Source organism: Mycobacterium sp., assembly GCF_035314665.1.
Classification (GTDB): Bacteria; Actinomycetota; Actinomycetes; order Mycobacteriales; family Mycobacteriaceae; genus Mycobacterium.
Genome location: NZ_DATFZD010000457.1, coordinates 1 through 45474, shown reverse-complemented (window position 1 = coordinate 45474; position 45474 = coordinate 1). Strand labels below are relative to the sequence as shown.

Annotated in this window: 44 protein-coding genes; 21 read left to right on the top strand and 23 right to left on the bottom strand. The window is 63.5% G+C overall.

Going from position 1 to position 45474, the window contains the following annotated elements; genetic code table 11:
- The 3 genes from VKI00_RS33555 to VKI00_RS33545 all read right to left on the bottom strand — a co-directional run.
- The coding region (locus tag VKI00_RS33555; RefSeq protein ID WP_324447608.1) for an FAS1-like dehydratase domain-containing protein at positions 1–516 on the bottom strand (516 nt) is incomplete at its 3' end.
- Positions 513–1718: an acyl-CoA dehydrogenase family protein gene (locus tag VKI00_RS33550; RefSeq protein WP_324447607.1), complete on the bottom strand. Its 1206-nt coding sequence runs from the start codon at positions 1716–1718 to the stop codon at positions 513–515. The genes VKI00_RS33550 and VKI00_RS33555, both read right to left, overlap by 4 nt.
- Positions 1718–2875 carry a cytochrome P450 gene (locus tag VKI00_RS33545; protein WP_324447611.1) on the bottom strand — a complete coding sequence of 386 codons (1158 nt, stop codon included), beginning with the start codon at positions 2873–2875 and terminating at the stop codon, positions 1718–1720. The genes VKI00_RS33550 and VKI00_RS33545 overlap by 1 nt, the downstream gene beginning before the upstream one ends.
- Before the next feature lie 242 nt (positions 2876–3117).
- On the opposite strand from VKI00_RS33545, the gene VKI00_RS33540 reads away from it, so the two are divergent.
- The 4 genes from VKI00_RS33540 to VKI00_RS33525 all read left to right on the top strand — a co-directional run bounded on the left by VKI00_RS33540 (position 3118) and on the right by VKI00_RS33525 (position 9056).
- The gene (locus VKI00_RS33540; RefSeq protein ID WP_324447606.1) at positions 3118–4581 is read left to right on the top strand and encodes an aldehyde dehydrogenase family protein; all 1464 of its coding nucleotides are present in this window, start codon (positions 3118–3120) and stop codon (positions 4579–4581) included.
- A 52-nt stretch (positions 4582–4633) separates the two neighbouring features.
- Entirely contained in the window at positions 4634–6949 is a 2316-nt protein-coding gene (locus VKI00_RS33535) for a CoA transferase (RefSeq protein WP_324447605.1), read from the top strand.
- 129 nt (positions 6950–7078) lie between these two features.
- The gene (locus tag VKI00_RS33530; protein WP_324447604.1) at positions 7079–7987 is read left to right on the top strand and encodes a universal stress protein; all 909 of its coding nucleotides are present in this window, start codon (positions 7079–7081) and stop codon (positions 7985–7987) included.
- Positions 7988–8063: 76 nt separating this feature from the next.
- Positions 8064–9056, top strand: coding sequence for an Acg family FMN-binding oxidoreductase (locus VKI00_RS33525; protein WP_324447603.1), 993 nt, complete (start codon positions 8064–8066; stop codon positions 9054–9056).
- A 41-nt stretch (positions 9057–9097) separates the two neighbouring features.
- On the opposite strand, the gene VKI00_RS33520 is transcribed toward VKI00_RS33525, so the two are convergent.
- Positions 9098–10078 (bottom strand): Acg family FMN-binding oxidoreductase, encoded by a 981-nt coding sequence (locus VKI00_RS33520; RefSeq protein WP_324447602.1) that lies wholly within the window; start codon positions 10076–10078, stop codon positions 9098–9100.
- A 249-nt stretch (positions 10079–10327) separates the two neighbouring features.
- Here VKI00_RS33520 and VKI00_RS33515 point away from each other — a divergent pair, with 249 nt between their 5' ends.
- From VKI00_RS33515 to VKI00_RS33495, 5 genes are all read left to right on the top strand, one after another.
- On the top strand, positions 10328–11137 hold the full coding sequence (locus tag VKI00_RS33515) for a universal stress protein (protein WP_324447601.1): 810 nt from the start codon (positions 10328–10330) through the stop codon (positions 11135–11137).
- A 32-nt stretch (positions 11138–11169) separates the two neighbouring features.
- The gene (gene dosR / locus VKI00_RS33510; RefSeq protein WP_324447600.1) at positions 11170–11820 is read left to right on the top strand and encodes a hypoxia response regulator transcription factor DosR/DevR; all 651 of its coding nucleotides are present in this window, start codon (positions 11170–11172) and stop codon (positions 11818–11820) included.
- A 98-nt stretch (positions 11821–11918) separates the two neighbouring features.
- Entirely contained in the window at positions 11919–12254 is a 336-nt protein-coding gene (gene fdxA / locus VKI00_RS33505) for a ferredoxin (protein WP_324447599.1), read from the top strand.
- 102 nt (positions 12255–12356) lie between these two features.
- Complete coding sequence (locus VKI00_RS33500) at positions 12357–13742, top strand: wax ester/triacylglycerol synthase family O-acyltransferase (protein ID WP_324447598.1); 1386 nt, start codon at positions 12357–12359, stop codon at positions 13740–13742.
- A gap of 13 nt (positions 13743–13755) precedes the next feature.
- The gene (locus tag VKI00_RS33495) at positions 13756–14193 is read left to right on the top strand and encodes a pyridoxamine 5'-phosphate oxidase family protein (RefSeq protein ID WP_324447597.1); all 438 of its coding nucleotides are present in this window, start codon (positions 13756–13758) and stop codon (positions 14191–14193) included.
- Here VKI00_RS33495 and VKI00_RS33490 read toward each other — a convergent pair.
- The 5 genes from VKI00_RS33490 to VKI00_RS33470 are packed head-to-tail and all read right to left on the bottom strand — an operon-like array spanning position 14183 to position 18651.
- Positions 14183–14632, bottom strand: coding sequence for a hydrogenase maturation protease (locus VKI00_RS33490; protein WP_324447596.1), 450 nt, complete (start codon positions 14630–14632; stop codon positions 14183–14185). The two genes, VKI00_RS33495 and VKI00_RS33490, sit on opposite strands and share 11 nt — an antisense overlap.
- Entirely contained in the window at positions 14629–15921 is a 1293-nt protein-coding gene (locus VKI00_RS33485; protein ID WP_324447595.1) for a Ni/Fe hydrogenase subunit alpha, read from the bottom strand. The genes VKI00_RS33490 and VKI00_RS33485 overlap by 4 nt, the downstream gene beginning before the upstream one ends.
- Positions 15918–16676 (bottom strand): oxidoreductase, encoded by a 759-nt coding sequence (locus VKI00_RS33480; RefSeq protein ID WP_324447594.1) that lies wholly within the window; start codon positions 16674–16676, stop codon positions 15918–15920. Before VKI00_RS33480 ends, VKI00_RS33485 begins: the two co-directional genes overlap by 4 nt.
- Positions 16677–17531: an FAD/NAD(P)-binding protein gene (locus tag VKI00_RS33475; protein ID WP_324447593.1), complete on the bottom strand. Its 855-nt coding sequence runs from the start codon at positions 17529–17531 to the stop codon at positions 16677–16679.
- Positions 17524–18651 (bottom strand): 4Fe-4S dicluster domain-containing protein, encoded by a 1128-nt coding sequence (locus VKI00_RS33470; protein WP_324447592.1) that lies wholly within the window; start codon positions 18649–18651, stop codon positions 17524–17526. Before VKI00_RS33470 ends, VKI00_RS33475 begins: the two co-directional genes overlap by 8 nt.
- 298 nt (positions 18652–18949) lie before the next feature.
- On the opposite strand from VKI00_RS33470, the gene VKI00_RS33465 reads away from it, so the two are divergent.
- Entirely contained in the window at positions 18950–20623 is a 1674-nt protein-coding gene (locus VKI00_RS33465) for a GAF domain-containing protein (protein WP_414687359.1), read from the top strand.
- Between the two features lie 15 nt (positions 20624–20638).
- Here the strand turns inward: VKI00_RS33465 and VKI00_RS33460 are convergent, their stop codons facing one another.
- Together VKI00_RS33460 and VKI00_RS33455 are read right to left on the bottom strand one after the other, a co-directional pair.
- Positions 20639–20884 carry a hypothetical protein gene (locus tag VKI00_RS33460; RefSeq protein ID WP_324447591.1) on the bottom strand — a complete coding sequence of 82 codons (246 nt, stop codon included), beginning with the start codon at positions 20882–20884 and terminating at the stop codon, positions 20639–20641.
- 241 nt (positions 20885–21125) lie between these two features.
- A complete protein-coding gene (locus tag VKI00_RS33455) occupies positions 21126–22631 on the bottom strand; it encodes an AAA family ATPase (protein WP_324447590.1) in 1506 nt (501 codons plus the stop codon).
- Positions 22632–22804: 173 nt separating this feature from the next.
- On the opposite strand from VKI00_RS33455, the gene VKI00_RS33450 reads away from it, so the two are divergent.
- The 4 genes from VKI00_RS33450 to VKI00_RS33435 all read left to right on the top strand — a co-directional run bounded on the left by VKI00_RS33450 (position 22805) and on the right by VKI00_RS33435 (position 25855).
- Positions 22805–23677, top strand: coding sequence for a universal stress protein (locus VKI00_RS33450; protein WP_324447589.1), 873 nt, complete (start codon positions 22805–22807; stop codon positions 23675–23677).
- A gap of 235 nt (positions 23678–23912) precedes the next feature.
- Positions 23913–24344, top strand: coding sequence for a hypothetical protein (locus VKI00_RS33445; RefSeq protein WP_324447588.1), 432 nt, complete (start codon positions 23913–23915; stop codon positions 24342–24344).
- Positions 24345–24624: 280 nt separating this feature from the next.
- Positions 24625–25053, top strand: a complete 429-nt coding sequence (locus tag VKI00_RS33440; RefSeq protein WP_324447609.1) for a hypothetical protein — start codon at positions 24625–24627, stop codon at positions 25051–25053.
- 487 nt (positions 25054–25540) lie between these two features.
- The gene (locus VKI00_RS33435) at positions 25541–25855 is read left to right on the top strand and encodes a hypothetical protein (protein WP_324447587.1); all 315 of its coding nucleotides are present in this window, start codon (positions 25541–25543) and stop codon (positions 25853–25855) included.
- 55 nt (positions 25856–25910) lie between these two features.
- On the opposite strand, the gene VKI00_RS33430 is transcribed toward VKI00_RS33435, so the two are convergent.
- The 3 genes from VKI00_RS33430 to VKI00_RS33420 are packed head-to-tail and all read right to left on the bottom strand — an operon-like array spanning position 25911 to position 28856.
- Positions 25911–26723, bottom strand: coding sequence for a universal stress protein (locus VKI00_RS33430; protein ID WP_324447586.1), 813 nt, complete (start codon positions 26721–26723; stop codon positions 25911–25913).
- Between the two features lie 39 nt (positions 26724–26762).
- The gene (locus tag VKI00_RS33425; protein WP_324447585.1) at positions 26763–27905 is read right to left on the bottom strand and encodes a site-2 protease family protein; all 1143 of its coding nucleotides are present in this window, start codon (positions 27903–27905) and stop codon (positions 26763–26765) included.
- 48 nt (positions 27906–27953) lie between these two features.
- Positions 27954–28856, bottom strand: a complete 903-nt coding sequence (locus VKI00_RS33420; RefSeq protein WP_324447584.1) for a universal stress protein — start codon at positions 28854–28856, stop codon at positions 27954–27956.
- Positions 28857–29295: 439 nt separating this feature from the next.
- On the opposite strand from VKI00_RS33420, the gene VKI00_RS33415 reads away from it, so the two are divergent.
- The 4 genes from VKI00_RS33415 to VKI00_RS33400 all read left to right on the top strand — a co-directional run bounded on the left by VKI00_RS33415 (position 29296) and on the right by VKI00_RS33400 (position 34125).
- Positions 29296–29727: an HSP20 family small heat-shock protein gene (locus tag VKI00_RS33415; protein WP_324447583.1), complete on the top strand. Its 432-nt coding sequence runs from the start codon at positions 29296–29298 to the stop codon at positions 29725–29727.
- A gap of 109 nt (positions 29728–29836) precedes the next feature.
- Complete coding sequence (locus VKI00_RS33410; protein WP_324447582.1) at positions 29837–31873, top strand: erythromycin esterase family protein; 2037 nt, start codon at positions 29837–29839, stop codon at positions 31871–31873.
- Positions 31874–31914: 41 nt separating this feature from the next.
- Entirely contained in the window at positions 31915–32265 is a 351-nt protein-coding gene (locus tag VKI00_RS33405) for a PfkB family carbohydrate kinase (protein WP_324447581.1), read from the top strand.
- 138 nt (positions 32266–32403) lie between these two features.
- Positions 32404–34125, top strand: coding sequence for a GAF domain-containing sensor histidine kinase (locus VKI00_RS33400; RefSeq protein WP_324447580.1), 1722 nt, complete (start codon positions 32404–32406; stop codon positions 34123–34125).
- A gap of 23 nt (positions 34126–34148) precedes the next feature.
- On the opposite strand, the gene VKI00_RS33395 is transcribed toward VKI00_RS33400, so the two are convergent.
- Both VKI00_RS33395 and VKI00_RS33390 read right to left on the bottom strand, forming a co-directional pair.
- A complete protein-coding gene (locus VKI00_RS33395; RefSeq protein WP_324447579.1) occupies positions 34149–35036 on the bottom strand; it encodes a universal stress protein in 888 nt (295 codons plus the stop codon).
- A gap of 55 nt (positions 35037–35091) precedes the next feature.
- Entirely contained in the window at positions 35092–35676 is a 585-nt protein-coding gene (locus tag VKI00_RS33390; protein WP_324447578.1) for a hypothetical protein, read from the bottom strand.
- 172 nt (positions 35677–35848) lie between these two features.
- Here VKI00_RS33390 and VKI00_RS33385 point away from each other — a divergent pair, with 172 nt between their 5' ends.
- The gene (locus tag VKI00_RS33385) at positions 35849–36679 is read left to right on the top strand and encodes a universal stress protein (RefSeq protein WP_324447577.1); all 831 of its coding nucleotides are present in this window, start codon (positions 35849–35851) and stop codon (positions 36677–36679) included.
- 15 nt (positions 36680–36694) lie between these two features.
- On the opposite strand, the gene VKI00_RS33380 is transcribed toward VKI00_RS33385, so the two are convergent.
- The 7 genes from VKI00_RS33380 to VKI00_RS33350 all read right to left on the bottom strand — a co-directional run bounded on the left by VKI00_RS33380 (position 36695) and on the right by VKI00_RS33350 (position 43649).
- Positions 36695–37897, bottom strand: a complete 1203-nt coding sequence (locus VKI00_RS33380) for an acetylornithine transaminase (RefSeq protein ID WP_324447576.1) — start codon at positions 37895–37897, stop codon at positions 36695–36697.
- Between the two features lie 12 nt (positions 37898–37909).
- A complete protein-coding gene (gene argB / locus VKI00_RS33375; protein WP_324447575.1) occupies positions 37910–38842 on the bottom strand; it encodes an acetylglutamate kinase in 933 nt (310 codons plus the stop codon).
- Entirely contained in the window at positions 38839–39882 is a 1044-nt protein-coding gene (gene argC, locus VKI00_RS33370) for an N-acetyl-gamma-glutamyl-phosphate reductase (RefSeq protein WP_324447574.1), read from the bottom strand. Before argC ends, argB begins: the two co-directional genes overlap by 4 nt.
- A gap of 120 nt (positions 39883–40002) precedes the next feature.
- On the bottom strand, positions 40003–40899 hold the full coding sequence (locus VKI00_RS33365) for a GNAT family N-acetyltransferase (protein ID WP_324447573.1): 897 nt from the start codon (positions 40897–40899) through the stop codon (positions 40003–40005).
- Entirely contained in the window at positions 40896–42158 is a 1263-nt protein-coding gene (locus VKI00_RS33360) for a phosphatidylserine decarboxylase family protein (protein WP_324447572.1), read from the bottom strand. The genes VKI00_RS33365 and VKI00_RS33360 overlap by 4 nt, the downstream gene beginning before the upstream one ends.
- A 48-nt stretch (positions 42159–42206) precedes the next feature.
- The gene (locus tag VKI00_RS33355; RefSeq protein WP_324447571.1) at positions 42207–42575 is read right to left on the bottom strand and encodes an STAS/SEC14 domain-containing protein; all 369 of its coding nucleotides are present in this window, start codon (positions 42573–42575) and stop codon (positions 42207–42209) included.
- A gap of 87 nt (positions 42576–42662) precedes the next feature.
- A complete protein-coding gene (locus VKI00_RS33350) occupies positions 42663–43649 on the bottom strand; it encodes an Acg family FMN-binding oxidoreductase (RefSeq protein WP_324447570.1) in 987 nt (328 codons plus the stop codon).
- Positions 43650–43954: 305 nt separating this feature from the next.
- Between VKI00_RS33350 and VKI00_RS33345 the strand changes: the two genes are divergently transcribed.
- Positions 43955–44785 carry a universal stress protein gene (locus VKI00_RS33345; protein ID WP_324447569.1) on the top strand — a complete coding sequence of 277 codons (831 nt, stop codon included), beginning with the start codon at positions 43955–43957 and terminating at the stop codon, positions 44783–44785.
- 9 nt (positions 44786–44794) lie between these two features.
- Positions 44795–45474, top strand: a 680-nt coding sequence (locus VKI00_RS33340) for an AMP-binding protein (protein WP_324447568.1), incomplete at its 3' end; no start/stop codon positions are given.

Here is a 45474-nt window from a genome sequence, read left to right as displayed (position 1 = left end):
TCGCTGGCGCCCCAGCACCTCACCGTTCTGATCGGTATAGGTGATCAACCAGGTCAGGAAGAAGCCGGTCCCCTTCGCCGTCTTCTTCTCGTCGGAGACCTCCTCGAATACCGACGTCGCGCTGATGACGTCGCCCAGCCGAGGGTAGCGCTCGATCTCGAACTCCGAGTTGGTTGCCACGGTGCTGCTGTATCCGGCCTCATCGAGGAACGCAGTGGGATTGTTCGTGATCTCCATCGGCGCACCGCCCCGCTCCCCGATGCCCTCCAGTTTCGGCGACGGCATCGTCCACGTTTGCAGCATGACCGGCGGTGACACAATGCCGCCGAACCGCGACGCGGCCGCGAACTCCGGGTCGAGATAGACAGGGTTCATGTCGGCGAGTGCGTATGCCCAATGCCGGATCATCGGTTGATTGACCGGATCCGGCGCCACCGACGGCTTTCCGGCACCGCCGGTGGGTTGGCCGACAAGCGCTTTCAGCTTGTTACGGAACTCGGTATCTGAGTCGGTCACTGAGTTGATCCTCCTGACTTGTCCGTCGCGCGAAGGTCACGTGGTGCTCGCGGCATGCCCAATCCGGCCATCGCGATGATGTCTCGTTGAATCTCGTTGGCACCACCGCCGAACGTGCTGATGACCGCGACCCGATAGGCCGATTCCAGCGCGCCACGCATCGGTGCATCGGCGCCGCGCCGTAACCCGTTGTGGTCAAGCACTTCCAGCAGCTGGCCGGCGACCTGCTGGGTCAGCTCGGTACCGAAGACTTTCACTGCTGAGGCTTCGCCCATGTTGAGCATCCCCTGGGTCATCGCGGCGTTAACCCGAAGGTTCATCAGTTTGTATGCGGCGACCTGCGCCTCGACCCGGGCCAGCGTCATCTGCACCCAGGGCTGGTCGATGACGCGACCGCCGTCGAGTTCGGTGCTGGTTGCCCACTGCAGCGTCTGCTCGAACAACGGCTCGAGCGCGCTGAGGTTGCCCAGGGCGGCCCGTTCGAAGTTCAACTGGGTGGTGATCAGCTGCCAGCCTAGGTTTTCACCGGCGACGATCGCGCTCGCCGGGACCCGCACATTGTCGTAGAAGGTGTAGAAGGTGGAGATGCCCGGCATGGTGTGCAGCGGCTGGTAGGAGAATCCGGGCGACGAGGTGGGCACGATGAAGATGGAAATGCCCTTGTGCTTCTTGGCGTTTGGATCGGTGCGCGCGGCCAGCCAGATGTAGTCGGCGTAGGCGGCGCCGCTGGTGAACATCTTTTGGCCGTTGATCACATACTCGGCTCCGTCGCGGACCGCGGTGGTGCGTAGCGAGGCCAGGTCGCTGCCGGCCTCCGGTTCGGAGTAGCCGATCGCGAACTCGATGCTGCCGTCGAGGATTGCCGGCAAAAACGTCTGCTTTTGTTCCTCGGTGCCAAACTGCATCAGCGTCGGGCCGACCGTGTTAAGGGTCACCAGGGGAATCGGCGCGTTCACCCGTCTCGCCTCTTCGGCGAAGATGAACTGTTCGATTGCTGAGAAACCGCGTCCACCAAATTCTTTGGGCCAACCCACACCCAGCAGATCGGCAGCCGCCAGAGCGCGTACGCATTCGCGTACCGCGGGACCGCCCTCCATGCGTTCGCTGACGGCGGCCTGCCGTTCCGGCGTCATGACCTTTTCCATCGTCGCGCGGATCTCGTCGCGCAGCTGTTCTTGCTCGGGGGTGTAGTCGAGTCGCATTAGGCCCCCAGCCGGACCGGCATTCGCTTGACCCCGGGCACCATGGTCGCCCGCATCCGGTCGACCTGACCGGCCAGCTCGAGCCTGGGGAAGCGGCCCAGCAGCTCCTCGAACATCACCGTCGCCTCCAGACGCGCCAGTTGCGCGCCGACGCACGAATGTTCGCCGCACCCGAACGCGATGTGTGGGTTCGGATGGCGAGTTACCTTGAACTCCTCTGAGTCGCTACCGAATACGTCTTCGTCGCGGTTGGCCGACCCGTACAACATCACTACCACGTCGCCCTCGGCGATCCGCTGGCCGCGGATCTCCACATCGGCCACTGCGGTGCGTGCCATGTGGACCACCGGGCTGTTCCACCGCAGCATCTCCTCGATGGCGCCCGGGATCAATGCGGGATCCTCGACCAGCAGGCGGCGTTGGTCGGGGTGCGAGATCAGCGCGAGGGTGCCCAGCGCGATCAGATTGCGGGTGGTCTCATTGCCGGCCACCAGCAGCAGAAACGCGAAGTTGAGCAGGTCTTCGTCGGTCAACCGGTGTTCGTCAATCTCGGCTTCGGCAAGGACCGACAGGAGGTCGTTTCGCGGTTCGGCCCGGCGGGCTGCGATCAGCTTCTGGAAGTACTCGAAGAGCTGTCCCATCGCCACGAACGAGTCGAGTTCGATCTCGGGGTCGGCGGTTCCGGTGGCCGCATCCGACCATGCGCGGAACTGCTCCCAGTCGTCGGGCGGGGCGCCGATCAGCTCGGCGATCATGCGAGTGGGCAGCGGAGCGGCGATCTCCTCTGCGAACTCGTGCACCGAGCCGGGTTCGATGCCGTCGAGAATCCCACGGACGATCTCGCGAATCTTCGGTTCGAGCACGGCCACCCGCCGCCGGGTGAACCCCGAGTTGATCAGCTTGCGCAGCTGCCGGTGCCGCGGTGGGTCGCTGAAGATCAGGTTGCCCTCCTGCACCGGGCTCGGCATTGCCGGATCCGGAATGGTGATGCCCTTGGTCGAGGTGAACAGAGCCGGGCTGCTCGACACGAAGCGGATGTCCTCGTACTTGAGCAAGGCCCAGAACTTGGTGACATCGTTCCAGCACACGGGCGCCGTTGCGCGCAGCTCGCGGTAGGCCGGATAAGGATCGCCGGCGTAGAAGTCGGGGGAATGCAGCGGGATGGCCGACGAAGACTTCGCGTGCACGGGCCTCCCTCGGTACACCACGGCGGTCGTACATTTTCATACGATCTGTCCGGTGCACTCTGTTTACTCTGGCGGTACCGGCAATGTCAATATGCTTGCCGTCAAGCAGAAATAGGCACGCGGTAGTCGGAGCCCGATCTTGACCATTGACGACAGCAGGCCGACAGGTGTACACCAAACGTTGAGCCGCCAGACCGTCCGAAGGAATCAACATGGCTGAACAACGCTCACTCATCGACAGCTACGCGGTCTACATCGACGGGCAGTGGGTCGAACCGGAGAACGGGCGCTACGACGACATCAATCCGGCCACCGAGGCGGTTATCGCCTCCGCTCCTGACCCGAGTCCGGCCCAGGTAGAGAGCGCGATCGCGGCCGCCCGGGCCGCGTTCGACGCCGGGCCGTGGGCCGACGCGGGACCCGAGCAGCGGGCGAGCTGGCTCAACCAGCTCGGTGCGGCGTTGCTGGAGCACGCGGACGAGTTCTACGCGCTGGGTCAATTGGAGTGGGGTTGCACCGCCAACGAGCGAGTCATCCACATCGACGGGGCAGCGTTTACCACGTTGAACATCGCGGAACTGGCCAGCCATCCGGTCGAGGAGCAGATCGACGCGTACGGCGCGGCCGGAACCACGTTGCTGCGCTATGAGCCACTCGGGGTGGTGTCGATTCTGACGCCGTGGAACTTCCCGCACTATCTGAATGTCATGAAGGTGAGCGCAGCACTGGCCGCGGGCAACACCGTCGTGCTCAAACCCTCACCACTGGCCCCACTTGCTGGTCTTGCGCTGGCGCGAATCATCGACGAGCACACCGACATTCCGCCTGGCGTGGTCAATGTCGTGACGCCGTCCGATATCGAGTCCAGCAAGCTGTTGACCGTCGACGCGCGCATCGACATGGTCAGCTTCACCGGAAGCTCGGTAGTCGGCCGGCACGTGATGGCAGCGGCCGGCGGCAGTATGAAGCGGCTGCTGCTGGAGTGCGGTGGCAAGTCGGCCAGCATCGTGCTCGACGATGTCGTGCTAAGCGACGAGACGTTGGAGCGAATGCTCTTCGAGTCCTGCTCGTTCCACGCCGGACAGGCCTGCATCTTGCACAGCCGGATGCTGCTTCCTGACTCTATCCACGACGAGGTGGTCGATCGGCTGGTCGCACTGGCCCGCGCCGTGAAGGTCGGTGATCCCACCGATCCCGAGGTGCAGATGGGTCCACTGATCAGCGCCGCGCAGTTGCAACGCGTTCAGGAACACGTGGACCGAGCCCTCGACGATGGCGCCAAGCTGGTTACCGGCGGCGGCCGGCCGGCCGGCTTGGATACCGGCTTCTATTTCGAACCGACGATCCTGACCGAGGTCACTCCGGATGCGACCATCGCGCAGGAAGAGGTGTTCGGACCGGTGCTGTCGGTGTTGCGCTACAGCGACGACGACGACGCGGTGCGGATCGCGAACAACTCGCAGTACGGGCTTTCCGGCGCGGTGTGGGGGACCGACGTGGACCGTGCGGTCGCCGTTGCTCGTCGGGTGCGCACCGGGCAGATCGCCGTTAACGGTTTCGGTCCCGGCGGTGCGCCGTTCGGTGGCTTCAACCAGAGTGGGATCGGCCGGGAAAGCGGCGGGATCATCGGAATTCGTCAGTACATGGAGCCGAAGGCCATGGGACTGCCCGTATGACGCGCGCCGACGACGAAGATGCCGGCGCAGCCGGCATTGAGGAGTGGCGCAGGTGACAGGGCCCCTCAACGGGCTTCGCGTGGTCGAGATCGCCAACGAGATCTCAGGCCCCTACTGCGGCAAACTGTTCGTCGACCTCGGCGCTGACGTCACTAAAATCGAAGGGCCAGAAGGGGATTCACTGCGCCGGTGGGGCCCGTTTCCCGGTGACCAACCCGACCCCGATCGCTGCGGGCTGTTCGAATACCTCAACGCCGGCAAGCGCCGGGCAGCGGTCGCACGTGAGCTCATCGGCGACGCCGATGTCCTGATCGACGCGTCGACTCCCGGGACCCTGGATAAATCCGGACTCGGAGTCGATGTACTGCAAGACATCAATCCAAGCCTCGTCGTGGTGCGCATCTCAAACTTCGGGCAGCACGGGCCATTTGGTGATCGAGTGGCGACGTCGCTGACCTTGCAGGCGGCATCAGGCTGGGTTTCAGCACGCGATCCCGACCGCCCTCCCGTCCAGGCAGGTGCCCGGATCGCCGAATACGTCGCGGGTGCCTACGCCGCACTGGGCGCGCTGACGGCGCTGCGGATCCCACCTACCGGTCGGGTGACCGAGGTCGACGTCTCGGTGTTCGAGGCACTGCTGTCCACGCTGCCGTACCCGATGTTGATGGCCGAGCGGATGCGCACGCTGGGCCTGCCCACCAACGTGCGTCAGGCTCCCATGCTGGGTGTCGTCCGCGCGGGCGACGGCTGGGTCGGGATCAACTGCCTGACCGGGCAGCACTGGCTCGACGTCTGCGCGATGCTCGAACTGGCGGAATTCGGTGAGCAACAGTACGCCATTCAGATGGGCGGTCCGGAGCGTGCCGAATTCTTCGCAGCGGCTCAGCCCTGGTTGAGCGAGCGAACCGTCGCCGAAATCGTCGAACTGAGTCAGGCACTGCGTATTCCGGCGGCGCCGGTCGCAGACGGCGTCACCGCGCTGGAGTGTCCGCAATATGTCAAGCGGGAATTCTTCGTCGATGCCGGGGGAGAGGGCTGGTCTTTTCGACGACCGGGCCCGGCATTTCGATTCTCGAAGACACCGGCGATGCCGGAGAGTGCACAACCCCGTGGAGTCTGGCCGGCCGCCGAGATCGCGGACCCGTCTCTGCCGTTTGCCGGGGTGAAAGTCCTTGACCTCACGACTTTCTGGGCCGGTGGATACCTCACCTGTTACCTCGGCGCGTTCGGTGCCGACGTGGTCAAGGTCGAGTCGATCCAGCGACCCGACGGATTCCGCTACTCCGGGGCATTTCCACACGAGGGTGACGACTGGTATGAGCGCAGCGCACTGTGGCAGGCCACCAACCTCAACAAACGAGATATCACGCTGGATTTGACCTCGCAGGCAGGTCGCGAACTCGCACGACGGCTTGCCGCGCAGGCCGACGTTGTCGTGGAGAACTTTTCGCCACGGGTGGTGGAGCAGTTCGGTCTGGACTACCCGTCGCTGGTAGCGCTGCGACCCGATGTAATCGCCGTCCGCATGCCAGGATTCGGCCTCGACGGCCCATGGCGGGATTGGGTCGGCTGGGCGCTGAACATCGAACAGGTTTCCGGCATGTCGGCGGCGACGGGCTACGCCGACGGTCCGCCGTGCAACGTGCAGGGCCCCGCCGATCCGATCGTCGGGGTGCACGCAGGTGTCGCGCTGCTCGCCGCGCTCGAGCACCGCCGCCGCACCGGCGAAGGTCAGCTGATCGAGATTGCGCAGATCGAAGTCGCCGCCGCCGTCACCGCCGAACCGGTGATCGAGTATTCGATGAACGGGATCGTCCGCCCGCGCCAGGGGAACCGGCAGCGCGGCTACTGCCAGGGTGTCTACCCGACCAGCACCGACGATGCGTGGGTTGCGCTGTCGGTGCGCGACGACAACGACTGGTCCGCGCTGGTCGAGGCGATGGGTCAACCGCAGCTGCTCGAGGATGACCGGTTGGCAACAGCCGATGGCCGCGCGGCCGCCCATGACCTATTCGACCAGGTCATCGCCGCCTGGACGCAAACACAGTCGCCGTCGAATATCGTTGCGGCGCTTCGGAAACGCGAGATTCCCGCCGAGGAGGTCATCACACCCGAGCGGATGTATGACGTGCCGCAGCTGGATGCGCGCGGCTATTACGAGGAGTACGAGCGTGCGATCACCGGCCGGCACCGCTACCCCGGGTGGCCGTTCCGTATCACTCCCGGGCCTGTTCGGCACCACCGCTTCGCCCCGCCGACTCTCGGCCAACACAACGACGAGATCCTGACCGGCCTGGGACTGTCCCGCGACGAGCTGGCGACTCTGCGCCGTGCCCGGGTGATCGGCGAGCAAGCTGCGAACGCCTGACCTGGCCGGGAGAGACGAACGGCCTGTCGGGTAGGGACTAAATCCCCCTGACCGACGACTGCGCACCCATTAGCATTATCGACATCAGGCCACTTGCCTGAGCTGAGACTACACGGAGGAATTAGCGAAATGCCGAATTCTGCAACAGGTCTGGGCATTGTGGTCGGTGTCGACGGGTCGTCGTCGTCCGAGACTGCTATTCGGTGGGCCACGCGTGAGGCAAGCATGCGCAGTGTGCAGCTCACCCTCGTCCACATTGTCGTCACACCCGCTTGGGGACCCACACCGTGGCTGCTGTCCGATACACCACTTCCCGTTCCCGCCGAGGAGGACCCAGCACTGGGAGAGGCCGGACAAAAGATCCTTGCCGAGGCGATCAAGATCGCCCAAGACAGCGCCCAGGACGAGACCCCTCCGGAAATCAAGAGCGAGCTGTTCTTTTCGGTGCCGGTGTCAACGCTTGTCAACCTATCCAAGCAAGCACAAATGGTGGTGGTGGGATCTCGCGGGCAGAACGCCATGAGCCGCGTTCTGCTGGGATCGGTCAGCAACGGCTTGCTCCATCACGCGCACTGCCCGGTAGCGGTGATCCACGAGTCGGTGGTGTCCGGGTCGAAGCCCTCGAATCTTCCCGTCGTCGTCGGAGTCGACGGATCGCCGGCGTCGGAATTGGCCACCGAGATCGCGTTCGACGAGGCGTCACGGCGAGGCGTGGATTTGGTCGCCCTGCATGCCTATCGAGATGCGGACCTACTACCGGTTCTGAATGTGCAATGGTCAGGCGACCTGGCGGTTCCACCGCAAGCCTTGACTGATCGTCTGGCCGGTTGGATGAAACGCCATCCGGATGTCACCGTTCATCCCAAGATCGTGAGCGACAACCCTGCCCGTCACCTGCTCGACGAGGCTGAGTCGGCCCAGCTCGTCGTGGTCGGCAGTCGTGGTCGAGGCGGATTCACCGGAATGCTATTGGGCTCGGTCAGCACGGCGGTGGCCCACGCGGCGCACGTTCCGGTGATAGTGGTCCGTCAGCCTTAGGGCCTTCTGGCGCTGGCCGGATCGCGTTCCCCCGGGCAGCGCCACGGATGGCAGATAGTGAACAGAGGTAGCAGAAATGAGTACACGTTTCCCCGACCGGGCGACCATCCGGACGGCGTTGACGATGGCCGTCCGTGCACCGTCAGTGCACAACACTCAGCCGTGGTTGTGGCGTGTCGGCGATAACAGTGTCCATCTGTACTCGAACCCGAGTTTGCAGCTGCCCAGCACCGACCCGGACAGTCGGGATCTGATGATCAGTTGCGGCATCGCGCTCAATCACTGCGTTGTTGCATTCGCGGCCGTGGGTTGGTTGACCAAGGCGCACCGTTTCCCCAATCCCGCGGATAGCAGCCACCTCGCGGCGATAGAACTCGAGCCTTATCCGGCCACCGAGATCGATGTCGCACTGGCGGCTGCGATTCCGCAGCGGCGTACAGATCGGCGGGATTACAGCTCGAGGCCTGTTTCACCCGCCGACATCTCGTTGATGGGCGCCCGCGCCGCCCGCACGGGTGTGATGCTGCGCAAGGTCGAATCGCTCACTAGTTTGAGCGAACTGGTAGCCGAGGCCGCTTACCGGCACGCCGACAGCTATGAATACCTCGCCGAATTGTCTATGTGGAGCGGGCGATACGCCTCTCAGGCTGGTGTGCCGGCGCGCAGCGCACCTCGTCTCGACCCAACGACGGTAATTCCTCGTCGGGTGTTTGCCGTTCCAGCGCTGACCGAGCCAAACGGAACTGCGCCTATTCACGACGACGCCGTGGTGTTGGCGCTGGGCACCCGAGACGACGACGACGTGGCGCGGCTACGCGCGGGGGAAGCCACCAGCCTGGTGTTGCTGACGGCGACGGCGTTGGGGCTTGCGAGCTGCCCGATCACCGAGCCGTTGGAAATCAGCGAGATCCGCGACGAGGTGCGTGCCGATGTCTTCGGCACCAGCGGATACCCGCAGATGTTATTGAGAATCGGTTGGGCACCGGCCGAGGCTGAGGCGTTGCCCGCAACCCCGCGTCGCCCGCTTTCGGATGTTGTTACCTACTTGGACGGTACTGCCTTCAATTAGCAGCGCCCGGAGCTCAGGACGCATTGCGCGGTGGGGCGCCGTCAGCTCTGCACGCGGAAGACGTCGGCAAGTGGCCGCCGCGGTGTCGGCGGAGGCAACGCCTCGACGACGGGCGCCACTCCCACCCGTATCAAAACCTGCGGCTGACTGTCGTAACCCATCAACGCGGCGACGAGTTCACGAGTAGCGCGGACCTCGGTGATATGTGTCAAGGCGCAGGTGGCCAACCCGGCCATCGTGCATTCCAGTAATACTGCGGAGAGTGCCTCACCAGATGCCAACGCGTCGGCGCGACTGTCGGAATCGCTGGACAGCAGCACGATCTTCGCATGATCTTCAGGAATTTCGATGCGACGTTCGCCGCCTTGGATCAGCGGGAAGTACCGACCGACGTCGACCCGATCGTCCTCCGCTGCCGATACCAGCGAGCTGTAGGGAATCCCGTCAGACATCCGGAACTGCCCTGTCCACCAACCAATTTCGGCGTGATATGCGGAGTCGTAGAGGCGCAACGAGGTGGCAATTTGCGACGCCTCCGCCAGCTGGGGGCGCAGATCGTCCGAAACCACGTCCAGACGTACTGCATCGGCGTTGACAACGCTGCGCAGCAAGGGCTCGAACGCATCCCAGTCAGTCGGCCCGTTGAAGGGAAGCCGGTCGCTCCGGCGCATCAGGATTGCGTCGGCTCGGCGGCGATCATCGTCGGTGACACGATCCATGGAGGTGAATTCGAGCGACGCCAGATGATTCGGGTTTTCCGGGTCGGGGAAACGGCTGATATGTGTTTTCCATCCAGCCGCCGACATCGCGACCCGCAAGTGGTCCAAGACGGCGCCGCAACCAATGAGCGCTTCTCGGTGCGACTGGTCATCGTCCAAGACTCGGGTGGGATTGAGGAATAGCTGCAGCGCACTCGGTCCGGCAACCCACTGCCAAGGTTGGCTGTTGTGCTGCGACGGGGCGCGGCAGGCCAAAATTACTGCCTGCTTGATTATTTCAGCCTCCGCTGTCGCGACAGCCATGGCAACCTCCGATGTTCACCTGGCGCCGATCGTTCTCCGCAACCGTTCGGTGATGACACGGCCATTGGTCCCCGAGCTCGTGCCATCCGACCCTTCCGGCGGAGTGAGATGAGAGGCCTCGACGTCCGATTCGACCGAGAGAGCCGAGTGCCCACGATCCGAGGACCTATGGCCCTAAACGCACAAGTGGCCTGCGCCTAACGTCAGAAGTCGGCAAATGAGTATGCCCGGCAGAAAAGGAGGCCTCGGATGCGCAACCTTAGTCCAGCCTCCTCGGTAATCGTCGGCGTCGACGGATCGCAGCCCGCGACCCAGGCAGCATTGTGGGCGGTTCCTGAGGCGGTCAGCCGGGATATCCCGCTGCGCCTGGTACACGTCGTCGATGCCGTCGACCTTGCCACTCCCGGCGCGGAAGGCGCCCACCTCGCTACTGCCCGATCGGCACTGGACGGCGCGCAGCGAACTGTCGAGGCGATCGGGAAACCGGTCAAGATCGAAACCGAAATTCTCTGGGGAAATCCACTTACCAAACTGAGCGAGCAATCGCGATCGGCGGCAATGATCTGCATCGGATCAATGGGGATCAAGCACGCCCGCTATGGCGAAGGTTCGGTCGCGAGGGCTCTGCTGGGTGTGGCTCGCTGCCCGGTGGCGGTGGTCCACCGAGACATGCCATGGTCGCCAAGCCCTGACACCGAGACCATTGTCGTCGAAGCTGAAAACGATCGAGTGCTCCAACAAGCCTTCGAGGAGGCGAGGCTACGGAGAGCGCCCTTGCGTGCCGTCGCGCTATGGCACGCGGAGGTACCCGAAGATCTCGTTGGCGGGAACCGTTTAGCCCAGGCACAATTGGATCGCTGGATCACCCACTTGCGACGGATGTATCCCGACGTGGTTGTCGACTCCGCCGCCTTCCATGGCGATCTCTGCACGTATCTTGCCGAGCTTGGCGAATCCGTCCAGCTTGTCGTTACCGGCGTTAACGGTCAACGCGACCTTTTGGGTGCGCCGCAGCGCGTAGAATGCACCGTGCTCACCGTGCACGGCAGTCACTTGTGAGCAGTCGATGCATCCGTAGGAGGGGGTTGACTGTGGTTACAGTTTTCCTAGTCGACGATCACGAAGTAGTACGTCGGGGATTGATCGAATTGCTCAAAACCGATCCTGAACTCGACGTGGTAGGCGAGGCAGGTTCGGTCGCCGAAGCGATGGCCAGGATCCCTGCGGCGCGCCCGGACGTTGCGGTGCTCGATGTGCGCTTGCCGGACGGCAATGGCATCGAGTTGTGCCGCGACTTGTTATCCAGCATGCCCGACTTGCGGTGTCTGATGCTGACATCGTTCACTTCTGATGAGGCGATGCTCGACGCAATCCTCGCCGGCGCGAGCGGCTATGTCGTCAAGGACATCAAGGGTATGGAATTGGCGCAGGCTGTGAAGGATGTGGGTGCCGGGCGGTCACTCTTGGATAACCGTGCCGCCGCTGCGTTGATGTCCAAGCTACGGGGGGAGGCCGAAAAACCTGATCCATTATCGGGTCTCAGCAATCAAGAGCGCACTTTGCTGAGTTTGCTCAGCGAGGGCCTGACCAATAAGCAGATTGCCGACAGGATGTTTTTGGCCGAAAAGACGGTAAAGAACTACGTCTCCCGGCTACTGGCCAAGCTGGGGATGGAACGCCGCACGCAGGCTGCGGTATTCGCCACCAAGGTAGAACGGTCGCAGCAGCAGCCGAACACGTGAGACACGGATATCGGGAGCTATAGCAAGGACTTTGGTCCTCTTAGCACAGGTCTTTCGGCTACGATCAGCTAGACCCGCACTCCGCTAATCTTAACGGCATGACCTACGTGATCGGCAAAGCGTGTGTGGATGTGATGGACAAGTCCTGTGTTCAGGAGTGCCCGGTTGACTGCATCTATGAAGGTGCACGGTCTTTGTACATCAATCCGGATGAGTGCGTGGATTGCGGCGCTTGCAAATCGACTTGCCGGGTCGGTGCGATCTATTACGAAATCGATCTGCCGGAAGACGAACGGCAACACCTTGCCGACAACGCCGCTTTCTTCCATGACGCGCTTCCGGGCCGCGCGGGTCCGCTCGGCTCGCCCGGGGGAGCTGCCAGCCTTGGACCGGTAGGTGTCGACACACCTCTGGTCGCGGCTATGCCGCGATAGGTCTCCGCACAACTCGGCGCCACAGCTGGAGTCCAGTGGGCCTCCGGAGTTGTGACTTCCGCCTCTCGCGCGAGAATGTGCCTGCGGCGCAGAGTGTTTTACATGGAGTATTTGTCGACTCTTGACGCAAGCTTCCTCGAAGCCGAGGACTCAGATCCGCACATCAGCCTCGCTGTCGGCGCGTTAGCGGTGCTCGGGGGGCCGATGCCCGAATTCGCTCTGTCCGTGGCGGGTCTGGGTGAGCGGCTGGCAGAAGTTCCGCGGTTCAAGCAGGTATTACGCACGCATCCACTCGATCTCGGCGCGCCGGCGTGGGTGGACGACGCTGCATTCGACCTCTCCCACCATCTGCGTCGCGCGGCGGTTCCGCACCCTGGTGACGACGCGGCGCTGTTCCGACTGGCCGCAGATCTGATGGAGCGACGGCTCGATCGAGATCATCCGCTTTGGGAATGCTGGGTGATCGAGGGCCTCGGCGATGGTCAGTGGGCGATTTTGATGAAGATCCACCACTGCATCGCAGATGGCATCGCAACCACGCAGTTGCTCTCGCGTCTGTCGGACCAGGGTCGGGACGAGACGTTCGCCAGCGAGATCCACCCGGCTACGGAATCGCCCGACGGTGTCCGTCCACCGCATTTCACACTTAATCCCCTTGATTGGGCCAGCGGGTTGTGGCGCACGTCGCTGACTGTGTCCGCGGGCGCAGCGCGGGCATTTGAAGGAATGCTCGAGATCGGCGCCTCACTTGTTCGCCCTGCGGAACGCTCGGGGCTGAGAGGGCATGTCACGGGGATGCGGCGTTATGCCGCCGCGCGTGTGTCTCTGGACGACGTGATAAAGGTCTGCGAGGCGTACGGTGCAACGATCAATGATGTTGCTTTGGCCGCGATTACCGACAGCTACCGCGCAGCCTTGATTCGTCGTGGCGAACGGCCGCGAGCTCGGTCACTGCGCACTTTGGTGCCGGTATCAGTGCGCTCCCACGACGCGCTGGACGAGGTCAACAATCGCGTTTCGCTATTGCTGCCTTACCTTCCGGTAGAGGAGCCCGATCCGGTGCAGCAATTGCGGGTGGTGCATAGTCGTTTGACGAAAGCAAAGCGCAGCGGTCAGGGGCAAGCCGGCAGTTTGGTGGTCGCGGCTACGAATCTGATCCCATTCACAGTTACGGCATGGGCCATGCGAGCGTTGACGCGCCTACCGCAACGCGCCGTTGTCACGGTGGCGACGAATGTCCCTGGTCCCCGCCGGCGACTGCGCGTCATGGGGCAACCCGTTATCCGGCTACTGCCGATTCTGCCGATCGCACTCCAAGTCCGAACTGGTATCGCGATTTTGAGCTATGCCGACGACCTAGTCTTCGGAATCACCGCCGATTACGATGCAGCATCCGACGTTGACGAACTCGCAACCGGTATCGAGCGCGCCGCATCGCGTTTGACAAAGCAGGCATCGAACGATGCCCGACTCGCTTCGGATGGATAGCAGGGGACTAGTTATGACGTCGCTACGGGAACTCGAGGAGCTCGACCGCGAGCAATGTCTGGCACTGCTGAGGCAGGTCCCACTGGGTCGTCTGATTTTCACCGAGCGCGCCCTGCCCGCCGTCCAACCGGTGGACTTCCGTTGGTGGCGCGGCGACGTGGTAATCCGGATCGCCGATCCGGCGGTGCTCGCCGCCGCATCAGGCAACCGCGTGGTGGCGTTCGAGGCCGATGAGATGGACGCCGCCCTGCACTGCGGATGGACGGTCACCGTCGTTGGGCACGCACAGGTGATCACCAATGTGCCCGATTTGACTGAGCTGTCGGGGATCTTCTCGCGCCCGTGGACAGGAGGTCGGCGCGATTACTTTGTGCGGATTAGAACCGAGAAGGTGACGGGGCGCCACCTGCGGCCGGAAGCCGAAGACCGGCAACAGGTATTCAGCGACTGAGCTCGGCTACTATGACGTCGACCAGATTCGGCACGGCGGCCGCGACCGCCGGAGTCAGCCCGATCCCGTGATTCGTGTCGACAACGTCGACAGTGAAAACCACCAATTCGTTGGGCATCCGGGCCAGGGCTTGGCCCAAAGCACACGTTTGCGCCAGGCCAAGTGCGTGCGAGCTGACTACGGCAGAGGTCTCGAGGTCGGGTCCTGTCCACCGCCGAATGCGGCCGGGATCCGAGTTCGCTCCGGTCACCGCGTCGACGACGACGGCACGCGAAGCACCGCTCCAGGCGTCGAGCATCGCGGTGGATTCGCTGATCCCGCTGAGCACGCGCACGCCGGGAAGGTTACGTTCTGCAATCCGCTGGGCGACCGCGAGGCCGACGCCGTCGTCGCGGCGAAAGTCGTTGCCAATGCCGATGATGATGGCGTTGGGTGTCAATGACGCTCAACTTTCAGCGTGAGGAAATGCGCCGAGCATGAGATGCAGGGGTCATAGTTTCGGATTGACCGCTCGCACAACGATGTGAGCGTCGCATCGTCCAGCGACAGATTGGCGGCCACCAGCTGAGCCATATCGTGTTCGATCGCAGCTTGGTTCTGCGAAGTGGGCGGCACGATGGTGGCCGACTTGATCAGGTCGTCTTCGCCGATCTCATAGCGGTGATACAGCAACCCGCGTGGAGCCTCGCTGACGCCGTGACCGATACCTGCGCGGGCCGGCACCTCGACGAATGGTCGCGATGGCCGCTGGTATTCGGCGATGAGGCGCAGCGCCTCTTCGATCGCGTAGACCACTTCGACCGCTCGAACGATGATACTGCGGAAAGGATTTCGACATTGGCTGCCGAGCCCCGCCTCCGCCGCCGCCTGCCGAGCGATGGGTGACAGCGCAGCCGAGTTTAGCGAGTACCGTGCCATTGGGCCGGTCAGGTAACGAGCACCGTCTAGGGTGGCGTGCAAGGCGGTGGAGTGCGCGACCTGCGATTCGACCACGTGGTCGAGGAAGTCGGCAACCGCAAACGCGGACCCGGCGCTTCGCGAAATGGCCCCGTTCTCGATCGCGTACCGGTCCGGGTGCGTCAGCGCAAGCAGCTCGTGGTCGAATTCGATGTCGGGAAAATCGAATTCGGCGACTGTTCGAACAGTGTAGAGGGCATCGTCCATAGCCCTTCGCAACGTCTCGGCGAGGGGTTTGAGCTCATCGCGTGAGGGTACCGAGTAGAAACCGCCCAGCCGGACGTTGATCGGGTGAATGGCCCGGCCACCGAGTTGCTCCATCAACCGATTCCCGGCCTTCTTCAACGCCAGGCCCCGTTCGACCAACTCGCGGCGGTCTTTGGCGAGTTCGATCGCGTCCGGGTAGCCGAGAAAGTCCGGAGCATGCAACAGGTAGATGTGCAGGACGTGGCTATGAATCCATTCCCCGCAATACAGCAACCGTCGAAGCGCCATCAGCTCTGGATCGATGCTTACGCCGCACGCCTCTTCGATCGCGTTGCACGCGCTCACCTGGTAGGCGACCGGGCAAATCCCACACACCCGCGCCGTGAGATCTGGTGGCTCGGTATGCGCCCGCCCGCGCAAGAACGCCTCGAAGAACCGAGGTGGCTCATAGATGTTCAGCTCCGCGCTGTGCACCGTGTCACCGGTCAATGTGACTCGAAGCGCACCTTCGCCCTCGACGCGGGTCAGTGCCTTGACGGCGAGGGTGCGCCTCTCGGGGGTCACCGGTCGTTCCTTTCAGCGGTGAAATTGACGACGTTGAATGTTGAGAACACGTGCTCGACATCGCCGCCGGACATTCCGTCGCGACGCAGCAGCGGAATCAGTGCGGCGCTGTTCGGGGTGGCCATCGGGCCGAAACACCCATAGCAACCGCGATGATACGACGGGCACAACGCGCCGCATCCGGCGTGGGTGACCGGGCCCAGGCACGGGATACCCTCTGCGACAACGACACACGTCACGCCGCGCATCTTGCATTCGGTGCACACCGTCTTGGCCGGGAGTCGCGGTTTGCGTCCGACCAGCAGGGCGGCGAGGGTATCGAGCAGCTGGCCGCGGTCGATGGGACAGCCTTGCAGTTGATAGTCAACGGTGACGTGCGCCGAGGCTGGCGTTGACGTGGCCAGTGTCGCAATGTATTCCGGGCGTGCGTAGACCACGGAGGCGAATTCTTCGACGTCGGCGAAGTTTCGTAGGGCCTGCACGCCTCCGGAGGTGGCGCAGGCGCCGATCGTGACCAGCATTTTGGACTGTTCGCGGATCTCCTTGATGCGCCGCTCGTCGGCAGGGGTGGTGATCGAGCCCTCCACCAGCGACACGTCATAGGGTCCGCCGACCACCGCGCTGGACGCCTCCAGGAAGTGGCTGATCTGCACCCGCTCCGTGATGGCGAGTAGTTCGTCCTCGCAATCCAACAACGTCAGCTGGCAGCCGTCACAGGAAGCGAACTTCCACACTGCCAAAGTGGGTGGGCTCATCTACAGCTCCTTTACCTGCAGCAACGGAGCAGCGACGTCGTAACCGACGACCGGCCCGTCACGGCACAGCAGCAGCGGGCCCAGCTGGCAATGACCGCACCAGCCGACCCCGCATTGCATGTTCCGTTCCAGCGAGACCCGAATGTCGCTGGCGGCCACGCCTTTATCGAGCAGCGCCTTCGCGCTGAACCGCATCATCGGTTCGGGTCCGCAGATAAACGCGGTGGTGCGCTGGGGGTCTAGCGTCAATCGGCGCAGCGGCTCAGTGACCAGTCCGACCTGCCACGGCCACTCGGGCCCCGCTGCATCGACGATCAGTTCAGCGTCGAGAGCCTGGCTTTGCGCCCACTCGTGGGCCTCGTCGCGGAACAGGAAGTGCTGTGGTGTTCGTGCGCCGGCAACCAGCACCACGCGGCCGAAGGTTGACCGCTCGGCCAGCGCCTGCAGTACCACCGGTCGCACCGGGGCAAGCCCACAGCCGCCTGCGACAATAACCAAATCTCTTCCGGCGCAAGCGTTTAGACCAAACTCGGTGCCGAACGGCCCGCGAACCCCGACGACGGTACCCGCCTCGGCATTGTGCAGGGCACGGCTGACCGCGCCGACCGATCGGATGGTGTGACCGAGCACGTCGCCGACGCTGGACGGGACAGCACTGACCGACATCGCGATCTCGCCGACACCGAAAGCGTACAACATCATGAATTGGCCGGGTGCCGGCGGCGCCAACCGCTGTCCCACCGGTTCTAAGCAAATGGTTGCTGATTCGAAGTTCTCGACGAACCTGGTGCGCACCCGATAGGGAACCGGTGTCATCGGCGAGACCGCCGACGGCCATGCGGCGACGTCAGTCATCGCTTTCTCCGGGGCATGGCCGTGGGTGCCAGCGGTCGTCAGCTTGACCGGCGAGCATGTTCATCTCTTCGGTGATGTCGATTCCGGTGGGGCACCACGCGATACAGCGCCCACATCCGACGCAGCCGGTGCTGCCGAACTGGTCCTGCCAGGTGCCGAGCTTATGTGTTATCCAGTGCCGGTACCGCGACTCACCCGATTGCCGCACACTACCGCCGTGGATGTAGGTGAAGTCGAATTCGAAGCAGGAGGCCCAGTTCATCCAGCGCTCGGCGTGCTCGCCGGTGAGGTCGGTGGTGTCCTCGGTGCTGGTGCAAAAGCAGGTGGGGCACACCATGGTGCAGTTCCCGCAAGTCAGGCATCGGTTGGCGACGTCTTCCCACTGCGGCGACTCACGCGAAACCACCAGCAGTTCACGCAGGTCGCCCTGCGGCATTTGGCGGCCCATGTGGTCGGCTGCCGCACTGATATCGCTTCGTGCAGAGTCGATTTCATTCTGGTCGGCTTGCCAGTGGGGGAGCGCAGCCAGCACCTCGGCTCCCTCGTCGCTCCCGACGTCGACCAGGTAGCGGCGGCCATCGGCGTCGATGCGTTCGGTGAGCGCCAGGTCGTAGCCGGGACCGACCTCGGGCCCGGTTCCCATCGATGCGCAGAAGCACAGCCCGCCCGGCTCGGTGCAGTTGACGGCCACCACGAAGATGCGTCGTAGCCGGCCGACGAAACCTTGGTCCGGATGTGTGCCGACTCCCAGGACGCCGTCGAGGATCTTGATCGCCGACAAGTCACAGGCCCGAACCCCGATGAATGCGTACCGTGGTGGCTCGTCGGGTTGGCCTCCGTCCGACGACCACACCCGCTGCCTGGGCGGGTGCAGAAACTGCTTCCACGACTGCGGGCCGGCCGAATGGCCGAACAGCGCATCGTCGTCGCGGCGACGCAGTCGATACCGCCCAGGCGCGACATCCACCCCCCAGCCTTGTGGCAGATCATCCGCGGAGGTCAACTCGGCCAGCACAATCGCGTTGTCGGACAACGTAGGCCCGACCACCCGGTATCCGCGTGCGATCAACGCCGACACCAGTTGCTGCAGTCCCGTGGCGTCGATTACTGCAGTTGTCATCTGCGCCGCTCCTCTTTCATCGCCGCGTTCTGCATCGTCGCCGGCGCATGTCATTGGCGCCGCTCCTCTTCATCGCTGCGCTCTGCGTCGTCGCCGGCGCGGACCATGCGCTAATCGTGCCCCCTGCGCAGCGGACATGCATGGTCTTTGGGTCACTGCCGGCAGAGCCGAAAGTCCCGGATTACCACCTGCTGGCAATGCTCGCCGGTGGCCCGTGAGCATGATCGGGTGTGGTCCGCAAGGTAAAGATTCTGGTAACGCCATGGCCGCCATTCCGCTGACCTGCTATTTTGCCCTCATGAAGCGTGACGCGGAAGAATCCGCGTTCACCCAATTGGGCCAGCGCGGCCTGGTAGGCCGAATGCATGAGCAGCTCGACGAGCTGTTGGCGGCTCGCGACCAGATGGAGCAGCTGCTACGGGTCATTGTCGACATCGGCTCCAATTTAGAGAACCTCGACGTGACGTTGCACGGCATCGTCAAAGCGGCGATGGAGCTGGCGGATGCCCGTTACGGTGCGCTCGGCATATATGGATCGGACGGCAATCTGCTGTCAGTCGTCCAAGAAGGAATCGACGCCGACGCGGCCAAGCGGCTTGGCGAACTGCCGATGACTGAACCCCTCCGTGTCAACGATCTGACCGCTTATCTGCGGGAGAGCGGGCTTGCCGGACAGGATCCGCCGATCCTGGCGTTTCTCGGTATCCCAATTAGTGTGCGCGGGGCCGTCTTCGGCAATCTCTATCTAGGCGACGACCGGCCAGATCGCGTGTTCTCCGACTCCGAGGAGGTCACCGCGCGGGCATTGGCGTCGGCGGCAGCGGTCGCTATCGACAATGCGCGCCTGTTCGAGCGACAACGCACAACGGCGAAGTGGATGAAGGCAAGCCGCGAGATCACCGCCGAGCTGTTGACCGCCGGGCCGGCGACACGTCCGCTGCAGCTCATCGTGGACCGCGCGTTGGAATTGGCCGACGCCGAGCAGGCGATTCTGCTGGTTGCCACCGAGGCGGATCTGCCCGTCGATGACGTTGACACTCTTGTCGTCGCTGCCACGGCGGGCCGGTACACCCCCCAGGTCATCGGTCAGCGGGTACCGGTGCAGGGCTCGACCACCGGCGGTGTCGTGCGCAGCGGCAAGCCGCTGATCACGAATTCGTTCCGGTACGCGATCGAAGGGTTCACCGATTTCGGCCAACGCTCAGCGATCGTGATGCCGCTGCGTGCCGACGACACGGTTGTCGGGGCGATCACCATCGCCCGCTCCGAGCAACAGCCGCCGTTCAGTGAGGACTACCTCGAACTCGTCAGCGACTTCGCGCAGCACGCGGCAATCGCCTTGGCATTGTCGACCGGCCGCGAACATGCGCGTGAAGTGGCGATTCTCGCCGACCGTGAGCGAATCGCGCATGACCTACACGACTACGTCATTCAGAAGCTGTTTGCCGCCGGTCTGGATATCCAGAGCACCATCGCCCGTGCACGTTCGCCGGAGATCGCAGACCGGCTGACGAAAACGGTAGACGATCTCCAAGGCACGATCGACGACATTCGGGCGACGATCTTCAAACTGCAAAACCCCGCAGCCGAAAGCGGGGATCTCCGGCAGCGAATCCAAAACAGGGTCGCCGAGCTCACCGAAGACCGCGACATCGCCACCACGCTGGACATATCGGGAGACCTGGGAGCCGTCCCCGGCGTACTGGCCGACCACGCCGAGGCCGTTATCACCGAAGCCGTCAGCAATGCCGTTCGTCATGCCGGGGCCAGCCACCTGACGGTGTGTATCCGCGCAGATGACCAATTGACAGTTGAGGTCATCGACGACGGCTGCGGTATCCCGAAAGGCAATCAGCGGCGCAGTGGCCTGGCGAATATGGAGCGACGGGCGGCAGAAGTCGGGGGCGACTGCTCGATTACCGCCGCACCCGAGGGTGGCACTCGGGTTTACTGGGCGGCGCCATTGTCATGATCGATCCGGACGTACCTACCCATCCGGTCTGAGTGTTCCGCTGTCCAACGCGGAGGCGATGTTCGCCATAACTCGATCGAGCAGCGCGGCACACCGGGTTCCATCGTCAGCGACATCGCTTAGCCCCTGGTGCCGAAGGTAGGCATGCAGGCGTCGGTCGATCGGCCATTCGACGAAGCGGTTGCTGGCGTAGGGAGAACCGAGGAACCCCCATGCCATTGCCTCCAATTCGGCGTCTTTCGGTTCGACGGCGTTGTGCATCGTGGTCGTCCTTCTTCGGTCAATGGAAAGCGATCAATCGGTGCCGTGTCGTCGCGCAGACTCCAGCAGCAGACGTTGCTCGGCACCAGCTACCGTGCGTCGCGCGGCGGCGGCAGCGTTCACGTAAGTTTGAGTTTCCACGGCTTCTCCCTGCGCGGCATTTCGGGCATCGCTGACGCTACTAGGGGGTTGAGGAATCTCGAACCGGCCAGTGGGCACCACTAGATGTGACGAAAGTCCTTCATTCCGGTGCGTTTGCGGCATGTTGCCCGGCCCGTCGCCAGAGCTCCTCGGCAGCGCAAACGGATTCCGATAGCGGTTGGCTGGTATCGACGTGGTGTGCCTCGGGCCAATGCTGACTGTCGGCCAAGGCGGTCGCTATCTCCGGTGTCGCGTCCGACAAGCCTTCCGCCGGCCGGGCGGCCACCCGGCTTGCTGCCGTACTGACTGACGTCTCACACTTCAATTCAAGTTCGGCGGAATGCGTCTGGATAGCCAGCTGCCGCACTTGATCACGGCGGTACGGATCGCGCCAGGTGCCGTCGAGAATCACCGATTGGCCGTCGCCCAAATGGGCGTGGGCCTGGCGTAGCACCTCGCCATAGACGGCGGCGACGTTTGTATCGGAGTACAGGCCGGCGTCCAGGACACCTGCCTCACCACCGATAGCGCCCGAATTCTGCATGACGCGCCGCACTTCGTCGGTGGAGATCACCGTTGCGCCAACCCGGTCGGCCAAGGCGTGCGCCAGTGTGGTTTTCCCCGTGCCCGGCCCACCGCCGACCACAGCCAGCCGCACTGAGCAAGCATGCAGATGTCCGAGCGCAATATCGAAATGCCGCGATGCGTCGGCGGCGGCGTTGCTATGTCCTTGGGTGAACCGCACGCAGTCGACCTTGGCCCGGACCAGCGCGCGGTAGGCGATGTAGAAATCCTTCAGTGACTGCGGAGCCGGGTCGGCGGCCAACCGGCTGTATTGGTTTAGGAAGAACTCTCCGAGGTCTTTGCGACCCAGAAACTCCAGATCCATGGTGAGAAACGCAGCGTCGTCGATGGTGTCGAGGTACCGAAGATTATCGTCAAATTCCAAGCAGTCCAATAGCTCCGGGCCGTCAGGTAGGCAGAAGATATCGTCGGCGAGCAGATCGCCGTGGCCATCGATGATCCGTTTCGCGCGGACGCGTGAGGTGAACAGCGGCGCACGGCCGGCGACGAATTGCACCGCCAACCGTTCGACGGCCTCGAGGCGCTGTTGGTCCACGATCGTCCCGACAAACTGCTGCAGCTCGGCGATGTTGGCCTCCCAGCGGGCTTTGACAGCAGCGACGGTGCCTTGCGCTTCGACGGACCGGCCTCGTTCGGCACTTTCGTGGAACCTTGCCAGCGCCTCGGCAATCGCGATGAGCGGCTCGGCGACTTGTTCGTTGCGCCGCACCATCGTGGCGAGCCGAGAAGAGTCTGGGTGGCGCTTCATGACGAGCACCGGCTCTTTGGTGCCGGCCCATTCAGCCCGCAGGTGAGCGACGCCGAAGTAGCTGCCAGGTGCCAGCCGCCGGTTAAGCTCCAGTTCCCGCTGACACGCCTGCTCACGCCGTTCCGGTGTTGTGAAGTCCAAGAAGTCGGTGCGAATCGGTTTCTTGACCTTGTACGCCAAATCCCCGACGAGGACGACGAGCCCGGTGTGCGTCTCGTGTACCTCGCTGTATGGCTCGACCGCCGGTTGGTTGGCGGCCAGGGTATGCCGCATGAGCACATTTTGTCAGGCGGCCCGTCTTGGCGAAGCGGTCCGAGGACTCTGATAGCCGGTGCCGTGTGCCGCGTCGCCAAGGGACCAATGCCCCTGGCTTTCTCCGCCCGAACCCGTAATGGTCAATGAAAGGAAACGGCTTGTCCCATCGCTCGGCATCGGAGGAGCACGAGATGTCGGAAACCTCCACCAAATACGGCATCATCATCGCGGTCGACGGCTCGGCGGAATCAGATGCCGCCATAGCCTGGGCGCGCCGTGAGGCATCCCTGCGTAGCGAACACATCACGCTGATGCATGTCGTGCAACCGGTGGCTCTCAGCTGGCCGGTCAGCCCAGAGCGGACGACGGTCGCGGAATGGCAAGAGGAGAACGCGCGACACGTCATTGAGCACGCACGCGACGGCCTCAGTGCCGCGTTGGACGAGCAGCTCCCACCCGACTGTCGAACGGAAGTGCGTCATGCGCATCCGGTGGACGGGCTCGTCGATGCCTCCAAGGACGCGCGGATGATCGTCGTGGGGAGTCATGGCAGGGGTGCACCCGGCCGACTTCTGCTGGGTTCGGTCAGCAGGGGTGTGGTTGAGCATGCTCACTGCCCAGTAGCGGTCATTCACGCCGAGCCGGTTGACGTGAAAGCGCCCGTGCTGCTGGGCGTGGACGGTTCGCCAGCCTCCGAAGCGGCGACGGCGTGGGCATTCGACGAAGCGTCCCGGCGAGGAGTGGAACTGATCGCGCTGCACGCGTGGAGTGATGTCGGGGTTTTCCCGATCCTCGGCATGGATTGGCGGACATATCAGGGCCAAGGTGAGGAACTCTTGGCCGAGCGCCTGGCCGGCTGGCAGGAACGCTACCCCGATGTACACGTCAGTCGTCGGCTGGTCTGTGACACTCCCGCGCACTGGCTGCTTGCGGAATCCCACAACGCGCAACTGGTGGTTCTCGGCAGTCACGGCCGCGGCGGATTCGCCGGCATGCGTCTCGGCGCGGTCAGCACCGCGGTCGCACAATCGGCGACGGTGCCGGTAATCGTCGTACGTACGTAGTGGCGCAATAACTTCCGATGCCGGAAAACAGACACGTCCACTTACATGGTGACGAACGGCCCTGAGGCGCCGGGACTTCGGACCCTGTCGCATCTTGGTAGGCAAGTGATCCGATATTCGGACGGAGATCAACGCATCTCGACTACAACAACACCGGCCGTCATCTTGCCGGAGAACGGCCTTGAGCGGAGGTAGTCCGATGGAATCGTCGCATTCGGCCCAAGACAGGACACGCATGTTCGCGCGTGTGATGGGCCCGTACTTGGCCATCATTGCCGGCACGGCCGCTTTGCGGCCGACCGACATGCGGACAATGCTTTCGCAATTCGAAGCAGACCCGTTGTGGTCGTGGGTAACTGGGGCGTTCATCCTGCTGTTTGGTCTCGTGGTCATCGCCCTTCACCCATACTGGCGGGGCGCCGCAGCGATCATCGTGTCGGCGCTGGGTTGGCTCGTCGCATTCAAAGGGCTGTTCTTGGTCGCCGGCCCGCACACCTACTTTTCGATGGCCAACTCAGCAGTCGAGGCGACGAGTTGGTGGCGCGCCGGCGCCGTCGTGGAGGTTGTGATCGGGCTGTATCTGGCCTACGTCGGCTGGGTTCCGGCGAGGACTCGCTCGGTGCCACAACCGGCGAGCTCAACTCCGGACCTGCCACGTGCCGCCTGACGGCCGTGGCGAATCCGCCGTTATGCGTTTGGGCCCGGTCAGCGCTGCCATCGCATCGCCGGCAGCAGACATGGCCAGTGACTTGACGAAAGTCCCGACGTTTGTGACTTCCGCCGCTATCGCATCCCGGCACCCAGATGATCGGATGTTCCTACGAGATCAACCATCTCGAAGTAAGACATACCGGTTGTCATCGGCGGATGACAGCCCTCGAACGGAGGTAAATGCAATGGAATCATCAACCCAACTCCAGAACAGGACGCGCATGTTCGCTCGCGTGATGGGTCCGTACATGGTCATTATCGCGGCAGTAGTTGCTTTGCGGCCGGACGATATGCGGGCGATGCTGTCGAAATTCGAAGCGGACCCGGTGTTGTCGTTTGTAACTGGGGTGTTCACACTGCTGTTTGGTCTCGTGATCATCGCTCTCCATCCGTATTGGCGCGGTGGGGCAGCAATCATTGTCTCGTTGGTGGGTTGGCTGTTCGCAGCCCAGGGGCTGGTGTTGGTGGCCGGCTCCCACGCATACTTTGCGGTCGCCAGCTCCGCAGTCGACACAATGGGTTGGGCGCACGCCGGCGCCGCTGCGGAGGTGCTGATCGTGCTGTTTCTGGGGCTGTACCTGGCCTTGATCGGCTGGGTGCCCGCGCGGACCGGCCCGGTGGCGCAACCGGTGACTTCAACTCCGGACGTCCCGCATGCTGCCTGACTAGCTGACGTGCCGAGGGCGAAGGCGGCGGCCCTTCCTGGGGTCGCCGCCTTCCGCATTCGCACTCATGGCCAGAAGGCCTTACCTGAGGGCTAACGACTCTAGCCCTCTGCGCGCGCCGCACTTACCGTCGAAAGACAAAGACTAGTAAAAACTTTGAGCGCTAACCCCGAAGGAATTTGAGCGCTAACCCCGAAGGAAGAAGCACCATCGTGACCCACGTCGATGAGTACTCAAACCCATCCGATCGGAAATCGACTGGGCAGGTCGGCGTCCCGGTCGCACAGGACCCGAACCGTCCATAACCAGGTCGCGACGCCGGGCGAACTGGTTCATCGGGGCGCTAGCGATTGCTTTATTCGCCGGCGGGGCGGCGGGTATCGCTGTTGCAAACCACCCGCGGCCGATCGATTCGGCACGTCCGGCGACGTCGAGTGCCACGGCGCTCCAACAATGGTGGGCAGGCGCGGACAAAGCCTTCAGCGACATGCGGGACGCATCGGACGACGTGGACCAAGCGCTCAGTCATTTCAGGCCAGGCGCTTTGGCCGCAGCGTGCCAGCATATGAATGATGCTGCAGAGGTTAAGATGCAGAGCCATTTGCCCAGCCCCGATCAGAAGCTGACTGCCGAGCTGAACGCGGCGATTAAGGATTTCCATTTCGCTGGGCATTTGTGCCTGGCAGCGGTGGCCGGCCCACCCGCAAACTATGACGGCGAATTCCTATCGTTGATGGCTCAGGCGAACAAGCACATGCAGGCGGCTCAGGGCATCATCGATCAGAGGTTGACCAACGTGTAGAGCCCCATCGGCGGTCGAATCGCCGCTGGAGCCCCTTCACCGCTGGAGAGCCCGTTCACTCCCGGACGATGAGCACCGAGGATTGGGCATGCGGGAAGACAGAACGGTCGTGCGGCCCAACGATCTGCGCAAGATCTCCGGCGTCGGCGGCGCCGACAACAGCCATCGGGACCAGGTCATCGACGGTCTTCAGGAAACGCGTGACATTGACGCCCGTTGTCACGGGGTAGATGCGGACGTCCGGATACCAGCGTCTCCACGGCCACAAGCGATTCTCGAGTTCGTGAGACGGCGCGTCCGCCGCGTCTGCTTGCACAGTGGCGATAGCCAGCACCGGCAGCTTGCGCAGCTGTGCTTCTCTCATCGCCTGATCGACGACGGTGTCGCGTTCGGGTGAGTCGCCGACCGCCACCACGATCCAGTTGATGTTCGGTCCAGACTGATCTGGTCGGGAGCGGATCACCGCGACCGGGCAATGAGCCTTCTCCGCGACTTCGGTGGCGGTCGAACCCAACAACGCCCGGGAATAGCGGCCAATACCGACGGATCCCACACAGATCATCTCGGCGTCGTCTGATTCGGAAACCAGAATCGCGCCCGGTCGTCCGCGCAGAATCTCTGTTTCGACTTTCACCGGTGTTCTCATCGCCTCTATCGCGTTTTGTGCTGCCCGTAGCGATTTCTCGGCGTGCGCGACGTCGCGGTGGTAGTCCTCCGCAGAGGAATGGGTGGCTTTGATAATCGCAAGCATAAGCAACGAGACGTCACGGCTGAAGGCCTCGTCGGCGGCCCACTCGGCGGCATGGATTGCCGCCTCTGAACCATCTACGCCGACGATGACGGCCGGTCGAATTCTCCTGTCGCTCATAGTAATCCTCCTTACTCCGGCACCGTCATACCGGCGGCGCTAACCGTCAGCGACGGTGACGCTCGGCTTTGCGAGTCGGTACACGTCGATCAAACGCGTGAGATCGCTTGGGGTGACGATGCCTACGACACGCCCCGCGTCGACGACGAGTGCGCGGCTGCCTTCACCGGAGGCCAGCCGTTGCAGCAGCGCGGTGACCGGCTCGTCCGGAGCTGCGATGGGGACCCGGCTCAACGGCACGGCGATATCACCGACAAGGGTGGTCGAGCGATTGCTCGGCTCCACTCGACGCAACTGGGTCAGCGTTATCAGCCCCGAGATCGACTCATTGCGATCCTTCACCGGGTAGGCCGAGTGCCGGTCACCAAGTAGGTAACGTTCGATGAAATCCTGCACGGTGATCCAGGCGGGTGCCGTGTGAGGGTGAGGAGTCATTGCGTCGCTGACGCGCAGACCTGCCAGCGCATTCAGGGTCAGCACCTGCCCCTCATCCGTGTGTGCGGCGGCGAAGATGAACCAGCCGATCAACGCCAACCAGACTCCGGCGACCACGGCCCCGGCCCGAATCTCGAGCAGCCCGCATCCGATCAAGCCGAACGCGAGGATTCGTCCCGCTCGGGCTGCGTCTACGGCGGCGCGCGTTGGGTCACCGTGGCGACGCCAGAGCCACGCGCGCAGAACTTGACCGCCGTCCAACGGCGCGCCGGGCAGCAGATTGAACGCGCCCAGCAGCGCGTTGATCCCAGCCAGCCACCACGCGACACCGACGACGATGTGCCCTACTCCCACGGTCCGCAATCCCGCACCGGCACCAGCGAATACCGCCGCCAGTAGCAGGCTGGTGGCGGGGCCGGCCACGGCAATCCGGAACGCGGTCTGCGGCGTCTTGGCTTGACCGCCCAGACGTGTGACGCCGCCGAAGATCCACAGCGTTACACCGAGAACCTTCACGCCGGCGCGTCGCGCCACGATTGCATGGGCGAGCTCATGTGCGAGCAACGATGCCAGCAATACCGTGGCGCCGCACGCACCGGCCACCCAATACGCGCCTGGTGAGTAACCCCTGGCGGCGCTGGGCAGAGTTGAGGCCAGGCTCCAGGTAAACAGCCAGAGGATGACCAGCACGCTCCAGTTGACGTGTACCGGAAACCCTGCGATCCGGCCTAGCGGGATGCCGCCCACGCTTGGACCTCCAAAAGACGGGTAGTGGAACAGATTTCTGTCATTCGATTACTGCTGTCGGGCGACGATCACGGGCACGCGGGCCGCCTGCGCCACCGCCGTGCTCACCGATCCCAGCAGCATGCCGGGAAATCCGCCGCGGCCATGGCTGCCGACGACGAGGAGTTGCGAGGACTCGGCCGCTTCCAGCAGATGACGAGCCGGAGCATCCAAGACAATTCGGCGCCGGACGGTGACGTCAGGGTAGCGCTCACGCCAGCCCGCCAAACGCTCCGCCAAGGCTTCCTCTCCGACTGCTTGCTGAGCCGACCACTCGACGCTGGGAATGTCAGACACGTGCGCGTCGGACCATGCGTGCACGGCAATTAGCTCGACACCTCGCCAGGACGCCTCGTCGAAAGCGGTCGCCGTCGCCGACTCCGACGCCGGCGACCCGTCGATGCCGACCACCACCGGTAGCTGCGAAGGTCGGGACGCAATGGGTATTTCGTCATGGATCACGGCCACCGGACAACGCGCATGGTGGATCAGCCCGGTGCTGACCGATCCGAGCAGAACGCGGCCCACCCTGCTGTGCCCGCGACAGCCCACCACGATCAGTCGCGCTTGAGTGGATAGATCAAAGAGCGCCGGACCGGCCGCCGAGAAGTACACCTGGACATGTACTTGCGGAAGGGCACCGTTTTGGACGCTGTCCTTGGCGAGCTTGACTGCGGCCGAGATTATCTCCTGGCCTTCGTTTTTCTGCCATTCATTGGTTTCGTAGGGAGGTGGAAGAGCGCCTCCGCCTAAGGCAAACAAATCCCATGGGGGTCTTTCGACGACGTGAACGAGGCTCAGCGGAACGTTGCGCATCCCCGCTTCCTGCGCGGCCCAGCGCACCGCCATGTCCGATGACGGCGATCCATCGACACCGACAACGATTCCCCGATGTACAGCGCGGTTGGACATTGCTGGTCCTTCTGTTGGCGCACTCGTTGCTGCTGACATTAGGAACCTGGCTGCCGCCGAACAGGAGTCATTAGTCCCGAATATCCCGGGCGTAGGACCCTCAGCGACAGGATTAATTAGTCAGCGGGATAACCGCTTTCGTTGTTTGGGGTGTCGCTATGGGTGAAGATCTGCCCGGACGCGGTATCCCCGTCTTGGGACGCTGGGTCAACCAGGCCTCCAACGACCTGACTTACCGCACTTCGGGCAGATCTCGTTATTGAATGTCGCACGGACCGCGCTCAGCGCCTAGGGTCAAAGGTCACCTCTCGTTTCCGATTTCCGCAACGAATGTCGACGAACGACCCCGGTAGCGTGGGACTTCCGTCCCTACTGCGGCGTCGCGGTGAGTGGTCGAATTGTCCACGTACCCAATCCAAACCCACCAGCGGGAGACAATATGAGCACCCTTCCCATCAAACGTCAGCAGCACTCGCTGTTTCCCGAATTCTCTGAGCTGTTCGCCGCGTTCCCGTCATTTTCTGGACTGCGCCCGGCTTTCGACACGCGGTTGATGCGGCTTGAGGACGAGATGAAGGACGGCCGCTACCAAGTACGTGCTGAGATCCCCGGCGTCGACCCGGCGAAGGACGTCGACATCACCCTGCGCGACGGCCAGTTGACGATCAAGGCCGAGCGCAGCGAGAAAAAGGAATTCGACGGACGTTCGGAGTTTTCCTACGGCTCGTTCGTCCGCACGGTGTCGCTGCCGGCCGGTGCCGACGAAGACGACGTCAAGGCCACCTACGACAAGGGCATCCTGACGGTCTCCGTCGCCGTGAAGGAATCCACGCCGGCCGAAAAGCACGTGCCGATCGCGTCGGCCAACTGACCAGATTGCGAGGCGGGCTCGCAGCAGCACACACCTATGGCTGCGGGCCCGCCCAACACCCAATCGTCTGCACCGCCGCGCCACCCGCCAATTAGTGAGGACTTGTCAAATGAGCAGAGCGATGATCCTCGGCAAGGACACGCCAGACCGGCTGTTCCGCAATCGTCGTGAGGCCGGCCAAGTGCTGGCGGGCCTATTGCAGGCCTACCGTGACAGGCCCGACGTCGTGGTCTTGGGTCTGGCCAGGGGCGGAGTGCCGGTCGCATGGGAGGTCGCGGCCGCACTGCATGCGCCCCTTGATGCATTTGTCGTGCGCAAGCTCGGCGTCCCGGGCCATGAAGAATTCGCAGCGGGTGCGCTCGCCAGTGGCGGCCGCGTCGTGCTGAACGACGACGTGGTGCGAGGTCTGCGGATCACCCCGCAGCAGTTGCGGAACGTCGCCGAACGTGAAGGACGCGAACTGATCCGACGTGAAGCGGCCTATCGCGATGGGCGCCCACCGACCGACGTGACCGGAAGGACCGTCATCCTCGTCGATGATGGGCTGGCCACCGGTGCCAGCATGTTCGCCGCGGTGCAAGCCCTACGCGAGGCGGAACCGGCGCAGATTGTGATTGCGGTGCCGGCGGCACCGGAGTCGACGTGCCGCGAATTCGCCGGTCTCGTCGACGACATGGTCTGCGCATCGATGCCCACCCCGTTTCTGGCTGTAGGCGCGTCGTTCTGGGACTTTAGCCAGGTCAGCGACGACGAAGTCCGCACGCTGCTCGCCGCCCCGACAACCGGACCGAGGCTGGCCCCCGCCGCGGAGACGGCGGCCGACGTCATCCGGCGCGTCGCCGTCGACGCCCCGGCCGGTGTGCCACCACGAGAAATGTTGTCCGAGTTGATCGGTGACGCACGGATTGTGCTCATCGGCGAGAGTTCACACGGAACCCAGGAGTTCTATCGGGCCCGAGCCGAGATCACCAAATGGCTGATCGAGGAGAAGGGGTTCTGCGCGGTGGCCGCCGAGGCGGACTGGCCGGACGCCTACCGGGTGAACCGGTACGTGCGCGGGCAGGGCGCCGACACAACAGCTAAAGAGGCGTTGCGCGGATTCGAGCGTTTCCCGTCGTGGATGTGGCGCAACACCGCCGTCCGTGACTTCGTCGAGTGGCTGCGGGCCAACAATCGACGCTGTCGATCGGAGCATCGTCGCCAAGCCGGTTTCTACGGGCTGGATCTCTACAGCTTGCATCGATCGATGCAGGAGGTAGTCGGCTATCTCGAGAAGATTGATCCGGTGGCCGCGACTCGTGCACGGGCCCGCTACGCCTGTTTCGACCATGCGTCATCCGCCGATGACGGCCAGGGCTACGGGTTCCGGGCGGCATTCGGCGCCGGCCTGTCGTGTGAAAAAGAGGCCATCGATCAACTGGTCGACGTGCAGCGCAACGCGTTACGCTACGCCCGCCGCGATGGGCTGCTCGCCGAAGACGAGCTGTTCTATGCGGAACAGAACGCACAGGTCGTGCGCGACGCCGAACAGTATTACCGGGCCATGTTCAGCGGACGCGTCACATCCTGGAACCTACGGGACCAGCATATGGCCCAAACGCTGCAGGCGCTGCTCGCCCACCTGGACCGCCGCCATGAGGCAACACCAGTACGAATCGTGGTGTGGGCGCACAACTCCCATGTCGGTGACGCCCGGGCGACAGAGGTGTCCGCGGACGGCCAACTCACTTTGGGCCAACTCGTCCGTGAACGCTACCGCGACGACTGTCGGCTGATCGGGTTCAGCACCTACACAGGCACTGTGACTGCTGCTAGCGAATGGGGAGGTGTGGCCGAGCGGAAGGTGGTTCGGCCGGCATTACCAGGCAGCGTCGAGGAACTGTTTCACGAGACCGGTAACCCAGCGTTCGTCGTGTCATCCAACGGCGCCGCGGGCGCGGCGTTGGACATGGTCAGACTGAGCCGCGCGATCGGCGTGATTTATTTGCCGGCAACGGAAAGACAAAGCCACTACTTCCATGTCCGCCCCGCGGATCAGTTCGACGCGATGATTCACATCGAGAACACGCAGGCGCTCGAGCCGCTCGAAGTAACCAGCCAATGGATTGCGGGCGAGACGCCCGAAACGTATCCGACTGGCCTGTAGGGCCGGGCAAGACGAGAGCAGCACGAGACGAGAGCAGCACGATGAGCAAAGCGACATCGCCCAACGGAAGCCGGGCAAAGATCTTGACATTGACGATGAATCCGGCGCTCGACATCACGACCAGCGTGCACCGGGTACGTCCCACCGACGAGCTGCGCTGCCAGGGCGCTCGGCATGATCCCGGCGGTGGCGGCATCAACGTGGCACGTATTGCGCGTGTGCTTGGCGCCTCGGCCGCCGCAGTGTTTCCCGCCGGCGGGCCGACCGGTGCCGTCGTCGCTGATCTGCTTGTGGGAGAGGGGGTTCCGTTTCACCGAGTCAGCATCAGCGGGGGTTCATCCATCAACAGCCAGTGTTTGACCATTGCCCGTCACCTCCTGTTCACATGGTGATCTGTTGCCGCACAGGCGCCTAGGGCATTCCGGCCCTGCTGGGCAGTGCGGAATGACCGGCTGGCGGGAGACCACCGTCTTGAAGGCGTAAGCAGGCAAATATGTACATCTCAGCTATGCGAATGCGACCATAGAGGGGTGCCGGTCAACAAGAGGCCGAATTCCGATCGTAAGCCGGCTCCGGTTCGCGAGACCTTGTCGCAACTGCGGCTGCGCGAATTGCTCGCCGAGGTGCAAGACCGGATCGCAAAGATCGTCGAAGGCCGCGACCGGCTTGACGGCCTCGTCGAGGCAATGCTGGTGGTCACATCGGGCCTCGAACTGGATGCGACGTTACGCAGCATCGTGGACACCGCGATACAGCTGGTCGACGCCCGTTACGGCGCACTCGGGGTGCGCGGCCATGGCCATGACCTGGTCGAGTTTGTCCACCAGGGAATCGACGACGACACCCGCGCGCTCATTGGGCATCTCCCGCAGGGCCGCGGTGTCCTCGGGGTTCTGATCGACGACCCCCAGCTGATCCGGCTGGACAAAATCCAGCAGCACCCTGCGTCGGTCGGATTTCCGCCGAACCACCCGCCGATGCGGACCTTCTTGGGTGTCCCCGTGAAAATACGCGACGAGGTCTTCGGCAACCTCTATCTGACCGAAAAAGCTAACGGCCAACCGTTTAGCGAGGACGACGAGGTCCTGGTGCAGGCGCTTGCCGCAGCGGCCGGCATCGCGATCGCCAACGCGCGGCTCTACGCCCAATCTCGGGCGCGGCAGGCGTGGATCGAAGCCGCACGCGATATTGCAACCGAGATGTTGTCTGGCGCCGAACCGGCTACGGTCTTCGCGCTTGTCGCGGAAAAAGCGCTGAAGCTGGCCGACGCGACCGCCACGATGGTCGCCGTTCCCGTCGAGGCCGACCCGCCGGCCTCCGACACCACCGAGCTGGTGGTAACGGAAACATCTGGCGCACTGTCTATTTCGGCAGAAGATGTACTGACGGTTCCCGGCACACTCATTAACGAGGTCTTTTTAGACTGCACGCCGCGTCGGCTCGACAACCTCGACCTGGCCATCGGCGGCCTCACCGATCCCGGCCCTGCACTGCTGCTGCCGTTGCGCGTGGCCGACACCGCCGCAGGCGTATTGGTCGTGCTTCGACGCGCGGGCCTGCCTCCGTTCACCGATGAGCAGCTCGACATGATGGCCGCGTTCGCGGACCAGGCGGCACTGGCCTGGCAACTCGCGAGGTCGGAGCGGCGGATGCGTGAGCTGGACGTGCTGACCGATCGTGACCGGATCGCGCGCGAACTGCACGATCACGTCATCCAGCGGCTTTTCGCTCTCGGTCTGGCGATCCAGGCGACCGTGCCGCTGGCGAAATCACCGGAGGTAAAGCGTCGCCTGTCGGAGCAGGTCGATGATTTGCAAGAGGTGATTCAGGACATCCGCACCGCGATCTTTGGCCTGCACACCACGTCGTCGGGTGCGACCAGGCTGCGGCAACGACTGGAGGAGGCGATCGCTGAGTGCTCCGGCACCGATCTACGCACAATGGTGCAGTTCATCGGCCCCGTGTCAGTTGTCGATGCAACCCTGGCGGATCATGCGGAGGCCTTCGTCCGTTCGGCTGTTGGCGATGCGGCCCGCCAACCCGATGTCAGTAGGCTCAGCGTCGTCGTTGAGGCCGGTGACGAGCTGTCCATCAAGGTGGCCGCCGATGGACAGGGCGTTCCCGATGAAGCCACCGTCAACAACCTCGCCGAAATGCGTCGTATCACCAAAGAGATCGGTGGCAGCCTCACCGTCGAGACGAGCCCCGACAGCGAGACGACACTGCGCTGGTCGGTGCCGTTACCCGAGTAGCCGGCCGAATTTTCCTGCTGCAACTACGATTGACGCGCGACGATTACCGGCATTCGAGCTGAGTGAGCCAAAGCAACGCTGACCGATCCCAGCAACATGCCGGCAAATCCGCCCCGTCCATGGCTGCCCACCACCACCAGTTGCGCCGATTCGGACTGCTTGATGAGGTGATACGTCGGATGGTCGCATTCGACCATGCGCCGGACCGTCACGTCCGGGTAACGCTCCTGCCAGCCGGCCAGACGCTCGGCGAGGATCTCCTCTGCGGCCGGTTTCATTGCAGGCCAATCGATGGCGGGGAAATCATTCACCTCGACGTCGCTCCACACGTGCAGCGCGACGAGTTCGACGCCTCGCCATGACGCCTCCTGGAAAGCGATCGCCGTCGCCAGCTCCGATACGGGCGATCCGTCAATGCCGACCAGTACCGGCGCTTCCGCGGGATGAGGCATCAGCGGGTCCTCGTCATGAATGACCGCAACCGGGCAGTGCGCGTGGCGGATCAGGCTGGAGCTCACCGATCCCAACAAGCTGCGAGTGAAGGGCCCGCGCCCCCGTGAACCGACGACAACCATCTGGGCCTCCTTGGACAAATCGACCAAGGTGGGAACGACGGGCGAGAATAGCAGTTCGCTTTCAATCTTTGCGGGTCCACCGTCCGGCGTGCTCCTCCGCGCGATCTCGACGGCGTCGTCCAGGATCTTTTGCCCGTGCTCTACTTGCCAGCGCGCAAAGGCTGCCGGCGCCGGGATTGGCGGCAGGGTTGGGCCGATGGGCTCGACGGTATGCACGAGTGTGAGCCGAACATTGCGCATCGCGGCGTCACGCGCCGCCCAGTCGACGGCATACTTGGCGGCCGGTGATCCATCGACACCAACCAGGATGTCCGAATGACTTATCGGAGCGGACATTTTGCATCTCCTTCTACGGTCGACGGCCCACGGCCGCCGCTCTCAACGAAGCTGATCATTGCGAACGGTTGGTACGGCCGCCGTCATCGTCGATGAGGCAGCGGATGTCTCGCTCCCATTGCGCGTTCCGTATGCGGGTGGCGTGGGCACGCACAAGCACCACCACTTGTGCGGCGGCCGCGACTACGATCAGCCATCCGATGACTGCTGCGGATAGCGCATCGACCGCTGCGCGTTCCACCCGACTGGGCTGTTCAACTCGTTGGCCGCTGTCGTCGACCCAAATCTGGAGCGGCTCACCGGCTTTAGCACTACTATTCCAGCCAAGTAGGTCTGCGTGATCAATGCCGTTGAGCCGCCATTGGGCTTGTACGGTGAAGGCCGTCGTTTCGGGTGGCACCGCCGGTTGGCTATCGTCAATGGCCATGGCCACGACGGCATGTCGCGTTCGCGCCTGTTCAAGGTACTTCTGGGTTTGGTTGTCGTGGATTATCGTGCCCAGGACCCCCGCACAGGCGGTGGCGATGACAACCAATATGACGGCCAGCGTGACGACTGCCGTTTCGATACGGTCGCTGGTTCGGATGAGCGGATTGCGGCTGAAAAGCCGCAGGGCCGGCCACGTCATCGGCCGGATCACGAAACTCTGCATGGCAGCCTCACTCGGGTGTTGCGGCGTCGCATCCAGCGTCGCAACGTGGAAGTCCTACTCGTAGAGTCCAACGTCTACTGGTGAGAGGTCCTACTGCTCCTGTTTGTGAACCGGTTTCTGGATAGCGTCAGCGATGTCGATATCGCATGAGGAGCGCGCGATGAGCAGTGCAGAGGCACCGCGACCGGCTGTCGTTGGCATCGACGGCTCGGACGCAGCGATCGAAGCTGCCCGATGGGCAGCCAAAGAGGCCGTCCACCAGGATGTTCCGCTTCGGCTTGTTCACGTCGTCCCGATCACTGACGGGCCGATCGCTTCGACGGCTGCTTATCCAGCCGAGGAAGACTATGCCGAGAGCTCTTTGCGCGCTGCCTGTTTGGCGGTGGAGTCGACCGGCTTGCCCGTGAAGATCGACACGGCGGTGCTGTATGACGACGTCGATTCGGCTCTGATCGCTGAGTCGAACAACGCAAGCATCATCTGCCTGGGATCTGTAGGGATCGGTCGAGTGGCCAACATGGTGCTCGGATCGACCGCAGCAACACTTGCCGAGTATGCGCACTGCCCGGTGGCAATTATTCGCCGGACCGGCGGCGGGCCGCTCCCAGAGGCCGGTTTCATCGCGGTCGTCGTCGACGACCAACCCGGCAAAGACGACGTCATGCAATGGGCCATAGAGGAGGCTCGGGCGCGGCGAGCGCCCGTGCTGGCGTTGCGCGTCGGGCACTGGGGGCACCGCAAGTCTGGCGATGAGCGGTTCTATCGACGCCTGGATGGCTGGTTGCGGCGCTATCCAGACGTCGAGGTCGAGGTCGCAATCACCCGCCTCGGGCTGGCCAGATATCTCCAGGGCTACATTGGTGCGGTTCAACTAGTCGTCATCGATAGTGAGCACGCCAACCGAGCGGCGCAGCTGGTGGGGCCGCACAGCTTGCCGATTTTCGCCCACGCCGACTGCTCTGTGCTCATCGTGCGGGATAAACACCAATGACGGCCGCCTGCACCGTCACATCGCCACTGCGTCCAGCACGTCCGGGAGACTTTTCACGAACTGGTCCAGCTGAGACCTGGTGATCACCAGTGGGGGCGCCAGCCGAATCACGTTCGTAGCAGGGGCGTTGACCAGAAAGCCGGCCTCGCGGGCCGCGGCCTCCACCGCCTTGGCAACCGGCCTCGTCAGCACTATCCCACAGAGCAGGCCTCGGCCTCGAACGTGTTCCACCAAGGGGTGATTCAGCGACTCGATGCCATCGCTGAGCAGCTTGCCAAGCTCGTCAGCGCGTTCGATCAAGCCTTCCTCCGATAGGATGCGCAAGACCGCTAGCGCTGCGGCCGCGCAGACCGGATTACCGCCGAACGTGCTGCCGTGCAAGCCGGGCGTCAGCAATTCCGCGACGGGCCCGACTGCCAGGCACGCCCCGATCGGCAGTCCGCCACCGAGGCCCTTGGCCATCGTCACGATATCCGGGGTGATCCCGTCGTGCTGGTGGGCGAAAAATGCTCCGGTGCGGCCCATCCCGGTCTGCACCTCATCGATCACCAATAGCGCACCATGCTCAGCAGTGATCTTCCGAGCGGTAACCAGATAGCCGGACGGCGGGACGATGACTCCGGCCTCGCCCATGATCGGCTCAAGGAACACCGCTGCAGTTTCGTCGGTCACGGCAGCTGCAAGGGCGTCGACGTCCCCATAAGGCACGTGGGTGAGCTCGCCGGGTAGCGGAGCGAACGGTCTGGAGAACTCGGGATGGCCGGTCAGTGCCAGCGATCCCATCGTGCGGCCGTGGAAACCCCTCTGCGCCGCAACGAGTTTCGTTCGGCCGGTGAGCCGGGAAAGCTTGAACGCGCATTCGTTGGCTTCGGCGCCTGAATTACAGAAGAACACCCGCGCACCGTCAACTCCCCATCGGTCCACGAGTGCTTCGGCCAGTGCGACGCCGGGCTCGTGGGCGTAGAGGTTGGATGTGTGGCCCAATGTGTTCAGCTGGCTGATCGCCGCATCGACCACCGCGGGGTGACAGTGGCCCAAAATATTCACCGCGATGCCGCCGAGCAGGTCGATGTAGGTGTTGCCGTCGACATCGGTGACCAGCGCGCCGGCAGCCGAAGCCAACGCAAGAGGCGGCGTGCCGTAATTCTTCATCATCACGGCATCCCATCGCTTCATTAGCGTATTCGCACTAGTCATATGAGCGCCGCTCCTCAGCATCGTCGGCGCGTGTCACGCGCGAACCACCGTCGTTCCCGCGCCGACATTGGTGAAAAGCTCGACCAGCACGCAGTGCGCGACCCGCCCGTCGATGATGTGCGCGCCCGGGACTCCGCCCTCCACCGCGCGCAGGCAGGCCTCGACTTTGGGCACCATGCCAGCCTGCAACGACGGCAGCAGCTCGCCCAGCGCCACGGTGTCGATCTCATTGACCAGCGATTCCGGGTCGGGCCACCGCGTGTAGATTCCGTCGACGTCGGTCAGCATGAGCAGCTTTTCTGCGTGCAGCGCTCGTGCCACTGCTGCTGCAGCGCTGTCGGCGTTGATGTCATACACCACACCGGCGGCGTCGGGGGCAATCGATGACACCACCGGAATGCGCCCTGCCGCCATGAGGTCCGTTATCGCGTCTGTATTGACACTTTGGACGTCGCCGACCAGACCGATGTCGGTAGGCACCCCGTCCACGATGACGCTGCGCCGTGCCGCAGTAAACAGCTGCGCATCCTCACCGGTGATCCCGACCGCGTACGGACCGTGCGTGTTGATCAGGTTCACCAATTCCCGGCCGACGTGGCCGAACAGCACCATCCGCGCGACGTCGAGGACCTCGGGTGTGGTGACCCGGAAGCCGCCCTTGAATTCGCTTGTGACACCAAGCCGTTTGAGCATTGCGCTGATCTGTGGCCCGCCCCCGTGGACGACAACCGGCTGAATGCCGCAGTTGCACAGGAAGACCATGTCGGCGGCGAACGCGCGCCGCAAGGTCTCGTCGGCCATCGCGTGGCCGCCGTACTTGATCACGACGATCTTGTTGTGCAGGTGCTTGAGCCACGGCAGCGCCTCGGCCAGCACCTGCGCCCTAGCATCACGGTCGAACGTGCGGGCTCGTCCATCAACACTGGGAGGGGGAGCCGGCCGTTCGGCGACATTGGCGTCGGTCATGGCGTCACCCCCACCGTCGAGAGGCCGTCGGTCTCCGCCCAGCCCAGCGACAGGTTCATCGACTGTACGGCCGCGCCGGCGGCGCCCTTGACCAGGTTGTCGATCGCGCAGACCGCCACCAATGTTTCGGCGTCTTCGTCGACAGCGACCGCGATCTGGGCGACGTTGCTACCGGCGACGGCGTTCGTGTGGGGCAGTCGGCCTTCCGGCAGGAGGTGCACGAAAGGCTCTCCACTGTAATGTTTTGCATAGGCAGCGCGCACGCGTGTCAGCGGGGTGGTACAGCGGGCCGTGCAGGTTGCCAGGATTCCGCGGGTCATCGGGATCAGCACCGGGGTGAAACTCACCGACACCGCACGCTCGGAAACGGCCCGCAGGCCTTGGGCTATCTCGGGTGTATGGCGGTGAACTCCACCGATGTTATAAGCGCGCGCCGATCCGATGGTCTCGGAGCCGAGCAGGTCGGTCTTGGCCGTTCGTCCGGCGCCCGAGGTGCCGCTGACCGCGACGACAGTCACTGCGGGTTCGGCCAGCCCCTCGGCGACTGCGGGCACCAGCGCGAGCAACGCGGCGGTGGGATAACAGCCGGGGACGGCGATCCGGGTGGCTCCCCGCAACTGATCGCGGGTGCCGGGCAGCTCGGGCAGCCCATAGGGCCAGCTGCCGGCGTACGGCGTGCCGTAAAACCGCTCCCAGGCAGCGGAGTCACGGAGCCTAAAGTCGCCGCCGCAATCGATGATCACCGTGCTTGGGCTGAGCCGTTGCGCCAAGCCGGCCGAATTGCCAGGCGGCAGCGTCATAAACACCACATCGTGGCTGGCTAACACATCTGAATCGGTCGATTGCAGCACTCGATCGGCGAGTGGCAGCAGGTTCGGGTGATGCTCGGCCAGCGTGGTGCCCGCGCTGCCCGCCGCGGTCAGCGCGCCAATCGTGATCCGCCCCTCGGTGAATGCCGGGTGGCCTAAAAGCAGGCGCAGGATTTCTCCACCCGCGTAACCACTGGCCCCAGCCACCGCGATTGTCGTAATGGCGCCCATTTGGTTCCCTAATGTCTTGTGTCGCTTATGTCTTGCTAACGTTAACCACTGCCCAGGTGCGCGATATAGGGCCGTTTGACCCTGATGGAGCCGGACGTTAGACCCGGCTGGGTCGAGGGATCAGTACCACACCGACGCGAGGAACGCGCCGCGCGGCTCCGAATAGAGACCGATCGTCATCAGATTCAACACAAGGACCGCTCGCAGCCCGTGCGCCAGGCACCAGCGGAGCAGATCAGTGTTGCGCATCGGGACAAGGAATCCGAGGCCCGGAAACGCCTTGGCCGCGCCGATGAGCGCCTGCAGGTCGTCGTTGGTCTCAGCTACCGAGTGCCCGTAAAAGCCGATTCCAGTCGTGTATCCCGCGGGCCGCCCGCCGCGTTCGACCACCCTGGCCGTGCCCTGTGCGATCGCGTCGCGCAACTCGCTGCTGCGGTCGTGGCCATGCACGCGCAAACACAGCGCGTTGCACGCCTCAAAGTCGGCTGCCGTGGCCGCTCGCACGTCGTATCCAGGGATCCGCAGGGACAGCGGGTCGCCCTGCATGGCCGCGATCGGCTCCCGGACGTCGAAGCCGAGCTTGGCGTACAGGCACATCGAACGGTTCTTGTAGGCAGCCTCCAGCAGTCGCACGCCTGGTACCCGCCGCTCTGCGCTCCTTTGCAGCATCGCGTTCATCAGTGCGCGACCAACCCCGTGGCCCTGCATGTTTGGCGCGACCGTGACATGGCCGATACCGACAATTGCCGATCGCTCGTCAAGGAAACTGCTTCCGACGATTTGCCCGTCGCATTCAGCGACGAGGGCAAAAAAGCCTGGGTGTTCGATCAACTCGGCAACCAGCGCGGTAGCGATCTCGATCGATGGGTATTCCGGCTGAAATCCGTGGCTCGTCGCGATCGAGTCGAAGGCGTCGTAGCAGACACGGCCGCAGTCCGGCACATCCGCTCTCGTCGCCGGGCGTAGCGTCAAAAGCGCAGCGACCTCCCGTTGTTGCTGCAAACTGTAAGCGCTCATGTCGTCGTGTTGGCGGTCGCGAGCTTGGATCGGACAAGCACAAGCGGTGCATTGGGGTCGTGCCACCTCGGAATGGCCGCCAGGGTGAAGTCGGCGATAGCGCCGGGCCGAAAGACGAGGCAGTGAGTCGAGCCGCCGAATTGGAAATAGCCCAGTTCCTCGCCTTTCGCAACGTGGTAACCGGGTTTCACGTCTTCGCCGATCATGCAGGATGAGACCTCGTCCATGCCGACCGCGACAAAACCCATCAGTCCTATGACAGGATTGTCGGCCTCGATGAGGATGATCGCCCGCACCGCAACGTGTGCCAAATAAGACTGCGAAACCGGCGGGGGAATCGCGTCCCAATCTTCCGAAACCGCTTCCGAAAAGTAAGTGCCACATCGGCGGAAGGCCCTGACAATTGTCCCGGCCACCGGGCTGTGCCACCGGTGATAGTTCATCGCACTCAGATACGCCTGGTAAACGGTGCCGCCGACGAACTGATCGACCAAATCGTCGTTGCCCAGCATGTCCTGCAGCGAATATGGCTGGCTCTTGATCCAGAAGCGATCCTGGCGCATTACACCGGTGGCCAACCGGTAGGGCGTCGACTCGCAGGCGTTGACGACTACGTTGTCGTCGTCCGGTGAAGCCAGTGGACGAGTGCCCTCCTTGAAGCGCCGGGTGAAGAAGTGGTTCCAGGACTTGAAGCCCCAGTGCACATCTCGCGGATCGTGCTCGAACTGCTCGATGCCGATCGCGCGCTGCGCCGCGGCGCATTTCCAACCCGAAGGCGAATCGTTGAGAACATAAAGCGATGCGGTGCTGTCGAGGAATTCGCACCAGGCGGTCAAGATCTTCTCGAGCATCGCGTTGATCCGCGGGTCGCGATAGGCCGCAAACCCGCCCGGTGTGCCCATCGTCCAGTCCAGAATCGCGCAGAGCGGAGTGATCACGGCGTTCTTGCCGAACTCCGGCGCCGTGGTGAGTACCTCGTTGATCAGCCGCAGCATCTCCTCGACGCTTTCGAGGTGGTATTTGCGGTAGTGCTTCCGGCGCGGCACCTCGGCTACCATCCGGTGAACGTACATGCGCACCACGGGATCAGAGTCGATCAGCTCCCGAAACTCGGCGATCACAGGATGCAGCGTGACGCGCTCGCCTTTGGCCTGAACCCGCCTGCGGTGACCGGAAAGCCATGACTCCAGCTCCTCCTGGCCTTCCGGCAACCAGCCCGCCCGGCGCCGCACATCAACATCATTAGAAGGAGTGGTCACGGCAGTGTCGTTTCTGGCTGGCTATTGAATCGGTTAGGGCTCAACAAGTTAGCTGCCGCTGATGATCCATTGCCTTGCTTGGTCAAGCTGCTCGCCGGGAAAATGTCGGATCTTCGCTGATACAAAGTGCGATGCCAGATGCTCGGCGACATCCCCGAGGTGCGAGTCGGTTACCACCGCGACTTTCTTGATGTGCTGCTGATGATCCTTGACGAAGCGAAAGTGAGTGACCAACGATCCGAAACTGTCCCAGCCGGGGAACTTCGGGGCGTTGATAATGAGTCCGGCAAGCTCGCCAGTCGTCTCGATAAGGGGGTCGACCGCCTTCGCCAGCTCGACAAAATCAGCTGTGTCGAGCGCAGATAGAGGTCGCACCAGCAGGATGGAATGTGCGGTATCGAGATCAAATTCGATCATGGTTTGCTCCTGAACGGTGTTTGCCGAATGGACAAGCGTGGGGTGGGTTTTCAAGTCCTCTCGAGCTCCGAACGGAGCCCGCTCGCTTCAGCTGTAGCTTCTCAATCGCAGGACTTCGGACAGCGGCCGCCGCGGTGTGGGCTTCGGGGCTTTTTCGGCGACCGGCACCACGCCCACACGGACCAGGATTTGTGGTACGGCGTCGTGATTCATGAGCGACCGGAGGAGGTCGCGGGTCTCTTCGAGCTCGGTAAGGTGTGTTACCGGGCAAGTGGCGAAGCCAGCCATAGTGCATTCCAGCAAAACCGCGGAAAGCGCCTCACCGGAAGCCAAAGCGTCGGCCCGCTCATGGTGGTCGGTGGACAGCACCAAGATCATCGCGTCGTCTTCGGAGATTTCAGTGCGCCTGTCGGGCCGATGGACCGCGGGGAACGCCCGTCCGACACCAACCCGATCGCTCTCCGCCGCCGAAACCAAGGCGCTGTGCGGGATACCCTCTTCTTCCTCGAATGGGGCAGTCCACCAATGTAAATCGTCGTGATAAGCGGAATCGTAGAGCCGCAACGACTCCGCCATCTGGCCCGCCTCCACGAGTCGCGGACGCAGATCCTTGGGAATGATGTGCACGTGAACGGCGCTGCCGTCGACGCCACTGGACATCACCGGTTCGAATGACGTCCAATCCGTTGGAGCGCTAAACGGCAGCCGGTCGGTGCGACGTTCCAAGATGGCATTGGCGCGGCGTCGATCTCGTTCAGTCAGGTATTCGATCGGGGTGAAGTCGATCGATGCCAGGTGGTTGGGGTTGTCGCTATTGGGAAACCGGTCGACGTGCGCCCGCCACCCGGCGGCGGCCATCGCCACCCGGAGATGATCGAGGGCAGCGCCACAACCGATCAGCGCCTCTCGCGCCGACTGGTCGCTGTCCATCACTCGACTTGGATCGAGGAATAACCGGAGTTCGCCATCGCTGAATACCCACTGCCAGGGTTGGCTGTTGTGTAGCGAGGGCGCCCGGCACGCTGAACCTACCGCATCCTCGATGACTCCGGCATCTACCAAAGTGGTAGTCATATCTTGACCTCCCGATCTCTACTTGCCATAAGACTTGTTCGACGACACCGGCAGCGCCAGGGTCATAGGTCCTCGATTGATCCGCGATCCGGGCGCGCTGGTGCCGCTTTCGAAGGGCTGATCATTGCGAGCTGTTAGTCCCTGGCGTCGACCCAAATCTGCAGCCGATGTCGTAGCCAGCATGGCGATTTACAGATCCCGTTCTTAGGGTCGAACGTCGACCGCTGAAGGGCACTACGGCACCTGCGCAGCGTGCGGCCAAATGGATAGCGTCATCCATGTCCACACCAGATCAGGATTGCACAATGAGCAATCAAGATTCACCCCGGCCCGTTGTCGTTGGCATCGACGGCTCGGACGCAGCGATCGCAACTGCCCAGTGGGCAGCTAAAGAGGCTGTCCACCAAGATGTCCCGCTTCGGCTTGTTTACGTCATGCAGATCACCGAGGAACCGATCGCCTCGGCGGATGCCTACCCCGCCGACGAGGAGTACGCCGAGAGTGCCCTGCGCGCTGCTCGTTTAGCGGTGGAGGCGACTGGCCTGCCGGTGAAGATCGACACAGCGGTGCTGTGTGAAGACGTCGATTCTGCCCTGATAGCCGAGTCCAAAACCGCGACCCTCGTCTGCCTCGGATCCGCGGGTATCGGTCGAGTGGCCGATAGGGTGCTCGGATCGACCGCGACCATACTCGCCGAGTATGCGCAATGCCCGGTGGCGATCATCCGGCGATTTGGCGATGGTCCTGTGCCGGAGGGCGGTTTCATCGCGGTGGTCGTCAACGACCAACCCGGCAATCACGAGGTCATGCAATGGGCCATGGAGGAGGCTCGGGTCCGGCGAGCTCCCGTGCTCGCGCTGCGCGTGGGGCGCTGCTGGGGGCACTTCGAGATCGGCGATAAACAGTTCTGTCAGTGCCTGGATACCTGGTTACGGCGCTACCCCGACGTCGAGGTTGAAGTCGCCGCCACGCGCCTGAATCTGGCTCGATATCTCGAGGGTTACCTCGGTGCGGTTCAACTGGTCGTCATCAGCACCGAGGATGTCCACTGGGTGCCGCAGTTGGTCGGCCCTGAAGGTCTGCCGATCTTCGCTCATGCCGACTGCTCCGTGCTCATTGTGCGGGATGCCGGGTAGCCTGCACACGTGCTGCTGACCTCGCTGGATCCGGCCGCGGTCACCGGGGGCCGCGATATCGCGGATGCCGTGCGCATCGGCGACGTCATCTTGAGCCGCAGCGACGTCGTCGGCGCCGCGACGTCGGTGGCCGAGCGCGTCGGCGGCGCGGACCGGATCGCGGTCCTGGCCACGCCGACCGCCTCAACCGCGCTGGCCATCGCCGGATGTTTGATCGCTGGTGTGCCGGTCGTGCCGGTACCCGCCGACGTCGGGCAGGCCGAGCGGCGCCATATGCTCAACGATTCCGGTGTGCAGGCCTGGCTTGGCCCGGTACCTGACGAGCCGGAGGGCCTGCCGCATATCCCGGTGCGGACGCACGCGCGGTCCTGGCACCGCCTTCCCGAGCCGTCCCCGCAGGACACCGCGCTGATCATCTACACCTCGGGCACCACCGGCCCACCCAAAGGCGTGCAGCTGAGCGGTCGCGCACTCGCCGCCGACCTGGACGCGCTGGCCCAGGCCTGGCAGTGGACATCCGAGGACACCTTGGTGCACGGATTGCCGCTCTTTCACGTGCACGGGCTGGTGTTGGGTCTGCTCGGGTCGCTGCGCGTCGGAAACCGCTTCGTGCACACCGGAAAACCAACGCCAGAGGCCTACGCGGCAGCGCGCGGCACCCTGTACTTCGGTGTGCCGACCGTGTGGTC

Coding starts and splice junctions, on each gene's coding strand:
- VKI00_RS33520 (WP_324447602.1), bottom strand. CDS start 10,078: ATGGCTGTCGCGACAGCGGAGGCTGAAATAATCAAGCAGGCAGTAATT.
- VKI00_RS33470 (WP_324447592.1), bottom strand. CDS start 18,651: ATGACAACTGCAGTAATCGACGCCACGGGACTGCAGCAACTGGTGTCG.
- VKI00_RS33350 (WP_324447570.1), bottom strand. CDS start 43,649: ATGACTACCACTTTGGTAGATGCCGGAGTCATCGAGGATGCGGTAGGT.
- VKI00_RS33430 (WP_324447586.1), bottom strand. CDS start 26,723: ATGAGCGACAGGAGAATTCGACCGGCCGTCATCGTCGGCGTAGATGGT.
- VKI00_RS33550 (WP_324447607.1), bottom strand. CDS start 1,718: ATGCGACTCGACTACACCCCCGAGCAAGAACAGCTGCGCGACGAGATC.
- VKI00_RS33515 (WP_324447601.1), top strand. CDS start 10,328: ATGCGCAACCTTAGTCCAGCCTCCTCGGTAATCGTCGGCGTCGACGGA.
- VKI00_RS33355 (WP_324447571.1), bottom strand. CDS start 42,575: ATGATCGAATTTGATCTCGATACCGCACATTCCATCCTGCTGGTGCGA.
- VKI00_RS33495 (WP_324447597.1), top strand. CDS start 13,756: ATGACGTCGCTACGGGAACTCGAGGAGCTCGACCGCGAGCAATGTCTG.
- VKI00_RS33480 (WP_324447594.1), bottom strand. CDS start 16,676: ATGAGCCCACCCACTTTGGCAGTGTGGAAGTTCGCTTCCTGTGACGGC.
- VKI00_RS33380 (WP_324447576.1), bottom strand. CDS start 37,897: ATGCTGAGGAGCGGCGCTCATATGACTAGTGCGAATACGCTAATGAAG.
- fdxA (WP_324447599.1), top strand. CDS start 11,919: ATGACCTACGTGATCGGCAAAGCGTGTGTGGATGTGATGGACAAGTCC.
- VKI00_RS33465 (WP_414687359.1), top strand. CDS start 18,950: ATGAAGCGTGACGCGGAAGAATCCGCGTTCACCCAATTGGGCCAGCGC.
- VKI00_RS33420 (WP_324447584.1), bottom strand. CDS start 28,856: ATGTCCAACCGCGCTGTACATCGGGGAATCGTTGTCGGTGTCGATGGA.
- VKI00_RS33460 (WP_324447591.1), bottom strand. CDS start 20,884: ATGCACAACGCCGTCGAACCGAAAGACGCCGAATTGGAGGCAATGGCA.
- VKI00_RS33530 (WP_324447604.1), top strand. CDS start 7,079: ATGCCGAATTCTGCAACAGGTCTGGGCATTGTGGTCGGTGTCGACGGG.
- VKI00_RS33365 (WP_324447573.1), bottom strand. CDS start 40,899: ATGAGCGCTTACAGTTTGCAGCAACAACGGGAGGTCGCTGCGCTTTTG.
- VKI00_RS33345 (WP_324447569.1), top strand. CDS start 43,955: ATGAGCAATCAAGATTCACCCCGGCCCGTTGTCGTTGGCATCGACGGC.
- VKI00_RS33410 (WP_324447582.1), top strand. CDS start 29,837: ATGAGCAGAGCGATGATCCTCGGCAAGGACACGCCAGACCGGCTGTTC.
- VKI00_RS33385 (WP_324447577.1), top strand. CDS start 35,849: ATGAGCAGTGCAGAGGCACCGCGACCGGCTGTCGTTGGCATCGACGGC.
- VKI00_RS33500 (WP_324447598.1), top strand. CDS start 12,357: ATGGAGTATTTGTCGACTCTTGACGCAAGCTTCCTCGAAGCCGAGGAC.
- VKI00_RS33405 (WP_324447581.1), top strand. CDS start 31,915: ATGAGCAAAGCGACATCGCCCAACGGAAGCCGGGCAAAGATCTTGACA.
- VKI00_RS33450 (WP_324447589.1), top strand. CDS start 22,805: ATGTCGGAAACCTCCACCAAATACGGCATCATCATCGCGGTCGACGGC.
- VKI00_RS33525 (WP_324447603.1), top strand. CDS start 8,064: ATGAGTACACGTTTCCCCGACCGGGCGACCATCCGGACGGCGTTGACG.
- VKI00_RS33395 (WP_324447579.1), bottom strand. CDS start 35,036: ATGTCCGCTCCGATAAGTCATTCGGACATCCTGGTTGGTGTCGATGGA.
- VKI00_RS33440 (WP_324447609.1), top strand. CDS start 24,625: ATGGGTCCGTACATGGTCATTATCGCGGCAGTAGTTGCTTTGCGGCCG.
- VKI00_RS33435 (WP_324447587.1), top strand. CDS start 25,541: ATGCGGGACGCATCGGACGACGTGGACCAAGCGCTCAGTCATTTCAGG.
- VKI00_RS33475 (WP_324447593.1), bottom strand. CDS start 17,531: ATGACTGACGTCGCCGCATGGCCGTCGGCGGTCTCGCCGATGACACCG.
- VKI00_RS33445 (WP_324447588.1), top strand. CDS start 23,913: ATGTTCGCGCGTGTGATGGGCCCGTACTTGGCCATCATTGCCGGCACG.
- VKI00_RS33540 (WP_324447606.1), top strand. CDS start 3,118: ATGGCTGAACAACGCTCACTCATCGACAGCTACGCGGTCTACATCGAC.
- argB (WP_324447575.1), bottom strand. CDS start 38,842: ATGACCGACGCCAATGTCGCCGAACGGCCGGCTCCCCCTCCCAGTGTT.
- VKI00_RS33455 (WP_324447590.1), bottom strand. CDS start 22,631: ATGCGGCATACCCTGGCCGCCAACCAACCGGCGGTCGAGCCATACAGC.
- argC (WP_324447574.1), bottom strand. CDS start 39,882: ATGGGCGCCATTACGACAATCGCGGTGGCTGGGGCCAGTGGTTACGCG.
- VKI00_RS33415 (WP_324447583.1), top strand. CDS start 29,296: ATGAGCACCCTTCCCATCAAACGTCAGCAGCACTCGCTGTTTCCCGAA.